Annotated in this window: 36 protein-coding genes; 15 read left to right on the top strand and 21 right to left on the bottom strand. The window is 73.3% G+C overall.

What is annotated here, in order from left to right; all coding sequences use genetic code 11:
• Positions 1 to 63: 63 nt before the first annotated feature.
• On the bottom strand, positions 64 to 837 hold the full coding sequence (locus tag ACFRAR_RS23815) for a GntR family transcriptional regulator (protein ID WP_380700168.1): 774 nt from the start codon (positions 835 to 837) through the stop codon (positions 64 to 66).
• A gap of 340 nt (positions 838 to 1177) precedes the next feature.
• Between ACFRAR_RS23815 and ACFRAR_RS23810 the strand changes: the two genes are divergently transcribed.
• Positions 1178 to 1975: an exodeoxyribonuclease III gene (locus tag ACFRAR_RS23810; protein ID WP_380700172.1), complete on the top strand. Its 798-nt coding sequence runs from the start codon at positions 1178 to 1180 to the stop codon at positions 1973 to 1975.
• A 322-nt stretch (positions 1976 to 2297) separates the two neighbouring features.
• Here the strand turns inward: ACFRAR_RS23810 and ACFRAR_RS23805 are convergent, their stop codons facing one another.
• The 18 genes from ACFRAR_RS23805 to ACFRAR_RS23720 all read right to left on the bottom strand — a co-directional run bounded on the left by ACFRAR_RS23805 (position 2298) and on the right by ACFRAR_RS23720 (position 30436).
• Positions 2298 to 2672: a family 20 glycosylhydrolase gene (locus ACFRAR_RS23805; RefSeq protein WP_380700167.1), complete on the bottom strand. Its 375-nt coding sequence runs from the start codon at positions 2670 to 2672 to the stop codon at positions 2298 to 2300.
• A gap of 19 nt (positions 2673 to 2691) precedes the next feature.
• A complete protein-coding gene (locus ACFRAR_RS23800; RefSeq protein ID WP_380700166.1) occupies positions 2692 to 4335 on the bottom strand; it encodes a DUF4127 family protein in 1644 nt (547 codons plus the stop codon).
• A complete protein-coding gene (locus ACFRAR_RS23795; protein WP_380700165.1) occupies positions 4335 to 5033 on the bottom strand; it encodes an N-acetylmannosamine-6-phosphate 2-epimerase in 699 nt (232 codons plus the stop codon). The genes ACFRAR_RS23800 and ACFRAR_RS23795 overlap by 1 nt, the downstream gene beginning before the upstream one ends.
• Entirely contained in the window at positions 5030 to 6082 is a 1053-nt protein-coding gene (locus tag ACFRAR_RS23790) for an ROK family protein (RefSeq protein WP_380700164.1), read from the bottom strand. The genes ACFRAR_RS23795 and ACFRAR_RS23790 overlap by 4 nt, the downstream gene beginning before the upstream one ends.
• Entirely contained in the window at positions 6079 to 6918 is an 840-nt protein-coding gene (locus ACFRAR_RS23785) for a carbohydrate ABC transporter permease (protein WP_380700163.1), read from the bottom strand. The genes ACFRAR_RS23790 and ACFRAR_RS23785 overlap by 4 nt, the downstream gene beginning before the upstream one ends.
• Positions 6908 to 7870 carry a carbohydrate ABC transporter permease gene (locus tag ACFRAR_RS23780; RefSeq protein ID WP_380700162.1) on the bottom strand — a complete coding sequence of 321 codons (963 nt, stop codon included), beginning with the start codon at positions 7868 to 7870 and terminating at the stop codon, positions 6908 to 6910. The genes ACFRAR_RS23785 and ACFRAR_RS23780 overlap by 11 nt, the downstream gene beginning before the upstream one ends.
• Positions 7871 to 7872: 2 nt before the next feature.
• Positions 7873 to 9156, bottom strand: coding sequence for an ABC transporter substrate-binding protein (locus ACFRAR_RS23775; RefSeq protein WP_380700161.1), 1284 nt, complete (start codon positions 9154 to 9156; stop codon positions 7873 to 7875).
• Positions 9157 to 9184: 28 nt separating this feature from the next.
• Complete coding sequence (locus ACFRAR_RS23770) at positions 9185 to 10780, bottom strand: FAD-dependent oxidoreductase (RefSeq protein ID WP_380700171.1); 1596 nt, start codon at positions 10778 to 10780, stop codon at positions 9185 to 9187.
• 5 nt (positions 10781 to 10785) lie between these two features.
• Positions 10786 to 11808 carry a LacI family DNA-binding transcriptional regulator gene (locus tag ACFRAR_RS23765; protein ID WP_380700160.1) on the bottom strand — a complete coding sequence of 341 codons (1023 nt, stop codon included), beginning with the start codon at positions 11806 to 11808 and terminating at the stop codon, positions 10786 to 10788.
• A gap of 734 nt (positions 11809 to 12542) precedes the next feature.
• On the bottom strand, positions 12543 to 13640 hold the full coding sequence (locus tag ACFRAR_RS23760) for a class I SAM-dependent methyltransferase (protein ID WP_380700159.1): 1098 nt from the start codon (positions 13638 to 13640) through the stop codon (positions 12543 to 12545).
• Entirely contained in the window at positions 13637 to 14821 is a 1185-nt protein-coding gene (locus ACFRAR_RS23755; protein WP_380700158.1) for a glycosyltransferase, read from the bottom strand. Before ACFRAR_RS23755 ends, ACFRAR_RS23760 begins: the two co-directional genes overlap by 4 nt.
• On the bottom strand, positions 14818 to 15654 hold the full coding sequence (locus tag ACFRAR_RS23750; protein ID WP_380700157.1) for an alpha/beta fold hydrolase: 837 nt from the start codon (positions 15652 to 15654) through the stop codon (positions 14818 to 14820). The genes ACFRAR_RS23755 and ACFRAR_RS23750 overlap by 4 nt, the downstream gene beginning before the upstream one ends.
• A gap of 1 nt (position 15655) precedes the next feature.
• Entirely contained in the window at positions 15656 to 15910 is a 255-nt protein-coding gene (locus ACFRAR_RS23745; protein ID WP_380700170.1) for a phosphopantetheine-binding protein, read from the bottom strand.
• 68 nt (positions 15911 to 15978) lie between these two features.
• Positions 15979 to 20571 (bottom strand): beta-ketoacyl synthase N-terminal-like domain-containing protein, encoded by a 4593-nt coding sequence (locus ACFRAR_RS23740; protein ID WP_380700169.1) that lies wholly within the window; start codon positions 20569 to 20571, stop codon positions 15979 to 15981.
• An 8-nt stretch (positions 20572 to 20579) separates the two neighbouring features.
• Entirely contained in the window at positions 20580 to 27527 is a 6948-nt protein-coding gene (locus ACFRAR_RS23735; protein ID WP_380700156.1) for an SDR family NAD(P)-dependent oxidoreductase, read from the bottom strand.
• A gap of 308 nt (positions 27528 to 27835) precedes the next feature.
• Positions 27836 to 28294, bottom strand: coding sequence for an FtsX-like permease family protein (locus ACFRAR_RS23730; protein ID WP_380700155.1), 459 nt, complete (start codon positions 28292 to 28294; stop codon positions 27836 to 27838).
• A 259-nt stretch (positions 28295 to 28553) separates the two neighbouring features.
• Positions 28554 to 29204: a response regulator gene (locus tag ACFRAR_RS23725; RefSeq protein ID WP_380700154.1), complete on the bottom strand. Its 651-nt coding sequence runs from the start codon at positions 29202 to 29204 to the stop codon at positions 28554 to 28556.
• On the bottom strand, positions 29192 to 30436 hold the full coding sequence (locus tag ACFRAR_RS23720) for a histidine kinase (protein ID WP_380700153.1): 1245 nt from the start codon (positions 30434 to 30436) through the stop codon (positions 29192 to 29194). Before ACFRAR_RS23720 ends, ACFRAR_RS23725 begins: the two co-directional genes overlap by 13 nt.
• A gap of 68 nt (positions 30437 to 30504) precedes the next feature.
• On the opposite strand from ACFRAR_RS23720, the gene ACFRAR_RS23715 reads away from it, so the two are divergent.
• Together ACFRAR_RS23715 and ACFRAR_RS23710 are read left to right on the top strand one after the other, a co-directional pair.
• Positions 30505 to 30792 carry a hypothetical protein gene (locus ACFRAR_RS23715; protein ID WP_380700152.1) on the top strand — a complete coding sequence of 96 codons (288 nt, stop codon included), beginning with the start codon at positions 30505 to 30507 and terminating at the stop codon, positions 30790 to 30792.
• Entirely contained in the window at positions 30785 to 32152 is a 1368-nt protein-coding gene (locus ACFRAR_RS23710) for an FAD/NAD(P)-binding protein (protein ID WP_380700151.1), read from the top strand. The genes ACFRAR_RS23715 and ACFRAR_RS23710 overlap by 8 nt, the downstream gene beginning before the upstream one ends.
• Before the next feature lie 367 nt (positions 32153 to 32519).
• Here ACFRAR_RS23710 and ACFRAR_RS23705 read toward each other — a convergent pair whose 3' ends face one another.
• Entirely contained in the window at positions 32520 to 33926 is a 1407-nt protein-coding gene (locus ACFRAR_RS23705; RefSeq protein ID WP_380700150.1) for a hypothetical protein, read from the bottom strand.
• A 51-nt stretch (positions 33927 to 33977) separates the two neighbouring features.
• Positions 33978 to 35243, bottom strand: coding sequence for an MFS transporter (locus ACFRAR_RS23700; protein WP_380700149.1), 1266 nt, complete (start codon positions 35241 to 35243; stop codon positions 33978 to 33980).
• A gap of 737 nt (positions 35244 to 35980) precedes the next feature.
• Here ACFRAR_RS23700 and ACFRAR_RS23695 point away from each other — a divergent pair.
• The 12 genes from ACFRAR_RS23695 to ACFRAR_RS23640 all read left to right on the top strand — a co-directional run bounded on the left by ACFRAR_RS23695 (position 35981) and on the right by ACFRAR_RS23640 (position 50370).
• Positions 35981 to 36907, top strand: coding sequence for an acetaldehyde dehydrogenase (acetylating) (locus ACFRAR_RS23695; protein ID WP_380700148.1), 927 nt, complete (start codon positions 35981 to 35983; stop codon positions 36905 to 36907).
• On the top strand, positions 36904 to 37917 hold the full coding sequence (gene dmpG, locus ACFRAR_RS23690) for a 4-hydroxy-2-oxovalerate aldolase (RefSeq protein ID WP_380700147.1): 1014 nt from the start codon (positions 36904 to 36906) through the stop codon (positions 37915 to 37917). Before ACFRAR_RS23695 ends, dmpG begins: the two co-directional genes overlap by 4 nt.
• 62 nt (positions 37918 to 37979) lie before the next feature.
• A complete protein-coding gene (locus ACFRAR_RS23685; protein WP_380700146.1) occupies positions 37980 to 38846 on the top strand; it encodes a cupin-like domain-containing protein in 867 nt (288 codons plus the stop codon).
• Positions 38846 to 40099: an aminotransferase class I/II-fold pyridoxal phosphate-dependent enzyme gene (locus ACFRAR_RS23680; protein ID WP_380700145.1), complete on the top strand. Its 1254-nt coding sequence runs from the start codon at positions 38846 to 38848 to the stop codon at positions 40097 to 40099. The genes ACFRAR_RS23685 and ACFRAR_RS23680 overlap by 1 nt, the downstream gene beginning before the upstream one ends.
• A complete protein-coding gene (locus ACFRAR_RS23675) occupies positions 40096 to 41028 on the top strand; it encodes an HpcH/HpaI aldolase/citrate lyase family protein (protein ID WP_380700144.1) in 933 nt (310 codons plus the stop codon). The genes ACFRAR_RS23680 and ACFRAR_RS23675 overlap by 4 nt, the downstream gene beginning before the upstream one ends.
• Entirely contained in the window at positions 41025 to 42086 is a 1062-nt protein-coding gene (locus ACFRAR_RS23670) for an ornithine cyclodeaminase family protein (RefSeq protein WP_380700143.1), read from the top strand. The genes ACFRAR_RS23675 and ACFRAR_RS23670 overlap by 4 nt, the downstream gene beginning before the upstream one ends.
• Entirely contained in the window at positions 42073 to 43431 is a 1359-nt protein-coding gene (locus tag ACFRAR_RS23665) for a hypothetical protein (protein ID WP_380700142.1), read from the top strand. The genes ACFRAR_RS23670 and ACFRAR_RS23665 overlap by 14 nt, the downstream gene beginning before the upstream one ends.
• Complete coding sequence (locus ACFRAR_RS23660) at positions 43428 to 43955, top strand: MaoC family dehydratase (protein WP_380700141.1); 528 nt, start codon at positions 43428 to 43430, stop codon at positions 43953 to 43955. The genes ACFRAR_RS23665 and ACFRAR_RS23660 overlap by 4 nt, the downstream gene beginning before the upstream one ends.
• 48 nt (positions 43956 to 44003) lie before the next feature.
• Complete coding sequence (locus ACFRAR_RS23655) at positions 44004 to 45515, top strand: aminopeptidase P family protein (RefSeq protein ID WP_380700140.1); 1512 nt, start codon at positions 44004 to 44006, stop codon at positions 45513 to 45515.
• A 212-nt stretch (positions 45516 to 45727) separates the two neighbouring features.
• Positions 45728 to 47839, top strand: a complete 2112-nt coding sequence (locus ACFRAR_RS23650; protein ID WP_380700139.1) for an FAD-dependent oxidoreductase — start codon at positions 45728 to 45730, stop codon at positions 47837 to 47839.
• Complete coding sequence (locus ACFRAR_RS23645) at positions 47836 to 49668, top strand: alpha-keto acid decarboxylase family protein (RefSeq protein WP_380700138.1); 1833 nt, start codon at positions 47836 to 47838, stop codon at positions 49666 to 49668. Before ACFRAR_RS23650 ends, ACFRAR_RS23645 begins: the two co-directional genes overlap by 4 nt.
• Positions 49669 to 49827: 159 nt before the next feature.
• On the top strand, positions 49828 to 50370 hold the full coding sequence (locus ACFRAR_RS23640) for a hypothetical protein (RefSeq protein ID WP_380700137.1): 543 nt from the start codon (positions 49828 to 49830) through the stop codon (positions 50368 to 50370).
• Positions 50371 to 50470 lie beyond the last annotated feature (100 nt).

Raw genomic sequence — 50470 nt, 5'->3', positions numbered from 1 at the left:
ACGGCAATGGCCCGGACGCCCGGTGGCGTCCGGGCCATTGCCTGAGGGTTTCCGGAAAATGGTTCAGGAGGCGGTGCGGACCTCAGCCGCCGCGCCGACCGGGGTGACCTCGACCAGTCCGGTCGAGCCGAAGGTCAGCTTGCAGGTGTCCGCCCGGTAGGTGGAGACCGCCAGGGCGACCAGTCGGCCGGCCGCGGCGTACTGCGTGGTCATGACCAGGACGGGCGCGCCGGGCGGGCGCTCCAGCAGCGCGGCCTGCTCGGCCTCGGCGACACCCAGCTCGACCGAGCGGGACTCGCCGTCCACCTCCAGGCGCTCCAGCTGGCGCAGCACCGAACGGGCGCGGTCGCTCTCGGCACGGAAGCCCGGTAGGTGCGGCAGGGTGGCGGCCGGGACGTGCAGCGACTCGGTGGCCACCGCGCGGCCCTCCACCAGGCGGACCCGGCGCACGGTGTGCACGGTGGCGCCCTCGGCGATGCCCAGGTTCTTCGCCAGCTGCTCGGCGGCGGGGGCGGTGGTGCAGTCGACCGTCCGCCAGGCGTGGCTGCGCGCGGCGCCGGGCCAGCCCTCCTCCTGCCGGTTGACCGGGACGCCGACCCGCGGGGCGGCGATCAGGGTGCCGATCCCCCGGCGACGGACCAGGCGGCCCTCCAGCTCCAGCTGGTCGAGCGCCTGCCGCAGCGTCGCCCGCGCCACGCCGAAGCGGGCCGAGAGCTCGCGCTCGTTGGGCAGCACCTGACCGGTGGAGAACTCCGAGTCGATGGCGCGCAGCAGCACCGTGCGCAGGTGCCAGTACTTCGGCTCCGGTACCGCCGAGAGCTGTCCTGTCGTCCCCACCGTGTCCTCCACCGCTGTTGTCGGCCCTGTGACAAGGAGGGCGGATCCCGGGTCCACGGTCCGTTGTTACGGCAGGTGGAGAGCGGGCCTTTATCCGTCCTTCTTTATTAAAGGTCCTTGCAGTAAGTGACCCTAGGTGCTCCGTCCGGAGATGGTCAAGACCAATGGCGCGGCCGGACCGGACCGGCGCGGATTTTCATGCCGCGTTCACGCCACTTCCTGTCAGCCGCTGTCACCATCCGGCCCGGACGCCCTTCCGCATCCGGCCCGGGCGGCCTTCCGCCGCGCGTCACGATTCGGGTCGGGTACGGCCAGTCGGTAGGCTGCCCGGGTGATCGTGGTGACGAGTGTGAACGTGAACGGAATCCGGGCGGCGGCCAAGAAGGGCTTCGTCGAATGGCTGGCCGGCACCGAGGCGGACGTGGTCTGCCTCCAGGAGGTGCGCTCCGAACCCGAGCAGCTGCCCGTCGAACTGCGCGACCTCGACGGCTGGCACGCGGTCTGGGCCCCCGCCGCCACCAAGGGCCGGGCCGGCGTCGCGGTGCTCTCCCGCGAGGAGCCGCAGCGCACCGTGATCGGCTTCGAGTCGGCGGAATTCGACAATTCGGGCAGGTACGTCGAAATCGACCTGCCGGGACTGACCATCGCCAGCCTCTACCTCCCCTCCGGCGAGGTGGGCACCGAGCGCCAGGACGAGAAGGAGCGCTTCATGGCGGAATTCCTCGTCCACCTCACCGCCCTGCGCACCCGCGCCGAGGCCGACGGGCGCGAGGTCGTGGTCTGCGGCGACTGGAACATCGCCCACCGCCCCGAGGACCTCAAGAACTGGAAGGCCAACCAGAAGTCCGCCGGCTTCCTCCCCGAGGAGCGCGCCTGGCTCTCCCGCGTCTACGACGAGGCCGGCTACGTCGACGTCGTCCGCGCCCTCCACCCCGACCGCACCGGCCCCTACTCCTGGTGGTCCTACCGCGGCCGCGCCTTCGACAACGACTCCGGCTGGAGGATCGACCTCCAGGTCGCCACCCCGGGCCTCGCCGCCCGCGCCACCGACGGCCGGGTGGAGCGCGCCGACACCCACGCGGAGCGCTGGTCGGACCACGCGCCGGTCACCGTCAAGTTCGACGTCAGCCTTGACTGACCGCCAGACTTACGCGGTTGACGGTCCACCAGGCCGTTGACCCCAGGCCGGCCACGTACGACCGGTTCACCGATCTCCCGGAGAGCCGGGCGGCCCACGCGGCAGCGATCCGCGGGCAGTCACCTTCTTGCCCGTACGGCCGCCCGCCCGCGCGCAGGGCGCGGTCCCGTCGCTCCGGAGTACGTCCGGAGCGACGGGACCTTGCGGCGTCCAGGCCAGGAGGGCTCAGGTCGGTGGCCGCGGCGATGCCCGGCAGCCATGTCCAGCAGCGATGACCGGGTCACCACGTCACCTGGTCGGCAGAAGCCACCCCGTCACCGGGTCACCCCCACGGCACCTCCACCGATCGGTGGTACTGCCACCCACGCCCTGACCATCGCGGCGCGTGCGTGGCAAGCCGTACCCGGTATTCCTCCCATCCCCGCCCGTCGACCGGCGACCACCCGATCTCCGCGACGCCGGGGACGTAGGTGACCGGGTCCCAGGTGTAGCCGTCCTGGACGTCGGTGTGGCCGGCCCAGTCGTGCCCGATCGGCGTGTTGGCGTCGTACTTCATGTCGAAGTACGCCTTCTTGCTGGGCGAGAGGACGAGCTTGGCGCCCTGGGCCAGCGCACCCTGGGCCTTTGCGGCGTTGGCCCGGAACTGGACGACGGTGCCGGGGGTGAGGATGCTGCGGCGGCGGGGGCTGTGCCGCATCGCTCGCACTCCTCTCCTCTCAGGCCAGGGTGAGGTGGGGTTCGAGCGTCACCTCGAAGAGGCGGTCCCAGGGCAGTTCGATATGGATGTCACTGACGGCGGCGAGCTTGGCGGTGCGGGTGGTCGCGCCGCGGCGGCCGAGGAGGAGGTGGTGGCCGGCGAAGTGGTCGGTGAAGTACTGGCGGGTCACCGGGGCGAGGCGGTCTTGGACCCAGCCGTCGAAGACGGCCTTCTGCTCGGCCGTCAGGTTCAACGGGTTCCACCCCTTGGACCTGGCCTCCGCGTAGGCGGCCTTCTGGATGACGTTCTTCCAGTGGTCGTCCTTGACGAACCGGTAGAGCAGGTACTCCGCGTGCGCCCGGCCCGGCCCGGTCAGCGCCGGTACCCCCAGTCCGCTGGTCGAGCGCTTCAGGAAGGCCCAGCGAGCGGTGCCATGGGCCAGGGCCAGACCGAGGGCGTTGCCGCCGGTGTTCCAGCCGGAGTACGACAGCAGCGCGGCCAGGTCGACGCGCTGTTCCAGCTCGGCCACCAGGTCGTGGTCGGCGCGGTTGACGAAGATCGGGTCCACCACGACGACCGACTCCCCGGCCGCCGTCAGCCCGGCGACCCGGCGGGCGAACGCGGCGAGGTCGGCCGCCCGCTGGTCCTTGTTCGCCGAAGGGGTGTTGACCATGAGCACCAGGTCGGCGCGGCCGTTGACGACGGTGCCGCCGACGGACTTCACGTGCCGGCGGATGTTCTCCGCGAACGGGATGCCCTCGAGTTCCGCCGTCCACTGCTCGCCGGAAGTCCCGGCGTACTCCACCCGGTAGGTGGGCGAGGTGCCCGCGGCGATCAGCCGGGCGACCAGCAGCGCATCGACCTCGTCCGCGCCGGGGAAGACCTCGACCCGCAGGCCGACCCCCAACCGCTCGACCAGCTTCTCGAGCTCGACGCGTTCGGCCCGGGCCAGGCCCACCGGGGCGGTGTCGTCCTCGGAGAGCACCAGATGACTGATGGTGCCGTCCGCGACCCACTCGACCATCTGCCGGTTGACCTCGTGGTTGCGGGCCCGCGCCTTCAGGTAGTCGTCGACCACCGCGTCCGGGATGGTGGCCCGCACTGCCGTGAGCCGGGGCCGCAGCTCTTCCCGGCCGAGGTTCTCCACCTGGTCGTACAGCTTGGCCCACTCGACCAGCGCGGCCACGTACTGTTCGAGGTCGGGGTTGCCGGGGGTCAACGCGAGGCGCTGGATGGTGTCGTGGACCACGATCTGCGCGCTCGGCCGGGCCGCCCGCAGTGCCCGGATCGCCGCGACGTTGGCCCGCGCCGACTCAAGAGTGGGCGTGCCCGTGCGGGAGGCGATCAGGCCGCCGTAGGCGAGCATGCTCACCGAGATCACGTACTCGTCCGCGCCGACCGAGCCCAGCCAGCGGGCGACGGCCGCGCCGTCCCCGGGCTGGAAGAAGCGGCCGAGGGTCTTGCGCGGCGGCAGTACGAGGTCGACGCCGGCGACGGCGGCGGTCATGGTCGGGCAGTAGACGTTGACGGGCCGGTCGTCGAGCGGGACGAGGGCGATCCGGCGGCTCGGACGTGGGGCCGCGCCGGCCGCCTGCGGGGTGAGGCCCAGCAGCGGGGCGGCCAGGACGGTGGCTCCGGCGGTGAGGACCGTGCGTCTTCTCATCAGGGGTGCACTCCGTTCGCGTCGGTGTGAGCGGGAACTGACCGGGCCAGCTCCCTGGTCAGGTACAGGGGTGAGGTGATGGCGTTGCCCACCACCACGGCGTGTGCCCCGGCGGCGTAGGCGCGTCGCAGGTCGTCCGCTGTGCGGTAGCGGCCTTCGGCGATCACCGGAACGGACAGCCGCGTGACCAGACGTTCCAGCAGGCCGAGGTCGGGCCCCGGGGTCTTCGGGGTGTGCGAGGTGTAGCCGGAGAGCGTGGTGGCGACGGCGTCGGCGCCCGCGTCGGCCGCGGCCTGTCCCTCCGCCTCGGTGGACACGTCCGCCAGGACGAGGACGCCGGCGGCGTGCGCGGCGGCGACGACGGCCGCGAACGGCTCGGGCCGCGGACGGTCGGTGGCGTCGATGGCGACCAGGTGCGCCCCGGCCTGCGCGACGGCTCGGGCGTGCCTGCCGGTCGGCGTGATCACGACCGGCCCGGGGCCGTCCTTCCACAGGCCGATGACCGGCACGTCCACCGCCGCCCGCACGGCGGCGATGTCCTCGGGGGCGTTGGCGCGGATGCCGGCCGCGCCGCCGAGGACCGCGGCGGCGGCGACCCTTGCCTGCACGGATGCGTCGCGCATCGGGTCGGCGGGTTCGTCCGGCAGCGGCTGGCAGGAGACCACCAGGCCGCCGCGGAGGGTGTCGAGAACGTTCACTGGGGCTCCGTTTCGGTGGTGCGCGGGAAGGTGACCGGCCGCGGCCGGCCGCCGGGTTCGGCCGGACCGGGATCGACGGACCCGGGATCGACCTGCCCAGGACCGGCAGGCCCCGGACCGGCAGGCCCCGGACCGGACGGCCCCGGACCGGACGGCAGGCACATGGCTCGCCGGATCATCGCCGCCCGGGCCGCGCCGACGGCGACCGCCGCGTCACCGAGCGCGGCCGGGACCAGCGACACGTCGGCGTGGACCGGCAGCCGCTCGGCGGCGTACGCGCTCCGGGCGTACGGCAGCAGCGCCCTGCCGGCGCCTCCGGCCACCACCACCGTCTGCGGATCGAGCAGCGCCACCAGACCCGCGAGGGCCCGGCCGAGGGCGTGGCCGGCGGTGGCGAGGACCTCCACGGCGGCCGGGTCGCCGGCGGCGCAGCGGGCGGCGACCTCACGGCCGGTGACGTCCGCCCCGGTGCGCAGCCGATAGGCGCGGGCGAGACCGGTGCCGGAGGCCACGCCCTCCAGGTGCCCGGTGCGCCCGCAGCCGCAGGTCAGCTTGTCGGCGTCCGGCGCCGGAAGATGAGCCGTCTCTCCGGCGCCGCCGCGCGCCCCGTGGTCGACGGCGCCGCCGCGGACCAGGCCGCCGCCGAGGCCGGTGCCGACCGCGACCAGCAGCACATGTGCGTGGCCGCGGGCGGCCCCGGCCCAGCTCTCGCCGAGGGCGGCGGCGTTGACGTCGTTGTCCACCACGACGGGCCGGCCGATGCGCTGGGCCAGCGCATCGGCCACCGGCGTCCCGGCCCAGCCGGGCAGGGAGTCGGTGGCGTACCGGACGACGCCGGTGGCCGGGTCGATGAGACCCGCGGCGCCGACGCCGACCGGACCGGCGCCGCCGAGGCGCCGGGCCAGGTCGGCGGCGGTCCGCAGCACCGCGTCCGGGCCCTGCGCGGCCGGGGTGTCGGCTCGCGCCTGGTCGAGCACGGCGCCGTCGGGTCCGACGAGGGCGGCCAGCGTCTTGGTGCCGCCGATGTCGATGCCGAGTGTGGCGTTCACTTCAGCCCCGTATGGGCGAGGCCCTCGATGAACTGCTTCTGGGCGATGACGAACACGATCAGCACCGGGACGGCGGTCAGCGACGCCGCGGCGAGCTGGACGTTCCACATGGCCCCGCCGTAGGAGTCCACGTACTGGGTGAGCGCCTGCGGCAGGGTGAAGTTCTCCGGCGAGGAGAGGTACACCACCGGTTCCAGGTAGAGGTTCCAGCTCTGCAGGAAGGTGAAGATCCCGACGGCGCCGAGCGCCGGCCTGGCCAGCGGCAGGGCGATCCGCCAGAACGTGCCGAAGTAGCCGACGCCGTCGATCCGGGCGGCCTCCTCCAGTTCACTGGGCAGGCTGATGAAGAACTGCCGCATGATGAACGTGGCCATGACGCTCGGCGCGCCGAAGATCGGCACCAGGATCAGCGGCCAGTGGGTGTTGATCAGGCCGAGGTCGTTGAACATCTGGAAGAGCGGGACGATGGTGACCTCGCTCGGGATGAGCAGGCCCACCAGCACCACCAGGAACAGCGCGTTCTGGCCACGGAACCTGATGCGGGCGAAGGCGTACCCGGCGAGCGAGGACACGATCATCGTCCCCACCGTCACCAGCACGGCGATGTAGATGCTGTTGACGTACTGCTGGACGAACGGGCGCCCGTCGAAGACGTCCCGGTAGGCCGAGACCGTCGGGTTGGTCGGGAAGAGCTTCGGCGGGTAGGAGAAGATGTCGCTGATGGGCTTGAACGACGACGTCACCATCCACCAGGTCGGGAAGACGAAGGGGATCGCGAGCACGCAGAGCAGGCCGTACAGGGCGACTCGGGTGCGCGGCGGGATTCTACGATTCATGGAAGACCCACCTCTTGCGCATCTGCCACTGCAGCACGGTGAGCGCCAGCACGATCAGCAGCAGCAGGATGGACAGGGTCGCGCCGTAGCCGAAGTGATGGAACTGGAAGGCCTGCTGGTAGAGGTAGTAGACGAGCACGGTGGTGGACAGCTTCGGGCCGCCCTGGGTGAGCACCGCGATCTGCGCGAACACCTGGAGCGAACCCACGATGGTGATCACCGACGTCAGCAGGATCGTCGGGCTGATCAGCGGCAGGGTGACGGACCGGAACCGGATCCACGCGCCGGCCCCGTCGACCCGGGCCGCCTCGTACAGCTCCTTGGGCACGCCCTGGAGCGCGGCCAGGAACAGCACCATGTTCAGACCGACGTTCTTGAACACCTGCACGACGATGACCGAGAGCATGGCGGTGCCCTCGCCGCGCAGCCAGTTGGGTCCGTCGATGCCGACGGTGCGCAGCAGGCCGTTGATGCCGCCGTTGGCCTGGAGCAGGAAGCCCCACACGATGGTCCAGGCGACCAGCGACACCACGACGGGAGAGAAGAACAGCGTGCGGAACACCGTCATTCCGCGCAGCTTCTGGTTGAGCAGGACGGCGAGCAGGAGGGCCAGGGAGAGGTTGAGCACCACCAGGCCGACCGAGAACAGGGCCGTGGACTTCAGTACCTGGGGCAGGTTGGCGTCGTCCAGCAGCTGGGTGTAGTTGTCGCCGCCCGTGTAGTGGAAGTCGCCGGCCAGCACGTTCCACTCGTACAGGCTGTACCGGACGACCAGGGCGATGGGCAGCAGCACGAATACGGCGCTGCCGAGGAGTTGGGGCGAGATGAACGCGAGGCCGGCGAGCTGGTCGCGTCGGCGCCGGGTCCAGAACGGACGTCGCGGCGGCTGCCCCGCGGTGGCGGACCCGCTCTTGGGCGGGTCTGCCACCGCTGTTCGCGGGGAGACGGACATGGTCACTTCCCCAGCAGCGGGGAGATGTTCTTGCACAGGTCGCCGAGAACGCCCTTGACGTCGGCGTTCGGCGTCCACAGCGGGTCCAGTCCGGCGCGGACCCGCTGGGCGAGTTCGGCCTGGCCGGCGTGGCCCGGCTTGACCACACCCTTCTTGACTCCGTTGACGACCACGCTTTCGAGCTGGTCGTTCTTCAGCAGCGGGTTGGTCTTGGCCAGGTTCTCCGCGGTGAGCTGGGATTCCCGGGGCGGCGGGAAGTAGGCGGCGAGCTTGGCGGAGTTCTGCGGGTTGGTGAAGTAGGCGAGGAAGTCCTTGGCCTCCTTGGTGTGGCCGCCCCGCTTGACCACGCCGATGCCGGCCTGGCCGATCACCGAGTAGTCGCCGCCCGGTCCGGCCGGCAGCGGCACCAGGTCCCACTCGAACTTGGCGCCGTTCAGCAGAGCCGCCCGGCTGATCTGGGTGATGGTCATCGCCGCGTCGCCGGTGAAGAAGTCGGCGGACTCGCCGGGGCCCGGCATCGCCTTGTCCTGGAAGATCCCCTTGTGCAGGGCGGTCATCGCGTCGACCATCGGCTGGCTGTCGAAGGTGCAGGTCTTGCCGTCGGCACTCCAGGGCTCGGCCTTCCAGCCGCCCCAGAAGGTGGCCGCGTTGCCCCATTCCTTGTACTCGAAGTCACGGATCACCACGCCGGCCTTGCCGGTGGAGCGGTGCACCTCGGCGCCCTCGGCGAGCACGGTCGACCAGTCCCACTTGCCCGCCTTGACGAGCTCGTCCGGGGTCTGCTGGCCGGCCTCCTTCAGCAGGTCGTGGTTGACGAAGACACCGAACGGCGAGGTGGAGAACGGGTACGCGTACAGCTTGTCGTCGTGCTTCCAGAGCTTGGTGGTGCTCGGGATCAGGTCGTCGTACTGGTAGCCGCTGGTCTGCTTCAGGGTGTCGTCGAGCGGCACCAGGGCCCCGGAGCTGACGAAGTCGGCCGCGTCCGTCTCGAAGACCCACGCGAGGTCGGGGGCGTTGCCGCCGGTCATCTGGGTGGTGAGCGCCGTGCTGTAGCTCTCGAACGGCAGCGGGTCGAACTTGATGTCCTTGACCTCGGGGTGGGCCGCCATGTACTCGGCGGCGATCTCGTTGAAGAGCGTCAGGTGCGGCTTGTTGGAGGTCCAGACCGTCATCCGCAGGCTCACCGGACCCTTCTCGCCCTCCGAGCCCTCTCCACCGCACGCGGCCAGGACCAGCGTGGCGGACATCGCGGCGGCGACCGTGGCCAGCCCTCTTCGAATCGACATGGTGTTCTCCTCGGGGGTGCGTGGGGGCCTAGTAGCCCGTGATGTCGGGCCAGCGCAGTTCGACGCCGGCCGCGGTGAGCTGGTCCTGGAAGGCCGAGAGCAGCTCGGGGGTCTCCCGGACCGCACGGGGGCGGGTGCCGTGAGCGAGGCAGAAGGCGGCGAGCGCGCCGGCGGCCTCCCCGATGTTCCACTCGACCGGGTGGACCCGGTAGGCGCCGTTGGTGATGTGGGTGGTGCCGATGTTCTTGCCGGCGGGCAGGAGGTTCTCGACCCTCTGCGGGAGAAGCGCGCCCAGCGGGATCTCGAACGGGCTGCAGCCGACGTCGATGTAGTTGTCGCCGCCCGTCGAGGGGTGCAGGTCGATCCGGTACATGCCCAGGCCGACGGAGTCCGGGTAGCGCACGGCGCCCCGCTCCCCGCGGACGGCGAGCGAGAGGTCCTGCTCGACGACGGTGTAGTCGGCCTTGATCCGGCGCGCCTCGCGGATGTACGGGGCCTGGGCCAGGCCGTCGGTGCCGCCGGTGATGTCGCCGCGCAGCCGCAGCCCCGGGAATCCGGTGCCGCCGTCCGGGCGGGGCGCCTCGGTCTGCATCCAGTACAGGAAGGCGAAGCTCAGCTCCCTGGCCCGGCGCAGGTGGTCGGCGGCGTCGGGGACGTCGAGGACCGGGCCTTCGAGGTAGTCGATCATCGGCCAGTTGACCAGGGTGATGTCGCTGGGGTAAGCGCCGTCGGTGAAGGTGCGCCGGGCGGCGATCCGGCGGAACGTCCACAGGTTGGCGTTGCCGGGATTGACGCGCTGGTCGGCGTTGACCGCCAGCGGGTCGTCGTCGGGGTTGGGGCTGAAGTCGTGCCCGACGCGCTCCAGCGTCCTGGGGTGCGGGTACTGCCAGGACAGCAGCGGTCCGCCCCACACGTCGGGCTGGTAGGACCGCCAGAAGTCGTAGTCCGCGGGCTTGTCGATGGTGTGGTCGCCGTCGACGTGGTCCATGGCGAAGCACACCGATACGGCCTGCATGTTCAGCGGCTGGGCGACCTGCGGGGCGTTCGGCTCGCCGGTGTCGGCGGCGGACTCGAAGCCGGTGACGTACTCGGTGCCGGTGAGCGGCAGCAGGTCGCCGGTCTCGGTGGCGTCCAGCACGTAGGAGGCGGTGGCGTGGACCTTCTCGCCGGTGTCGCGGTGAGTCAGGGTCACGGCGGTCACCCGGTCGCCGTCGGTGTCGGCGGAGGTCGGCCGGTACGGCTGGAGGACGGTGAGCCGCCCGCTGGCACGGTAGGGCGCGAGCATCGCCGAGATGACCGCCACCGCGACCCGCGGTTCGTGGCAGAGCTTGCTCACCCAGCCGCCGCCGGGATTCAGTTCGAGGCGGGCCCTGGCCCGTTCGGTGAGCGGGTAGTGCCGGCGGTAGTAGTCGCGAATGCCGTCGCGCAGGGCCCGGTAGCTTGCCGTGACGCCGAATTGCTCCACCCAGGAGTGCTCGTCCGGCGGGACCGCCTGGCTGGTGAGCTGCCCTCCGATCCAGTCGAACTCCTCGGTCAGCACCACGGTCCGGCCGGCGCGGGCGGCGGCGAGCGCCGCGGCGACGCCGCCCAGCCCTCCGCCGACCACCAGCACGTCGCTGCGTATCTCGGTCAAGAACTGTCCTTTCTCGGTTCGCCGAGGGTCTGCCCCTCGACGAAGTGGCACGGCAGGAGCCGCTGGAGCGTGGTGGTCGGCCCGTCTTCCAGTAAGGCGGCGAGGAGTTCCACCGACTGCCAGCCCATCTCCCGGCGCGGAATGCGAAAGCCGGTGCTCGCGATGTCGGCGTCCGCCGACTCGGCCGGTACGCCGGTCACCACGACCGACAGGTCACCGGGCACGTCGACGCCGCGTTCCCGGGCCGCCCGGATCAGCGCGACCCCGTCGGCGTGGCCCTCGACCACGGCGACGGTCACCCCGGCGGCAAGCAGCGCGTCCAGGGTCTCCCCCGGGGATCGGCCCGCCGTCCGCTCGTGCCGGCCGCTGCCTCGGGTGCCGGCGCGGAACCCGGTCATCCGGTCGTCGGCGGACTCCGCTCCCTCCCCCGCCCCGACGTAGGCGAACTCCCGGTGCCCGAGCTCCCGGGCCCGCTCGACCAGCTTCCGGGTGGCGGCGGCGTAGTCCGCCCCCACGCAGGGCACCGGGCCACCCGCGTCGTCGCGTCGGCCGACGGCCACGAACGGGTAGCTCTCGCGATTCAGCCGGGCCAGTTCGTCGTCCGGGATGTCCCGGCCGAGCAGGATGCAGCCGTCGGCGATCCGCAGCCGGTTGTTCTCGTGGAACACCTTGCGCCGCCCGTCGATGACCGGAGCGCTGGTGAACAGCAGCAGGTCGCACCTGAGCTGCTCGGCACACTCCTCGATGCCACGCAGGAAGGGGTAGTAGAAGTCGGCGCTGGTGCTCGGGAACACCGATTCGTAGGTGAATACGCCGATGATCTGATTGTGCTGACGCACCATGCGGCGGGCCACGGGGTCGGCCGCGTACCCGGTCTCCTTGATCACGTCGAGGACGCGCTGCCTGGTCTCGGGAGCGATGCGGGTCGTCGCGTCGGTCCTCTTGTTCAGCACGAGCGAGACCACCGCCTGGCTTACGCCGGCGAGGCGAGCGATGTCACGCTGCGTGATCCTTGACACGGGGGAACTCCTCCGGTGGCTATGGCGCCATCGCTGATAATACGTATTATCAGCGCGATGATCAGTGACGCTACTCGGGCCGTTAACGCGGTGTCAACGGTCCTGATGGGTTTTTGCAGGGATCTTGAAAATTCAGGGCAGGCGGCTGATATGTCGGAACAACAACCGATTTGCTCTATCGCCGCGTTCCCGAGGCGGCAAGCGTCCGTTCATTCGTTGTCCGGCGGGGCGACACCCGGGCTCCGGCAACCTCTCCTGAGCCCATGCACCGACTACCGACTGTCAGCCACCAAGGCCGCCGGTTCACCGCACTCCCCCGCCGCGCACACGTCCGGCAGCTCCGCTTCCACGACGCGGGGCACTCGACCGCGGCCCTCCTCCTGAAACGGGGCGTCGAACTCGTCGTCAGCAAGGAACTCCTCGACCGGACAACAGAACCGCCGTCTTCCGCGGAGAGGCGCCATCCCTGACATCGTGGTGACGGAGGATCAGGTCGACCGGACCTCGGCCCGCGACCACGCCATGGTGGGCGGGCCCGACATCGTCACCGTTCCTCGCCGGCCCCGAGAACGAGCCGCTCCACGCCGGAGCACCCGCGCCACTTCATGCGGGCCGCGCGGCTTGCGTCCACTTCTGGCATTCCTGGCGCGCACTGCTCCGAACCGCACTGCTCCGAACCGCGCCGACCCGCACCCCGGCAGCCGGGGCTCCGAGGGCCTGACGGAGGCCCCCGATCACTTCCGGCGGGCCAGCAGCCGGTAGGCGTTCGACAGGCCGGTACGGCCGGCGGACCGGGCGGCCAGCCGGTCGAGCAGCGCCGCGAGCAGCAGGACGGGCGCACCGGCCAGGAACACCGCCCCGCGCAGCGCCCGCCGCAGCCGTCCCGGCGGGTCGCCCGGCAGCCAGGGCGCGTCCTCGCGCGGCGCGCCCGCGTCCAGCAGCAGCCAGCAGGCGGCCAGCAGGTCCACCGGGTCGTGCGGTTCGCCGTGCTGCTCCAGCACGACGGTGAAGCCGAGTTCGCCGAGCCGGCGGCGCAGGTTGGCGGCCGGCATCAGGTTCAGGTGCTGCGGCTGGAGCCAGGGCAGCCACCAGCGGCCCAGCAGGCGGGCGTAGCGGCTCTGCGGGTCCGGGACCTCGATCAGCAGCAGCCCGCCGGGGCGCAGCACCTGGCGGGCGGCGGCCAGCTCGCGGACCGGGTCGGTGCTGTGCTCCAGGTAGTGGAACATGCTCACCACCTCGTACCGGTCGGCCAGCCCGGGTGCGAGATCGGGCAGGGAGCCCCGGAAGCCGTGCGCCAACCGACCGTTCCGTTCCGCGAGTTCGGCGCCCTCGCTGAGGTCCAGGCCGTCGAAGGCGGTGTCGGGGAAGACCTCGCGGGCGGTCTCGCAGAAGTGGCCGTGCCCGGTGCCGACGTCGAGCCAGCTGCCGGGCGCGGCGGCGAAGGGAGCCACCGAGCGGGCGCGGTCGCGGTAGGCCGCGGTGCGGGTGCCGAAGACCCCGCCGAGCCGCTGCTCGCCCAGGCCGTCGTAGAAGTCGCGGTAGTAGAACTCCAGCCCCTCGCTGGTCAGTCGGGGGTTCTGGAAGACGTGCGCGCAGTCCTGGCACTCGTCCAGGACGAACCGGCCCGGCTTGTGCTGCAACAGGTCGGTGGTGCGCAGCCGGACCCGCAGCCGCTCGGAGCCGCACCACGGGCAGTCGGCGCGCCGCGGTTCGAAGAACCGCTCGGTGCCGTCGGCCAGTTCGGCCCGGTAGGCGGGTCGGCGGGCGGCGACCTGGCGGGCGCGGAGCGCCGCCTTGCCGGCCGTGGCCGGGGCTGGGTCGGTGGTGGTCACGGGACCCTCCTGTCGGACAGGGCTTCGAGGTGGTCGGCGGCCCGGGCGGCGCCGCCGGCCGCGCGGAAGGAGGCGCCGACCCGGCGTGCTGCGGCCCGATGGGCCGGGTCGTCGAGGACGGCGTCCACGGCCTGGCCGAGCCGGGCCGCGCTGGTGCGGCCGAACCGCACCCGGACTCCCGCCCCGGCCGCCACCACCTGCCCGGCCACCACCGGCTGGTCGTCGCGGATCGGGGCGACCACCAGCGGGACGCCGTGCCAGAGGGCCTCACAGACCGTGTTGTGCCCGGCGTGGCAGACCACGGCGGCGGCGCGCTCCAGCAGTTCCAGCTGCGGCACCGAGGGCAGGACCAGGACGTCCCGGTCCGGCGCCGGGGCGCCCAGGACCGCGCCGGGGTCGACGATCACGGCCTGCAGCCGCCCGGCGCGGGCGCGCAGCGCCTCCTGACAGGCCGTCAGGAATGCCCTTCCGATGTCGGTGTTGGCGGTGCCGAGGGTGACCAGCACCGTCTCGCGGTCCGGGTCCAGCCACTGCCACGGGAAGGCCGGCCCCGTGCGGCGGGCCGCCAGGGCCGGGCCGACGCAGCGGATCGGTCCGGCCGCGACGGCGGGCGACCCGGTCAGCTCGGGGGTGGTGAAAGCGAGGGTCAGGTGCGGGGAGAAGCGAGGGTCGCCGGTGCGCTCCGGGTCGCCGATCCGCCCCCGTAGGCCGGCCAGCAGGCCGGAGATCCAGGCGTCCACCAGCGGCATGCCGTCCAGCGCTCCGGTGAACTCCGCCGAAGTGGTCGCACTGGTGGCCCACGGCAGGCCGAGCCGCTCGGCCACCAGCGCACCGGCCACCGCCTGCTGGTCCACCACCAGCACGTCCGGCCGGAACTGCCGCACCGCCGCCGCCACGCCGGGGGCCATCGCCTCGGCGAGCGGGACCAGGAAGTCCTCCCAGAGGAACTTCAGTGCCGCCGGGCCGCGCAGCTCCGGCGGCCGCTGCGCCGTGCCGCCGGGGCCGAACTCGGGTACGCCGCACGGGAAGACCAACGCCTCCGGCCCCGCGAGCGGGCCGAGCACCTCGGGCAGGCCGGCCCAGGCGGTCGGGTGTCCGCGCGCGGCCAGTTCGGCGGCGACGCCCACGGCCGGGTTGATGTGGCCGACCAGGGGCGGGACGACGAACAGGTACCCGGTCACCGGACGCTCCACTCGGCCTCGCGCTGTGGAACGCCCTCGCGCAGCCGGGCGCCGTGCTCGCGCAGCCAGGACAGCGTGAGCTCGCGGACGGCCTCGGGGGCCTCGACCAGGACGGAGTGCTCCTGGCCGGGGACGAAGGTGCTCCGGCAGTCCGCCAGCAGCCCGTCCAGCCAGGCGGCCTGGGGTGCGAGGTCGGACTCCGTCCCGTAGACGGCCAGCACCGGGCAGCGGATCGCGCGCAGCTCGGCCTCGGTGGGCAGCAGGCTGGCGGGGATGTCCCGGGCCAGCGAGGTGTCGGCCAGCAGGGCGCCGGCCGAGCGGGCCAGCCTGGCCGTGTGCGAGCCCCGGTGCCGGGCGACCCAGGCCAGCGCCTCCTCCTCCACCAGGTGGTGTTCGGCCTTCCGCAGGATGCCGTCCAGCTTCACCGACCAGGCGCGGGAGGCCGGTTCGGACTCGATCGCCAGGATGCCCGCGACCTGCGCCGGGCGCCGGGTGGCGAGGCCGAACGCCACTGTGCCGCCGAAGGAGTTGCCGACCAGTCGGACCGGGCCGGTCACGTCCAGCCGGTCCAGCAGCGCCTCCAGGTCGTCGACGAAGTGCTCCAGGCGGTAGCCGGACGGCGGCCGGGCGGTGCGGCCGTGGCCGCGGTGGTCGTACATCAGCACGTCCAGCCCGGCGGCGGCCAGCGCGGGGGCGAGGGTGAAGTAGTAGCTGGCGAGGCTGTCGGTGAGCAGCCCGTGCAGCAGGACGACGGTCGCGGCGGGCGGGCGGCCGTCCTGCGGGCCGAGCCGCTGCACGTGGCAGCGGAGCCCGTCGAGGTCCAGGAAGACCATCTCAGCTCCGCCCGGCGGTCTGCAGGCGGTCCACCACGTGGCGGACCAGTCGGCCGACCGTCAGGCCGATGATCTCGTCGAGTTCCATGCCCGCGAGGAACTCGGCGAAGTTGATCCGGTCGCCCCAGCGCTCCTGGAGCTGCCCGGCCAGCGTGACCAGGTCGATGCTCTCCAGTTCCAGGTCCTCGGTGAACCGGGACTCCATGGTGACCTCGGTGTCGTCGAGGCCGTACTCCTCCAGCACGGTGGCCAGCATGGCGGTGATCTCGGTGAGGACCTCCTGCTCGGTGGGCGGTTGCAGGTCCACGGTCTGCTCGCTGGCGGTCACTTGACTGGTGTCCTCTCGTCGCTTTCGATGTGGTCGCTGTCGATGTGGCCGCTGCCGGGGCCGTCGTCGGCTCGGGTCCAGGCGACGACGTAGCTGCGCTCCGGCAGGCCGGGCGGGCTGCCGACGCCGGTGCACCGCAGCCGGTGGGTGCGCGGTCCGGCCGGCCCGGCGGCCACCACCGTCAGCGCGGACGGTTCGGCCGCGACCACGGCGAAGTCGCGCGGCCGGCCCCGCAGGCCGGTGCCCTCGCTCTTGGCCGCCGCCTCCTTGGCCGCCCAGAACCGGCTGAACCAGAGCCCCTCGGAACCGCCGTGGACCCGTCGGCACTCCGCCAGGAGTGCCAGCTCCGCCGGACCGAGGGCGACCCGCAGGGTCTCCGCCGGGCGCTCCACGACCTCCTCCAGGTCGATGCCCGCCCCCGGCCCACCGCCGGGACGGCGCGGCCGGACCAGTGCGACGGCCGCCTCGGCCCGGTGGGCGAGCGAGACCTCCAGCTCCGGTAGCGTCCGGCCGTGCAGTCCGGCCACCCGGGGGCGGCCGGAGTCCTCGTTGAGCACCTCGATCTCGGCCGGGAAGACCGTGGCATCGCCCTGCTGCCAGAGCAGGCGCCGCACCGCGTCCTTGACCGCGATCCGGCCGAGCAGCCAGGCCCGGCGGCCGCGCGGCGGCTGCCGCTCGTACCGGGCCCGCTCGGCGGTGCCGAGGTGGTTGCGCATGATCAGGTCGCGGGAGGCGAGGTCGGGCCAGCGCTCGTGCAGCAGCACCCAGCCGCCGGGCTGCGGGGTGGAGAGGGTGTTGCGCTCGACGAACCGGTCGACGGGCCTGGTCTCGGGGTGGCTGTCGAAGCGGCGGTCCTGCCAGCCGTGCGCCTCCGCCCAGACGGCGCCGCCGGACAGCAGCTGCGCGTCGGCTTCGAGAACCGTGTCGGTGAGGCCGGTGATCCGGATGTGGCACTCCAGCTCGGTGCCCGGTCGCGGCGGCGGCCCGTAGAAGCGCAACTGCCCGATGCCGACCGGGAAGACCACCGTCCGCTCGGTGTGGGTCGCCATGATCCAGTAGCCGAGCAGCTGGCCGACGTTGTCCAGCAGCGCGCCGGGCGCGGCCGGCGCGGTGATCACGCCGCGTACGTGCGACTGCCCGAGGGCGGTCAGCTCGGTGAGGCCCTGGAACGCGGGGCCGTGGAACATCCACCGCTGGTCGTACAGCCCGGCGGCGGTCAGCTCCGGCGCCCGCTCGGCCGAGGGGTCGACCGGCCAGGGGGCGGGCGGCGGTGTGTGACGGTCCGTCAGCTCTACCACTCCGCGCGCGAATCCGCCGAAGGAGGCGGCGAGGAGGCCGGGGCCGGTGTGCTCCAGGGTGATGTCGACGTCCAGCGGGGTCCCGGCCGGCACCCACTGCCCGAAGCGCAACTCGCTCACCCCGGTGGCCAGTCGGCCGGGGACCGCCCGCTCGGCGGCGTCCGCCAGGTGCTGCACGATGGTGGTGGCCGGCACGACGGGCCAGCGGTCCAGCGGGTCGGGCCAGCCGGGGCGCTGGCGGAAGAAGCAGTGGTCGAGCAGGTAGGGCATGGTGTCGAGCGAGACGCGGAGTCTGCTGACGAGTTCCCGGCGGGACGCGGCGGGCGCGGCGGGTGCGACGGGCACGATGGGCGCGGCGGGTGCGACCGGCGCGGCGGGCGCGGCGGGTGCGACCGGCACGACCGACTGCCGCCCCGCACCGATCAGTTCGGCTGCCGCCCGTCCGGTCTCGCGCAGCAGTGCGTCCAGTTCGGCGGCGACCGGCGAGCGGTCGGCGAGCGAAGCGAGGTCGGGCCCGGTCGAACGGGCGGACGCCAGGTCGGCGCGGAGCGCACCGAGTACGACCGGGTCCAGCGAGACGAGCGCGCCGCCGAGGTCCAGCGGTACCGCCGGGTGGGGCCGCTGCGGCAAAGCGGCCCGGACGGCGGCGGCTCGGACGGCGGCGGGCCGCAGGGCGGCCGCGTCCGGTTCGGCGCCGTCCACCCAGAGCGCGGCCGCCACCCGGCGCAGCTGCGCCAGCCCGTCGCGGTTCGGGGAGTTGGCCGCGACCGCCAGGTGCGCCCGCTCGCCGAGGGTGTCCCCCACCAGCGAGGCCAGCTGCCCGGTCCCCGCCTGGACGAACGCCCGGAACCCGGCCGCGTACATCGCCTCGATCAGCGGCCGGAACCGTACCGGCTCCAGCAGGTGGCGCAGGAACAGCGCGCGGACGGCCGCCTCGGTCGGCGGGAAGGGCGAGGAGGTCGTCCCGGACCAGACCGGCACGGTGGGCCGGTGCAGCTCGAACCGGTCGGCGGACTGCCGGATCGGGTCGAGGTAGGGGGCCAGCATCGGGGTGTGGAAGCCGGACCGGAACGGCAGTACCTGGCCGAGGACGCCGCGTGCGCGGAACCAGTGCACCAGCTCGGTGACCGGCTGCTGGGGACCGCAGACGATCGACTGCTGCGGCGCGTTGTCGTGCGAGAGGACCACCTCGGACATGCCGTCGACCGTCGCCAGCGCGTCGAGCACCCGGTCGGCGGGGGCACCGAGCGCGGCGAAGGCCAGCCCGGGGACGCGCAGCGAATCCGGGTCGAAGGCCGTCAGGAAGGTGTCCACCGAGGCGCCGGAGTACAGGCCGCCCGCGATCATGGCGGTCCACTCGCCGACACTGTGCCCGGCCACGGCGTCCGGCCGGACGCCGATCCGGCGCAGCGCGGTGTCGAGCAGCCGCCCGACGGTGACCACGCCGACGCCGTGCCGCGCGACGTCGCCGACCGGAGCGGCGTCCGCCGGGAGCGGGCGGGGCAGGCCGAAGTGGTCGGCGACATCGTCCACCCGGGGGGTGAACTCGCCCTCCAGGCCGGGGAAGAGGAATGCGATCCGGCCGCCGGACGCCAGCAGCGGCTCCGGCGTGAACCACACGTCGCCGCGCCCGCGCCAGGCCCGCCCCCGGGCCACCGCCCGGCGGGCCAGCCCCAGCCGCTTCGGCGTCGGGTCGGCGATCGCCAGCCGGCAGCTCGGCGCGCCGACCCCCGGCTCCGCCGCCGCGGCGGCCAGCAGCGCCGAGTCGTCGGCCGCCAGCTGATCGGCGAGCCGTTGGGGCCCGTCGGCGGCCAGTCGCAGCACGCGCTCGGGTTCGGCGACGGACAGGGCGGCGCGGCGGACGGCCCGGGTGGGGCCCGGGGCCTGCTCCAGCACCACGTGGGCGTTGATGCCGCCGAAGCCGAAGGCGTTCACCCCGGCCCGGCGTGGCGGCCCGGTGGGGCCGGTCTCCCAGGGCTGCGCGGCGGCGATGGTGCGGAACCGGGTGCCGGCCAGCGCCGGGTGCGGGTCCTCGCAGTGCAGGGTGGGCAGCAGCACGCCGTGGTGCACGGCCAGCGCCGCCTTGACCAGGCCGGCCACGCCGGCGGCCGGCATGGTGTGGCCGATCATGGACTTCACCGAGCCGAGCACGGCCCGCTCCGCTCTGCCCGCAGGTCCGAACACCTCGGCCAGGGTGGCGAGTTCGGCGGCGTCACCGGCCGGGGTGGCGGTGCCGTGGGCCTCCAGCAGGCCGAGCGCGCCGGGCGCCGCCGGGTCGAGCCCGGCCGCCCGCCAGGCCGCCCGGACGGCGCGGGCCTGGCCACCCGGGTCGGGGCTGGCCAGGCCCGCCGTCCGGCCGTCGCTCGCCACTCCGGTGCCCCGGATCACCGCGTACACCCGGTCACCGTCCCGTTCGGCGTCGGCGAGCCGCTTGAGCGCCACCACGCCGGTGCCCTCGCCGACCAGCAGGCCGTCGGCGCCCCGGTGGAACGGGCGGATCCGCTGGCTCGGCGAGAGCGCCCGCAGCTGCGCGAACACGCTCCACAGCGTGACGTCGTGGCAGTGGTGCACCCCGCCCGCCAGCACCAGGTCGCAGCGCCCGGTGGCCAGTTCGCCGACCGCCTGGTCGACGGCGACCAGCGAGGACGCGCAGGCGGCGTCCACCGTGTAGGCGGGGCCGCGCAGGTCGAGCCGGTTGGCCAGCCGGGAGGCGGCCAGGTTGGGCACCAGGCCGATCGCCGACTCGGGCCGATCCGGGCCGAGCCGGTCGGTGAACGCGGTCCGGACCTTCTCCAGTTGACTTTCCGTCAGATCCGGCAGCAGCTCGGCGAGCGTGCGGACCACCTGGTGCGCGCTGCGCACCCGCTGGTCGAGCCGGACCAGGCCCGGCGTCAGGTACCCGCCCCGGCCGAGCACCACCCCGATCCGGTCGCGGTCCGGCAGCCGCTCCGGGCCGCCCGCGTCGGCGATGGCGGCGGCGGCCACCTGGAGCGCGATCAGCTGGTCGGGCTCGGTGGCCGCGACCGAGCTCGGCATCAGGCCGAACCGGGTCGGCTGCACCTCGGCCAGCCCGTCCACGAAGCCGCCGCGCCGGCAGTAGAGCCGGTCCGGCGCGGCCGGCCCGGTGGCGCCGCCCGGGTCGTAGTAGTCCGCGTCCCAGCGCCCGGCCGGGACGTCGGTGACCGCGTCGACCCCGTCGACCAGGTTCCGCCAGTAGGCCGCCAGGTCGGGGGCTCCCGGCAGCAGCACCGCCATGCCCACCACGGCCACCGGGGTGGCTGCCCGCCGCATCGGGACGCTCACCAGCCCGAGGCGGTGTAGACCACGGCCCGCACCGACCGCTCGCCCCAGGCGAGTTCGCGCAGCAGCGCCAGCGTGCCGGCGTCCGGGTCGATCAGCTTGACACCGCGCCGGGCGTAGTCCCGGGCCAGCTCCTCGGACACCATGCCGCCGTGTGCGCCGGCCGGTGCCCAGGGGCCCCAGTGCACCGTCAGCGCCCGGCGTCCGGTGCGGTCCGACCAGCGGGCGGCCAGCTCCTCCAGCGCGTCATTGGCCGCCGCGTAGTCGGCCTGGCCCCGGTTGCCCAGCGCGGCCGCGATGCTGCCGAAGAGCACCGTGAACCCCGGCCCGGCGGGCAGTTCGGCGAGCGCGTCCAGCAGCGCCCGGGCGCCGTCCGCCTTGGTGGCGAACACCCGCCGGAAGGACTCCGGATCCTTCTCGGCGAGCAGCTTGTCCTCGATCACGCCCGCCGCGTAGACCACGCCGTCCAGCCGGCCGTACTCGGCGTACACCTCCTTGACCGCCTGGCGCAGGGCCGCCGGGTCGGCCGCGTCCACCGCGCGGTAGCGGGCCCGCGAGCCGAGCGCGGACAGTTCGTCGAGGGTCGCCGCGACCTCGCGCCCGGCCAGCAGCCGGGAGGCGGCGGCGTCGACCTCGGGCAGCGGTACGCCGTGGCGGGCGAGCGCGGCCCGCAGTGCGGACCGGTCGCGGGCGGCGGCCGTCGCCGGGTCCTCCGGGCCCTCGGGCGGCGCGGTGCGGCCCAGCAGCTCCAGCCGGCAGCGGCCGGCCGAGGCGAGCGTGGCCGCGAACCGCGCGGTGATCCCGCGCGCCCCGCCGACCAGCAGCACCACGGCCTCCTGGTCCAGTCCCAGCGCGGCGGCCTCCGCCACGCCGTCGCCGGCGGGCCCGGCCCCCGTGCTGCCGAGCAGCCCGAGGCCGCGCTCCACCAGCGCGAGGCCCTGGCGTCCGGCCGGGCCGTGCAGCACCACCGGCTCGCGATCGTCGGCGAGCAGGTCGACGAGCAGCAGGTCGGCGGCCCGCGCCGGGTCCGCCGGATCGAGTTCGACCAGCCGAACCGAGCTGTCCGGGTACTCCCGGGCCAGCGTGCGGAACAGCCCGCGCAGCCCGTCCGCCCGGCCGGAGTCCGGCCGCGTGGCCGGCCGGGCGGCGACCAGCCATCTGGGGGCGAGCGCCAGCGCGGCCCGCAGTGCGGGCACACCGCCGGGCAGTACCGGTGCTCCGTGCTCCGCGAGCGGGTCCAGCAGCAGGACGCCGTCCAACGGGCCGTCCGCCGACGAGAGTTCGTGTCCGGCGGGTACGGCGAGCAACTGCGCGCCGGCGGCGGTCAGCCGGGCGGCGAGGGCCGGTCCGACGCCGTGGCCGTCCTCCCCCAGCAGGGCGAAGCGCTTGCCCGCCAGTGCCTCGGGGGTGCGGGCCGGTTCGGCGAGCGGTACGGCTTCGAAGGCCAGCCGGACCGGCTCGTGGCCCGCGACGGGCGGCTCGGTCCCGGGGGTGCGGGCGTCGGGGACGCGGGCCTCAGGGGTGACGGCCTCGGCGGCGGCACCGCCCGGTGCGGTGACCGGCTCGGCGGCGGGCGCGCCGAGCCGGGTGGTGAGCCAGGCGGTGATGTCGGCGGCGGTGCGGGCGCGGGAGAGTTCCTCCACCTGCTCGTCGGCGAGCCCTCCGAGGGCGCCGAGCCCCTGCGCGTCGCCGAGGCGGCGGGCGAGTTGGCCGATGATCTCGGTGCGCTTGATGGAGTCGACGCTGAGGTCGGCTTCGAGGTCCAGGTCAGGCTCGATCATGTCGGCCGGGTAGCCGGTGCGTTCGCTGATCACCTCGACCACCGCGCGCAGCACGTCCTCCTCGCCGACCGGCGCGGCCGCGGCCGCCACGGCCGCCACCGGCTCCACGGCCACCGGCTCCGGCCGGGCGGCGGCGGGCAGCTCGGGCACCGGTACCGCCGTCGGCACCGGCAGCTGCGCGGCGGCCGGGGACAGCGGGGCGGCCGGGGACAGCGGGGCCGGCGCCTGACCGGTGCCACCGAGGTAGGTCATCAGCACGTCGCGCTGGGCCGCGATCAGCTCTCGGCTGCTGCGGAGGAACTCCGAGACCAGTGCGTCGCCGTTCGGGTTCGGTGCCTGGGCTGTCATCAGCGCCTCCGGTACGGGTCGGGCCGGTGCGAGCGCACCGGGCAGCAGTTCTCCGGCAGCGGTGCGTACCAGCTGCCCGTCCACCGTCCAGCCGGGCCGGCGCGGCGTGCGCGCCCGGCCGGCGTCCACCGCGTCCCGGCCGCGGAACAGCCGGTCGGTCCGTACCGGAACGCCCGCGACGGCGAGCGCGGCGAGCGCGTCGAGGAAGCCGGGCAGACCGCGCCGGCGGTCTTCGAGCGGCACCGCCCGGTGCGGCCGGTCGCCGAGCACCGCCGACACCAGCCGGGTCAGCACCGACCCCGGGCCGGCCTCGACGAACACCCGGGCGCCCGCCTCGTACATCGCCTCGACCTGCGCCACGAAGCGCACCGGTGCGCCGATCTGCGCCGCCAGCTCGGCCCGCACTCCGGCCGGGTCGGCCGGGTAGGCGGCCGCCGTCCGGTTCGCGAAGACCGGGAACTCCGGCGCCCGTACCGTCCGGGCCGCCAGCGTCTCGGCGAAGCGCTCGCCCGCGCCCGCCACCAGCGGGCTGTGAAAGGCGCAGGCGACCGGCAGCCGCTTCACGCCGTACCCGGCTTCGCGCAGCAGCCCGATCGCGGTGGCCAGCTCCGCCGTCGCACCGGACACCACCGTCTGCCGGGGCGCGTTGTGGTTGGCCGCCACCACTCGGCCCGCGAGGCCGCCGGCCGCCAGCACCCGCTCGACCTGCTCGGCCCCGGCCGCCACTGCGGCCATCGAGCCCGGGTCACCGCCCGCGCCGACCGCACCGACCGCGCCGACCGCGCCGACCGCACCGAGGATGGCCCGCGCCCGGTCGGCGCCGAGCGAGGGCAGCTCCTCGGCGGCCAGCGCGCCCGCCGCGCAGAGCGCGACCAGCTCGCCGTAGCTGTGGCCGCCCGCGAGCTGCGGGCTCACCCCGGCCAGAGCCAGCAGCTCGAACGCCGCCAGGCCCGCCATGCCCAGCACGGGCTGGGCCACCCTGGTGTCCGTCACGGCGGTGCGCTGGGCCTCCCGCGCCTCGGGGGTGAAGGCCAGCGGCGGGTACAGCACGTCCGCGTGGCCCGCGCCGAGCCGCAGGTGGCGCTGCACCCCGGGGAAGGCCGCGAACAGCTCGGCGAACATCCCCGGGCGCTGGCTGCCCTGCCCGGGGAAGAGGAAGGCCACCTCGCCCGGCTGCTCGCCCGCCGCCTCTGCCAGGAACAGCCCGTCGGCGGGCGCTCCGGCCTCGGCGGCCCGCAGCAGCCGGACCAGTTCGGCGACGTCCGAGGCCACCACGGCGACCTGGACCGGGCCGCGCCCGGACTCCGCCCTCCGGGAGGCGGCCAGCGCGAGGTCGCGCAGCCGCCAGGGCGAGCCGTCCGCCACCACCGACCGCAGGAGCTCCGCGACCTCGCGCAGCGCCCGCTCCCGGTCGGTGCCCCGGAAGGTGAACAGTTCGGCCGGCCACTCCTGGAGCCCGTGCACCGGCGTCGGTCCGTCGTAACCGCGCAGCACCGCGTGGAAGTTGGTGCCGCCGAAGCCGAACGCGCTGACGCCCGCCACCCGTTCGGCCGGTACGGCGGCCCACGGGCGGGCCTCGGCGTGGAACACGAACGGGCTGCCGCCGGCCTCCCAGGCCGCGTTCGGCCGCTCCAGGTGCAGGGTGGGGGGCTTGATCCCGGTGTGCAGCGCCAGCGAGGCCTTGATCAGACCGGCCAGCCCGGCCGCGCACTTGGTGTGCCCGATCTGCGACTTGACCGACCCCAGCGCGCAACTCCCGGGCGCGGCGCCGTCCTCGGCGAACACCTCGCTCAGTACGGCGAGTTCGGTACGGTCGCCGACCACCGTGCCGGTGCCGTGCGCCTCGACCAGTCCGACCCGGGCCGGGCCGGTGCCGGCGCTGCGGTACGCGCGCTCCAGCGCCAGCCGCTGCCCTTCGGGGCGGGGCGCCGTCAGGCCGAGCGACCGGCCGTCGCTCGCGCTGCCGACCCCCTGGACCACCGCGTACACCCGGTCGCCGTCCCGCTCCGCGTCCGCCAGCCGCTTCAGCACCAGGCAGCCGACCCCTTCGCCCAGCACGATGCCGTCCGCCGACGCGTCGAACGGGCGGGAGCGGCCGGTCGGCGAGAGCGCGTGCACCGAGGCGAAGAGCAGGAAGTCGTTGATCCCGTTGTGCAGGTCGGCGCCGCCGCACAGGGCCAGGTCGCTCGTCCCGGAGGCCAGTTCCTTGCAGGCCACGTCCAGCGCCGCCAGCGAGGAGGCGCAGGCGGCGTCCACCGTGAAGTTGGCGCCGCCCAGGTCCAGGCGGTTGGCGATCCGGCCGGAGATGACGTTGGAGAGCATGCCGGGGAAGGAGTCCTCGGTGAGCTTCGGCAACTGCTCGGCGATCGCCTCCGGCACCTCGCCCAGGTAGGCCGGGAGCACCGCGCCCAGCACCCCCGCGTTCGACAGGTCGCTGCCCGCCTCCGCGCCGAACACCACGCTGGTGCGGGAGCGGTCGAAGGCCCGGCCGCCCTCCGCTCCCCCGCCGTCGTACCCGGCGTCCAGCAGCGCCCGCCGCGCCGCCTCCAGCGCGAGCAGCTGCACCGGCTCGATGCTGCCGAGCGCGGCCGGCGGGATGCCGTAGGCCAGCGGGTCGAACGGGATCCGCGGCAGGAAGCCGCCCCACTTGGAGGGCGTGCTGCCGGGGCCGCCGTCGGCCGAGTGGTAGAGCGCCGGGTCCCAGCGCTCGGCCGGCACCTCCGTCACCGCGTCCACCCCGCCGACCACGTTCGCCCAGAAGGCGGGCAGGTCGGGGGCGCCCGGGAACATGCCGGCCATGCCGATCACGGCGATGTCGAGCGGAGCCGGCTCGGGCTCCGCCGCGGCCTCCGGTGCCAGGCCCAGCCGCTCCACCAGGTCGGTGGCCCGCGCGGCCAGGAACCCGGCCGCGCCGGTGCCGACCGCGGCGTGCAGCTCGGCGAGCGTCGTGGTGGCCGAGCGCAGGACGGCCACCTGCCCGGCCATGAACATGCCCCGGGCCAGCTGCTCCTGCTCGTCCACCCCGGCGAGTTCCCCGGCCACCCGGTCGAGGCCCTTGCTGGCGATCCGCAGCCGGCCGACGTTCAGCCGCTCCAGCCGCTCCCAGACCTCGCGCTCGGGCGCGCCCTCGGCCCGCAGCCGCTCCCGGGTCCGCTCGAACTCGGCCGTGAACGGGCTCGCGACACAGCGGGTGGCGTGCCCGGGAGCCGTCTGCAGCAGCTCCGTCCCGCGCGCCGCCAGCACCTGCCGCTGGAACTGCGGCTGGACGGCTCCGTGGGCCACCGCCTCCTCGGTGAACAGGTACGCCGTACCCATCAGCAGTCCCGCCGCCACGCCCCGGCCGGCCAGCGGTGCGGTCAGCGCCGCGACCATGGCCGCCGAGCGCTCGTCGTGCACGCCGCCCGCGAACAGCAGCTCCACCTGCGGGCTGTCCCGCGCGGCGGCCAGGAAGTCCTCCACCACCGCCAACTGCGCCTCCCACAGCGGGAAGCTGTGCCGGGGCCCGACGTGTCCGCCGCACTCCGAGCCCTCGAAGACGAACCGGCGGGCCCCGTCCTCCAGGAACTGTTTCAGCAGACCCGGGGAGGGCACGTGCAGGAAGGTCCGGACACCCGCCTCCTCCAGCACCCGGGCTTGCGACGGGCGCCCGCCCGCGATCACCGCGTGGGTGGGCCGCGCCGCCAGTACCTCGGCGAGCTGGGCGCTCCGCACCTCCTCCGGCGCGAAGCCCAACACCCCCACGCCCCACGGTTGTCCGTCGAGGGCAGCGGCGGTCGTCCGCAGCAGGTCGCGGGTCTGCTCCGGGCCGGCCAGAGCGAGGGCCACCACCGGCAGGCCACCCGCCTCGGCCACCGCGGCCGCGAACCCCGCCTGGTCGCTGACCCTGGTCATCGGGCCCTGGACCACGGGCAGTCCGGTCCCCAGCGCCCGGCTCATCGGCGCGCCGGGCCCGAGCAGCGCCGCCGCCGCACCCGGCACGGCCGCAGCCCGCAGTGCGTCCAGCACGGCGTCCCGGACCGCGCGGACCACCGCCCCGGCCGTTCTCCAGCGCTCGGCGAATCTCGCGGCCAGAAAGCCGTCCTGACCGACCATCAGTTGCGGGCCCGGCGAGCCGCCGGAGGAGGACCGCAGCACCCGGCACCCGTCGGCCACCGCCGTCTCGGACCCGTCCATGCGGCGCACGGCCGCCGCGATCTCCTGCGGAACCGCCGACTCGGCGAGCAGCGCGAGCTGGCTGTCCAGCACCACTCCGGCCGCCCCTCCGGCCACCGCCGCCGCGGCGGTGCGCAGGCCGATGCCACCGCCGGCCCAGACCGGCACCCCGATCTCGGGTGCGGCCAGCAGTTGCTGGAGCAGCACGAAGGTGCTCAACTCGCCGACCGGGCCGCCGCTCTCGCTGCCGCGCGCGATCAGCCCGTGCGCCCCGGCGCGGACCGCCGCGAGGGCCTGCGCGAGATCGGTGACCTCGACCAACAGGCGGTACGCACCGGCCAGTTCGGCCGCGTCCCAACGGGGGGCGCCCTCGGCCAGCACCACGGTGTCCGGCCCCGCACCGCCACGCGAGCGCAGTTCGGCGGGGTCGAGCCGACAGCCGGGACCGACCCTGACGCCGAAGCGGCCGGTGAACCGCCCGCGGAGGGTGGCGAGTTCCTCGCGGGCCCGGCGGTCCCCCGCCCCGAGGTCCAGCACGCCCAGCGCGCCCGCGCGGGACACGGCCTCGGCGAGCCCCGCATCCGGCTGGTGGAAGGGCGTGAGGCCGATGACGAGTTCGGTCAGCAGTGCGGTCGGTGCGGTGGTCGACTGTGCGGCGGACCTCATGGGATCTCCGAGTGTGAGTCTGACGGCGCAGTGGGGGGCACGAGCGACTCTCGGTGCAGCGCATCGCGAAGCGCCCCTGCCGCATTGCCAGAGGCACTCTCGCGCGATTCGCCGCCCGCTTGTAGGTTGACACTACTAGCGGGTAGTGCCCGACAGGTTAAGCGCACGTTGCGCGTGCATGTCAATACAAACGACGGCCCACTGACGTCACACCCGAATGAGCCGCAGGTCGGGCCCGGAGCAGTGCCGCGGTGGGCGGTCGGCGAGCTCGACCGACCGGGCAGGCCCGTCCCGGCGGGTGGGTTCGGTCAGGCGGCCTCCGCCTGGAGGACCTCGGCCACCGGACGGCGGGCCCCGGCACGGGCCGGGAACGAGGTCAGCAGCGAGATCAGCGCGATCGTCCCGACGACCACGGCCGGCAGGACGACCGGGCTCGGCAGGTGCGCCGGCCCGCCCTTGCCCACACCGGTGAAGAGCGCCATGCCGCCGGGGATGCCCAGCAAGGCGCCGACCGTCACCGGGATCGCCTGCGCGTAGACCAGACTGGCGCTCACCTGGCCCGCGTCGGCGCCGAGTGCGCGGGCCACCGCCGAGGAGCGGCGCGCGTCGAGGACCGTCGCCCAGACGATGAAGACCGCGTTGATCGAGGCCAGCACACCGATCATGACCGTGATCACCAGCATGGTCTGGCCGAGTCGTTCGGACAGCGGGTTGGCCAGCGCGTCGGGCCCGGAGAACTGCTGGGAGGCGACGCGCTGACGGGCCATCAGCACCGCGACGATGCCGCCGACCGTGATGGCGACGCTCGCCGCGGCGAGTACCGCCCGGCGGGGCCGCCGGGAACGGGGCGATGGCGGCGCTCACCGCGGTTCCGGAGACGGTGAACTCCTGCTCGGAGACGGTGATCCGGTCGCCGACGCCGACGCCGACGCCGAATGCCTGGGCGAGCGCGGCCTCCACGACCACCGAGCCGTCCGGTCCGACCCAGCGGCCGGCGCTCGGCTGCGGCTGGTCCACGACCGCCGGTCAGGCCCGGGACGCTCCCAGGAACCGCAGCACGGCGAGGACGCGGCGGTGGTCCGCGTCGACCACAGGCAGGTCGAGCTTGGCGAAGATGTTGTTGATGTGCTTGGCCACCGCGCTCTCGCTGACCCCCAGCGCCTGCGCGATGCCCGCGTTGGAGCGCCCCTCGGCCATGACGCCCAGGACGTCCCGTTCACGCGGGGTCAGCCGCTTCAGTGGGTCGCCGTCACGCCGAAGCAACAGCTGGGCGACGACCTGCGGATCCAACGCCGTACCCCCGGCCGTCACCCGCCGCACCGCCTCCACGAACTCCGCGACATCGGCGACTCGCTGCTTGAGCAGGTAGCCGACGCCGCTGGTGTTGGCGGACAGCAGGTCGGCCGCGTACCGCTCCTCCACGTACTGCGACAGCAGCACCACCGCCGTCCGCGGCCACCGCCGGCGGATCTCCATCGCCGCGCGCACCCCCTCGTCGGCGAAGCCCGGCGGCATCCGGACGTCGACCAGGGCGAGTTCGGGCCGGTGCTCCTCCACCGCCGCCAACAGCGCCTCTCCGTCGCCGACTTCCGCGACGACCCGGAACCCGCCCGTCTCCAGCACCTTGACCAGGCCGACCCGCAACAGCACCGAGTCCTCGGCGATCACCGCCCGCACGGCAACTCCGCCGCCACGATGGTCGGTCCCCCCACGGGGCTGCTGACGCGGAAGGTGCCGTCGATGGAGCCGACCCGCTTGGCCAGCCCGCTCAGCCCCGTACCGGCGGAGGCGTCGGCCCCGCCCAGTCCGTCGTCGGTGACGTGCACCCGCAACACCTTCCCGACCCGCCTGACGGCCACTTCGGCACGCGTCGCACCGGCGTGCTTCGTCACATTGGTCAGTGCCTCGGAGATCACGAAGTACGCGACCGACTCCACGACGGGCGCCACCCGCGCCTCGAGCTCGACCCGCAGGCGCACCGGCAGGGGCACCCGCGCGACCAGCCCGGACAACGCCGCGTCCAGTCCGCGGTCTTCGAGCACGGCCGGATGCAATCCCCGGACCAGGTCGTTGAGTTCGGAGATCGCCTGCTTCGCTTCGAGGTGCGCCTCCGCGATCATCGCGCGGGTCTCGCCCGGCATGTCGGGGCGCGCGGCCATGGCCAGGCCCAGGTTGACCGCGAGGGAGACCAGCCGCTGCTGGGTGCCGTCGTGCAGGTCGCGCTCGATGCGACGGCGCTCGGCATCGACGGCTTCGATCAAGCCGGTCCGGCTCTCGGCCAGGTGGTCGACCTGTTCCTGGAGCTGCTGGGTCCGACTGGGCCCGAGGAGGGCCGCCGCCAAACGCGACTCGACCCGGGCCACCGCACCCGCCGTCCAGGGCACGGCGTACAGGAGGACGAGTCCGCCCAGCGTGTAACACGGCAGCTGCGTCGCGTAGCCGAACCAGTCCTCGCGGACCCCCGTCGGCAGCGCCCACGCCCAACCGAAGGCGGTGGCGCCCGCCAGGCCCGCGATCGCCGCCGCGAGCACCAGCAGCTCCGGCACGGCCAGCAACGGGCCCAGGAGGAGGTGGTACCCGACCTGGTGCCAGGTCCGCGTCGAGAAGAGCCATCGGACGGCTGACGCCCACGACCAGTGCTCCGGCGTGGGCGTCAGCCGGGGGATGTCCACCCCGAGGAGTGCCCGGTGGCGCGCCCGTTGAACGGCCGTCAGCACCGGGACACCGAGCATGATCAGGACGACCGACGTGGGAAGCGTGAACGGCCAGTTGCCCGTCTTGGCGGTGAAGGCCACGCCCCAGACCCACGCGGGTGCCAGCATCAGGTGCGGCGGAACGCCGGCGGCCAGGAAGCCGGTGTCCCGCCGCGCCCGAAGTACCGAGCGCCGCAACCCGGGTGGAATCGTCATGGTGCGACCCTAGGCCACCTCCACGAGGGTGTGCCATGAGCCTTGTATCCGGTTCCATGGTGAAACCAGTGCCACCCCACGAGCCACGGCAGCCCGCTCACGCGCCACGCCGCGGCCGGCCCTCGATCGCCCGCGCGCTGCTCGAACAGCGCTCCGCCCCCCGGGGGCCGACCGTCGACGACACCGGCCACGCCGCGCCGCGCACCGCCGGTCCGCGGGCCCCCGACGGCTACAGTGACAACCGCCGCACCGGCTCGTTCCTGCTGATCGACCCGGCCGACGGCGCCACCCTCACCGCCGGCATCGCCGGCGGCAAGGAGCTCTCCCCCTTCCGAGGTGACCTGACCGATGCCTGAGGCCCTCCGCTGTGTCTCCGTGGTCGGCGCGGGAGCCGCCGGCACCCTGACCGCGGCACAGCTGCTCCGCCGGGCCGCCGCGCTGCGGCTCGACCTGGCGGTGCGGCTGATCGATCCGGCGGCCGCCGCCGGCCGGGGGGTGGCCTACACCACGAGCGCCGCGCACCATCTGCTGAACGTCCCCGCCTGCGGGATGAGCGCCTTCCCCGACAGGCCGGACCACTTCGTCCGCTGGCTGGCCCGGCGCTCCCCCGGCGCCCACACCGGCGGTGACTACGTCCCCCGGGCACTGTACGGCGAGTACCTCGCCGACGTCCTGGCCCGGGCGGCCCGGTCCGGCCCCGGGCGGCTGCACCGGATCCACGAGCGAGTCGTGGGTGTGCGCCGGACCGACCGCGGTGTGACGCTCGCCCTGGAGTCCGGCGGGCCGCTGCCGGCCGAGGCGGTCGTCCTCGCCCTGGGCAACTTTCCTCCGACGGAGGCCTGGGTCCCTCCCACTCTGCGCCGTTCCCCCCGGTACCTGGCCGATCCGTGGGCCCCGGGCGCCCTCGCCGGCCTCTCCCCCGACGGCGACGTCCTGCTCGTCGGCACCGGGCTGACCATGGTCGACGTGGCGCTCACCCTCAGCCGGGCGGGCCTCGCCGTCCGGGCGATCTCCCGGCACGGCCTGGTGCCCCAGCCGCACGCCGAGTCACCGCTGCCCGCCGTGCCCGCGCCGCACTTCGCGCCGGGCGCGGACCTCCAGCAGGTGCGCCGGACCGTGCTGAGCCACGTCTCGGCCTGCCGTCGCGAGTACGGCGACTGGCGGGTGGGGATCGACGGCCTGCGTCCGGTCACCGCCGAACTCTGGCAGCGGCTGTCCCTCACCGACCGCGCCCGTTTCCTGCGCCACGACCACGGCCTGTGGAACGTCCACCGGCACCGCGTCCCGCCGGCCAGCGCCCGGGCCCTGCGCGACGGAATCGGCGCGGGCCGGATCCTGGTCACCCCGGGCGAGGTCGCCGACGCCGTGCCGAGCGAGGATTTCGTCCTGGTCCGTCTTCGCGACGGGCGCACCCTGCGCGTCGGTGCCGTCGTCAACTGCACCGGCCCCCAGGCCGATGTCCGCCGTCTGGACGACCCGCTCGTCGCCGACCTCCTCGCCACCGGCCTGGCCGTCCCCGATCCGACCGGTGTCGGCTTCCACACCTCCCCCTGCGGTCGCCTGCACCCCCCGGCCGGGGCCCCGCCGGCACCCCTCTGGACACTCGGCCCGCCTCGCCGCGGCGCCCTCCTGGAATCCACCGCCATCCCCGAGATCCGCGCCCAGGCCCGCGCGCTCGCCGCCACCCTCCTGAATACGCCTCACGACGCCGGTTAGGGCTTGTCCGGTCGGCCGGACAGGGCCTGGCACCGGTGCCCGGTCGTCCGGCGCGGCTCGTCGAGTGCGGCCGTGGGAAATGGGCCGAGAAGGCCGAATCGATCGGCTGCCGTCCCATTCCCGCTCCGGCCGCATTCCGTGCCGCACTGCTCGTCCTGACCGAACCCGGGTCGAGCGGTGAATCACCGAGCCGGCCGGCCATCGGAGCCCGACCCGCCCGGGCCCCGTCTCGATCGAACCCGAACAAGTGGCGAAACCCGCTGTCGGCAGGAATGCGAATGGCTGGTCGCGGGTTGTTCGCGGCGGAATCACTTGGTATCCCGATCCGCGACGAACGGAATCCGGGATCCCGCCGCTCAGGCCTCGGTCATTCGCCGCCGTGGAAGACGCAGCCGACCAGGGCGCCGCTGCCCATGCTGACCACGCCCACCGCCGGGTCGGCGCTGGCCCGGACGAAGCCCCCGGCGTAGCCGTCGGCGGCGGCGGTGCGGGCGCCCAGGTAGAGGCCCCAGTTGAGGAAGAGGTCCCGCACGCCGCCGGCGCCGTCGGGGAACGGCTCGGCGGCGGGGCGCACCCGCCGCTGGAGCACGTAGGGGCCGTTCATCGCCGAGGCGACCCTGCTCTCCCACTCCGCCGGATCCGTCTCCCAGCCGGCGGTGATGCCGTGGCCGCCGTGCAGCAGTGTCGGCTTGAGGATCAGCTCGTGCCGGTGGGCCAGGGCGTGGGCGACCAGGTCGACCCGGCTGCCGCCGGGGTCGGTGGCGTGCGGGCGGACGTAGCGCGTCCACGGCAACAGCCGGTCGAGGCAGGCGAGTTCGGCGGCGTCGAAGAGGTCGCGGTGCTGTTCGTCGGAGAGCATCGCCAGGGTGCCCTTGTTGCCGTACAGTTCGGCGTCCAGCCGGCTGAACAGGCCGGCCTTGCCCTGCTCGACCGCGGTCAGCAGCGGCTCCAGCTGGGCCGCCGAGGCGGGGTCGGTGAGGTCCTCGGGCAGGAAGTAGCGGAACACCACGTCGACGGCCCGGCCGGAGACCGTCGGGCGGCCGTCGGGGTAGGTGAACTCGCTGAGGTCGCACGCGATTCCCTCGACTCCGTGGTCGGCGAGCTTCGCGGCGAGCACCCCCAGCCGGGGGCCCACGACGGCGAAGTTCTCCACCGTGTCCACCACGGCGACGACGGGTGCCCGGTCGGCGGGGATGTTCGCGGCGCACTCGGCCCGCATGGTCCGCACCATGTGGCCCAGCGTGTCCTCGTAGCGGAGCCCGTGCTGCCGGACGAACTCCTCCAGCGGCGGGTACTCCAGCATCGCCCGGTTGATGTCGGCGTTCTCGAAGCCGCCGAGCGCGCTGGTGAGGTTGAACTCCAGGAGCTTGAACCCCGTGCCGTCGTGGTAGAGGTCGGCCCGCCCCAGCGGGTGGAGCGTCCCGGTCCGGGCGCTGCGGGTGATCAGTGCCGACTGCAGGGGGTCGAGGCCGACCGCCGCCGCCAACTCGGTGATGCTGCCGCCGAACAGACGCTCCGGCAGCGAGCGCAGCAGCCCGTAGACGGTGTGGAGGTCCTCGACGACGGTGCGGCGCTCGGTCTCGCCGAGGAAGGCGGGGCCGTTCAGGAACCGGTCCTGGTAGGCCAGGGTGAGGGTGGCCGACGCCCGGGCGGCGGCCGTGGGGTGGCTTCCCCCCTGGTGGCCGCCCGTCGACGCGTGCCGCGCCACGAGCCGCTCCCCGTACGCGTGGCTCAACCGCGATCCGGGCGGGCTGGAAGGGCTCGTGGTCGTCATCGCATGTCCTGTTCCGCTAGTGGGTGGTACCGGGTGAGCGCGGCCGCGCGCTCAGTTCGTCTCGGCGGGTGACGCGGCCTGTTCGGCGCGGGTGATCCAGTGGCGGCGGGCGCCCGCGAGGAGTGCCACCGCGACGAAGGCCATGGCGGCGGCGCCGACGCCGAACACCGCACGGGTGCCGATCTCGGCCGCGAGGATGCCGCCCGCTGCCGCGCCGAGCGGCAGTCCGCCCCAGGAGACCAGCCGGTACACGCTGTTCGCCCGCCCGAGCAGGTGTTGCGGCACCAGGGTCTGCCGCAGGACGACCACGACGACGTTCCACGTCACCGTCCCGCAGGCGAAGATCGTGAGGGCCGCGCCGGCCGCGTACACCGAGGGCACGGTGGCCAGCACCGTCTCGCTGACGGTGATCAGGACGGCGGTGGCGACCAGCGCCCCCTCCCGGCCGAGGCGTTCCGTCAGGGCGGGGGCGAACCGGGAGGCCAGGACGGCGCCGACGGCCTGGCAGGCGAGCAGGACGCCGTACCCGAACGCGCCCAGGTGGAGGTCCTTCCCGCTGTACACCACGAGCACGGCGAGCATCGCGTTGCCGGCGAGGTTGATGAAGCAGGACACCAGGGCGAGGCTGCGCAGCAGTTGGTGCGAGAACAGCCACTTGGCGCCGGCCATCATCTCCGACATCACGCCGGCCCGGTCCGCTCCGCGCTCGATCGGCCGGGTGTGACGGATCCGGCTGACCAGGACGGCGGAGCACAGGAAGGTGGCCGCGTCCACGCCGAAGGGCAGGGCCACCGCCACTCCGAAGATCAGCGCGCCGAGGAGCGGGCCGATGAAGCCGGTGCCCGCCTCCTGCGCGCCCATGATGCGGGCGTTGGCGATGGAGAGCCCGGCCTTCGGGGTGATGAACGGGACGAGCACCTGGGCGGCGTTGCGGCTGAGGACCTCGCCGGTGCCGAGCAGGAACATGCACCCGTAGAGCAGTGGCAGTCCGCCCCAGCCGCCGAGGATCCCGGCGGTGAGCGTCGCGAGCAGGGCGGCCCGGACGATGTCGACGCGCACCATCATCTTCCGGATGTCGACGCGGTCGGCCAACAGGCCCGCCGGGATGCCGAACAGCACGAACGGCGCGGTGAAGCAGACCGAGGCGGCGCCGATCAGGCGGGGGTCGTCGGTCAGCCGGGCGGCCAGCAGGGGGCTGGCGGCGATCGTGGCGCCGTCCCCGAGCGAGGAGACCGCGGCGGACCACCAGAGCCGTGAGAAATCCCGGCCCAGGCGCAGCGGTTGCGAGCCGGCCTCTTCCATTGTCGATGCGCTCATGACAGCGCGCGGCAGTAGAGCCGACAGTCCATGGGTTCCCCTCCGAAAGGTGCCGCTCCGTCATTGACGCCCCATCAAGGCGTCGTCGAACGACGAGGCCCGCGTGGTCAGGAGCATGCGGAAACCGACAATAGTCGGCGTCCGCGAAAGCGTCGAGAGAAAGATCGCCGGCATCGGTCCGACCGGCCGGACGTGCCCGAAAGAAGATCAAATTCCCTGCCGCCGGGCAGGTCCGTGAACTGCCGTCTTCTGATATGTTCGCCGCCGCTGGGCCTGAATCGGCAGCGGCCGACGGGCATGCATGGGAGGGCATGCCTGGCACCGGGCTTTCACACACCGCGTCAAGACCCCCTGGGTCGTGCTCGTGCACGACCGATTCAGCGCGACGACCGGCGGTCGCGTGGTCTTGAGTGTCCGCGTTTCCCGAAACGCGCGACCACGCATCGACTTCCTCACGCTTCGCCTCGCGGTGGTCCGCCGGCAGTGCCTGCCGTCGACCGCGCCGGAGGCCGCGTGAACGAACCACGTCGACACACGGTCCGGGATCGACCACGTCCCGGCGAGTCTCCTGAGTGTCTGCAGTCAGGGCTGCCGCGGAGCAGCCCCGCACATCGAAGGATGAGGGCAACGTTCATGGGTACCTGCGAACCGGATGCGATGAGGCATACCGGCATCACCTGCCGTCGCCTCGTGCACCATCAGCGAAACCGCCGCCCCGGCGCCCACGGGGGCAGGCCTTGAGTGCCGCGGCGGCTCTGAGGAGCCCCCGCCCCCAGGTCGCCGATCCGGTGACCGTCGCCGTCATCGGGACCGGCGCGATCGGCCGGGACCTGGTGAGCAAGATCGACCGGTCCCCGGCGCTGGAGTGCCTGCTGGTGGCCGGACGCAATCCGGAGTCGGCGGGCCTGCGGTACGCCGAGAGCCTCGGCTACGCCACCACCGCGGGCGGCATCGAGGCCCTCCTGGCCGCTCCGCGCCCGTTCGACGTCGTCTTCGACGCCACCAGCGCCGCGTCCCACCGGGAGCACTGGCGGCTGCTCGAACCGCTCGGGACGCTGGTGATCGACCTGACGCCCAGCAAGGTCGGGCAGATGGTGGCGCCCACCGTGACCGGCGCGTCGACCACCGGACGGAACGTCAATCTGATCAGCTGCGGCGGCCAGGCGTCCGTCCCGGTCGTGCACGCGCTCGCCGCGAGCTTCCCGGTGACGTACTTCGAGGTCGTCTCGACCGTGGCCAGCGAGGTCGCGGGCCGCGCCACCAGGATGAACCTGGACGAGTACGTGGCGACCACCGGTCACGCCGTCACGACGTTCTCCGGCGTGAGCGACGTCAAGGCGATCCTCAACATCAGCCCCGCGGTGCCCCCGGCGACGTTCCGTACGGCCGTCCACGCCCGCATCGCCGACGCCGACGCGGCCGCGGTGCGCGCGGTGGTCGACCGGGTGGCCGAGCAGGTGCGCTCGTTCGCCCCCGGCTACCGGGTCATCGCCTGCACGGCGGCCGGGGACCTGGTGACGATCACCGTGGAGGTGACGGCGCACAGCGACGTGCTGCCGCCGTACGCCGGGAACCTCGACATCATCAACTCCGCCGCGGTCATGGTCGCCGAGCAGTACGCGACCCGGCCCGACCGGGCGGCCCGGACGGGAGTGGCCTCGTGAAGCAGGTGCTGATCCACGACCCGACGCTGCGGGACGGCCAGCACGCCGTCCGCCACCGGCTCGGCGTCACCGCGCTGAGGCGGTACGCGGAGGCGGCCGACGCCGCGCGGATCCCGGTGGTGGAGGTCGGCCACGGCAACGGGCTGGGCGCCTCCTCGCTCCAGGTCGGGCAGGCCGCGGTGAGCGACGACGAGATGCTGTCGACCGTCCGCGAGGCGCTGCGCAACAGCCGGATGGGCGTCTTCATGCTGCCCGGCTGGGGCACCTCCGAGGACCTCCGGCGGGCGATCGCCCACGGGGTCGACGTCGTCCGCATCGGCGTGCACGCCACCGAGACGTCCCTGGCCGAGCGCCACCTGGGCTTCCTGCGGGACGCCGGTGCCGAGGGCCACTGCGTCCTGATGATGAGTCACATGGCCACGCCCGCCGAGCTGGCCGAGCAGGCCGCGCGGGCCGTCGGGTACGGGGCGCAGGCCGTGGGGATCATGGACTCCGCGGGGCACTTCCTCCCGGCGGACGTCACCGCGCGGATCGGCGCGATCGTCGAGGCGGTCGACGGCCTCCCGGTGATCTTCCACGGGCACAACAACCTCGGGATGGCCGTGGCCAACTCGGTGGCCGCCGCCGACGCCGGCGCGCTGATCCTCGACGGCTGCGCCCGGGGCTTCGGCGCCGGCGCGGGCAACACCCAACTCGAAGTTCTGGCACCGGTGTTGGAGCGCAGCGGGTACGCCACCGGGATCGACCTGTACGCGCTGCTCGACGCCGCCGACCTCGCCGAGCGCGAACTCATGCCGGCACCGCCGGTGACCGCCTCGATGAGCATCGTCAGCGGCCTGGCGGGAGTGTTCTCCGGGTTCAAGCACCGGGTGGTCGAACTCTCCGCGGCCGCCGGCGTGGACCCGCGCGACGTCTTCTTCGAGCTCGGCCGACGGCAGGCCATCGCCGGTCAGGAGGACCTGATCGTGGACGTGGTGACCGAGCTGAGCGGGCGAGGGACCCGCGTCTGACCATCGCATCCATCGCATCCGACGACTTCGAGAAGTTCGAGAAGAAGGGCAGGGAAAGCGACATGGCAGTACCGGAGACCGCGTCCGGGTCGAGCCGGACGGCGGGTGTCGAAGTCACCCGCATGACGTTCGACCAGTTCATGGCCGTCGGCCCCGAGGGGCTGTACAAGGCCGACCGTCCCGTGGTGATCAAGCTCCCGGACAGCGTGCAGGGACTGGGCCGCGACGAAGTGGCCGCGCGGCTGGCCGAGATGACCGTCACCCTGTTCAGCGAGCCGGGCGACAAGAACCACCCGGGCCGGTGGGAGACCCGGGACATCCGGCTCCGCGAGTTCTTCGCGGACGAGCGCCACCTCACCAACTCGGGCACCTGGCACCGGGTGGTGTCCAACATCCGCAGCAGCCCGGCCGACGTGAACGCCGTCATCGGCTTCGACGCCGAGGAGTTCTTCGGCTACGGCAACGCCCTGTACGCGGCCAACCTGTGGATCAGCCACCAGGGCGTGTTCACCAAGAACCACTTCGATGAGTTCGAGAACTTCAACATCGCGCTCGAGGGCCGCAAGCGCTTCATCATCGCTCCCCCGGGCGTCCGCGACTACTACCCGCGGTCGATCCTGCGCGGGTACGGTGACAAGTCCCGGGTGTTCGACCTCGACGACGTCGACCTGAAGCGCTACCCGAAGCTGGCGGCCAAGCTCGCCCAGCGTCGGGACTTCGTCCTCGAACCCGGCCACATGCTCTACCTGCCGCTCGGCTGGTGGCACCAGGCCGAGTCGCTGGACGACATGAACATCAACGTCAATTTCTGGCTCAAGTCCAAGAAGATCCTCCGTAGGCCGCACGTGCTCGGCGTCGCCCTGTACACGTACGCCTACCGGAGGCTCAAGGGTGTCTACAGCTACAAGCCCACCGAGGTGAACTCCTGATGAGCGACCGCAAGTCCATCACCCCCGCCCACCTGTACCGCAACAACGACAAGCTCATCGGCATCGGCAACACCTTCTGGAACACGTCCTACGAGAACGGGGTCGCCGGTGTCGTCGGCGACCTCCAGGACGGCGTCTTCACGATGGCCGACGGGCACGAGTTCGTGAACTTCACGGTCTGCTCCTACCTGGACCTGGACACCCACCCCAAGGTCATCGACGGCGCGGTCGAGTCGCTGCGCCGCTTCGGCGTGCTGGACCACTGCATCCCGCGCACCCGCGTCCAGACCTCGGTCCTGCTGGAGCTGGAGGAGTCGCTCGGCGAGCTCTTCGGCGCGATGGTGATCAGCGCGCTGTCCACCGCCGCGGCCAGCACCGGCCTGCTCCCGCTGATCGCCTCGGGCCACCTGGGCAACGGCACCCGGCCGCTGATGGTGTTCGACAAGAACGCCCACGTCTCGATGGGCAACGCCAAGCCGGCCTGCGCCGACGAGACCGAGGTGGTCACCAGCAGGCACCACGACCTCGACTTCCTCGAGGACAAGTGCCGCACCTACGAGCGCGTCTGCTACGTGGTCGACGGCTCGGACAGCCTCGGCGGCTACGCTCCCGTCGAGGAACTGGCCGTGCTCCAGGAGAAGTACAACCTCCTGGTCTTCTACGACGACTCGCACTCGCTGTCCGCGTACGGCGAGCGCGGCATCGGCTACGTCCGCTCGCACGCCCCGATCCTGGACGAGCGGACCATCACCGTCGCGACCCTGACCAAGGGCTTCGGGGCCGGCGGCACGGCGATCCTGCTCGACGGCTACTCCGAGGACACCCGGCGCCTCATCGAGCGCTTCGCCGGCCCGCTGGGCTACTCGCAGAAGATGAACGCCGCCGCGGTCGGCGCGGCGATGGCCTCGGCCGAGATCCACCGCACCGAGGAGCTGAACCGGCTCCAGGCGAAGCTGCGCGCCAACATCTCGCTGTTCGACTCGCTGGTCACCACCGAGCAGGCCGAGGCCACCTTCCCGATCCGCGTCGTGCCGATGACCGACGAGACGGTCGTCGAGGCCGCCAGGAAGGTCTTCGCCGCGGGCTTCTACACCTCGCCGGTGTTCTTCCCGATCGTCGCCCGCGGCACCGCCGGACTGCGCGTGATGCTGCGGGCCGGCCAGACCGAGGACCAGATCCGCCGGCTCGCCGCCGCGCTGATCCAGGCCGGCGCGCTCCCGGCGGGTGCCGGGCCGCGGCCGGTGGCCAAGTGACCGGCACGGCCCGGGCGGTACCGCGCAGCATCCTGTACACCCCGGCCCTGTCGCTGGACCGGGTGGTCAAGGCGTGGTCGTACGACGCCGACGTCCACCTGATCGACCTGGAGGACTCCGTCCCGCCCGCCGACAAGCCGGCCGCCCGCGAGGTCTGCCGGGCCGCGCTGGAGAAGGCCCCGCGGCCGGCGAACGTCGCGGTGCGCATCAACGAGCTCGGCAGCCTCGCGGCGGTGCACGACGTGCTGATGCTGGCGGACAGTCAGGTGAAGGCCGGCATCGTCCTGATGACGATGGTGACCTCCGCGGAGGAGGTCGACCTGCTGCGCCGGATGCTGGCCTCGGCCGGCGCCCGCCCCGAGGTCTACGTGACGGTGGAGACGGTCGAGTCGGTCAGCCGCATCGACTCCATCGCGCGCGCCGCGGACGGCCTGGTGTTCGGCTCCGCCGACCTGGCCGCCACGATCGGGGTCGACATCGGCTGGGAGGCCATGCTGGCGGCCCGCCAGGCGATGGCGATGGCCTGCGCCCGGTTCGGGACGGCCTGCGTCGACACCGCCAACTACCGGCTCGCCGAACCGGACGTCCTCACCGAGGAGACCACCCGGGTCCGGGCGCTCGGCTTCCACGGCAAGGCGACCGTCCACCCGCGCGAACTCGACGTGATCAACCGGGTGTTGCGGGCCCGGCCCGACGAACTGGCGCTGGCGCGCCGGGTGGCCGAGGCCGTGGCCGCGGCCGACGGCGGGATCGCCGTGCTGGACGGCAACATGGTCGGGCCGCCGTTCGCCCGGCGGGCGCGCGACACCGTCGCCCGCGAGGACGCCTGGGCGGGCCGGTTCGGCACCGCCCCCGCGGACGACGCCGGGAACGACGGCACGACCGCGAACGACGACGGCGGCGACGCCGGGAAGGGCGGCCGGGCATGAGCGCCGCACCCGTCACGGTCGGCGCCGCCGACATGGCCGGACCGCTGCCGATGATCCGCGTGATCGACGTGCTCGGCGAGATGTTCGTGGACCTGGCCGCCGGCCGGACCACCTCCCCGGCCCGGACCGTCGTCGAGCACGGTGACCAGCGCGTGCTGCTGGTCAGCCCCGCCGTCTGGGAGCGGCGCGGGGTGGGCAGCGTCAAGGTCACCACGCTCACCCCGGACAACCCGGGCCGCGGGCTGCCGCTGATCCACGGGATCGTCGCGCTCACCGACCTGGAGACGGGGCGGATCACCGCCCTGCTGGACGGCGCCGAACTCACCGCCGTCCGCACCGGCGCGGTCGCCGCCCTGGCGACCCGCTGGTGCACCCCCGAGGACGCCGACGACCTGGCCGTGATCGGCGCGGGCGTCCAGGCGCGCGCGCTGATCCGGGCGGTGTCGGCGGTGCGCCCGATCCGCACCGTCCGGATCCACTCGCGCACCCGGGCCCGCGCCGAGGAGCTCGCGGACTGGGTCCGGGCCACCGCGGACCGGCCCGTCCGGGTGACCGTCCACGACACCGCGAGGGAGGCCGTCGCCGGTGCGCCGATCATCTGCACGGCCACCTCCACCGACGACGCCACCCCGGTGGTCGAGGCCGGCTGGGTGGCCGCCGGGGCGCACGTGAACGTGATCGGCGGCACCCACCCGGACGCCGTCGAGCTCGACCCGGCCCTGCTGGCCGAGGCCGTGACCGTCGTCGAGGAGCGGACCGCCGCGCTGGACGGCGCGGGCGAGGTCCGGGCCGCGCTGACCGGCGGCCTGATCGGGGCCGAGGACCTGTACGAGGTGGGCCGGCTGGTGAACGGCGAGATCGCCGTGGCCGGCCGGACCTCGGTCCTGCGCACGGTCGGCATGGCCATCGAGGACACCGCCGCCGCGGTGGCGCTGTTCGAGCAGCACCGGGCGGCCCGGCAGGAAGCGGCCCGGCAGGAAGCGGCCCAGCGGGAGGCGGGCGAGCCGTCCGCCGCCGCCGAGCCGACAAGGGAGGGAGTGCCGGATGGGCACGCATGAGGACCTCGGCGGGGCGAACGGTCACCCGTGGTTCGGGACGCACCGGATCAAGCCCGCCGCGCCGGCGGAGACGATCCGGCAGATGCTGCGCCATGAGCTCCGGGACACCGGCTGGCCCTACCAGCCGGTACTGCCCGCGGCGCCGATGGCGATCCCGCGCGCGTCCTACGCCGAGGTCTTCCGGGTGAGCGTGGCGCTGGTCGAACTGCTGCGCCGCACCGCCCTGGAGACCGGGCGCACCAACGCCGACCGGCTGGCCGCCTACGGCATGCCCGCCGAAGAGGACCGGCTGTGGATCGACGACGCCTTCGTCGAGGAGCGGTACGCCGACAGCGTGGTCCGGCCGGACCTGGTCATCGGGCCGGACGGGCCGCAGTTCCTGGAGTTCAACGTCAGCGGCGCGCTGGGCGGCGTGGTGGAGACGCAGAGCCGCCTGGCGGTGTGGAACGGCCTCCACGCCGACCGGGACGGCCGGGTCCCGTACCGCTCCCCGAACCCGCTCGCCGTCCGCGCCGAGATGTTCCGCTCGCTCGCCGCGGACCTGGCGCTGGCGCCGCGGGTGGCGGTCGTCGGCAGCTCCCGGGTGCCCGGCGTGGAGCCGCGGTACTTCGAGATGGAGACCGACTACTACAACAGCCACGGCCTGACCGCGCGCTTCTTCGAGCCGGAGGAGCTGCACCGGGCCTGGGACTGCGCGCCGCACCTGCGCCATTCGATCGGGCTGCGGAACTTCACCATCCCGGACTGGCTGGAGGCGGGGATCGACACCGCCCCGGTCCAGGACGCCCTCGACAACGGCTGCGTGCTGGTGGGCACCCAGACGTCGACCTTCCTGCACAGCAAGCTCACCATGGGCCTGCTGTCGGAAGGGCGGCCCTGGATGACCGAGGGCGAGCGCCGGCTCGTCGAGCGGTACCTGCCGTGGACCCGGGTGCTCTCGGAGCGGAAGACCGAACGCGAGGGCCGGCAGGTCGACCTGCTCCCCTTCGTGCTGGCGAACCGGGAGCAGCTGGTGCTCAAGGCCGCCCTCGGGGACTGCGGCAAGCAGGTGGTCCTCGGCCGCGAGACCGACCAGGCCGCGTGGGAGTCCGCCGTCGGCGAGGCGCTCGCGAGCGGCCCCAGCATCGTGCAGCAGTTCGTGCGGCCCCAGGGCTGCAAGGTCTCGCTGATCACCGACGGCTCCGACGAACCGCAGGACGTCGACGTCGCCCCGGTGCTCGGCCCGCTGGTGTTCGGCGGCCGCCCGGCCGGGCTGTTCTGCCGGTTCTACGGCGACGGCACCGCCGGGATCGTCAACGTCCGCGGGAGCATCAGCAGTTCCGACAATGTGATGGTGGCGGTATGACGCTTCGTCGGGTGAACGACAACGAGTACGTCGAGGAACACGGCGGGGACTACGAGGACTTCGAGCCCGGCATGGTGATCCGGCACTGGCCGGGCCGCACCCTCTCCGAGGCCGACAACACCTGGCTGACCCTGCTGACCATGAACCAGCACCCGCTCCACTTCGACACCCACTACGGGGCCGGCGCCGAGTACGGGAAGGTGCTGGTCAACAGCGGCATCACGCTGTGCCTGATCGGCGGGATGACCGTGCAGGCGCTGTCGGCGCGGGCGGTGGCCAACCTGGGCTGGGACAGGGTCCGGCTGAAGGACCCGGTCTTCGTCGGCGACACCCTCTACGCGACCAGCCGGATCCTCGACAAGCGGCTGTCCCGGTCCCGGCCGGGGCAGGGGATCATCACGGTGGAGACGACGGGCACGAAGTCGACGGGAGAGACCGTCATCGTCTTCGAGCGGTCGTTCATGGTGCGCTGCCGCGAGCAGGCCTCCTCCCCCGGAGAGGACCGGGCCGCACAGGAATCCTGAGCGGCCGTCAAGCTCCACGTAATTGTTCGATATGACAGGATATTTGGCATGACCAGCGAGAATCAGCCCAAGGCCGGCCACCGGGACACCCCCGTCAGCACCGTGTTCCGGGAGTTCATGGCCTCGGGATGGGCGGCCGACGACCGCTCCCCCGCGCCCCGCGCCGAGGTGGCCGATCACGCGGCCCGCCGCCGTGCGGCCCTGTCCCTGCGGTTCCCCGGCGAGCGGCTCGTCCTCCCCGGCGGCGGCCTGAAGGTGCGCAGCAACGACACCGACTTCACCTTCCGTCCGCACACCGCCTTCGCCCACCTGTCCGGGATCGGCTCGGACGCGGAGCCCGACAGCGTCCTCGTGCTGGAGCCCGAGGCCGAGGGCGGGCACCGGGCCGTCCTGTACTTCCGCCCGCCGGCGCCGCGGGACACCGAGGAGTTCTACACCGACTCCCGGTACGGGGAGTTCTGGGTCGGCTACCGCCCGACCATCGCCGACGTCGAGTCGCGGCTCGGGCTCACCGCCCGCCACATCGACGAGCTGGAGGCCGACCTGGCGAAGGACGAGGCGGCCGCCCGGCTCCGCGTCGTGCGCTCGGCCGACCGGAAGCTCGCCGAGCTCGTCGACACCGTCCGCACCCAGGCGGGCACCTCCCTCACCGCCGAGGAGCAGCAGGAGGCCGACGCGGAGCTCGCCCGCGAGCTGTCCGGGATGCGGATCGTCAAGGACGCGTGGGAGGTCGGCGAGATGCGCAAGGCGATCGCCGCCACCCACAAGGGCTTCGAGGCGATCATCACCACCCTGCCGGAGGCCGTCCGCAAGGGCCGCGGCGAGCGCTGGGTCGAGGGCGTCTTCGGCCTGTACGCGCGGCACGAGGGCAACGGGATCGGCTACGAGTCGATCTGCGCGGCCGGCGACCACGCCAACACCATCCACTGGACGAGGAACACGGGCGAGGTCCGCGAGGGCGACCTGATCCTGGTCGACGCCGGGATCGAGATCGACTCGCTGTTCACCGCCGACATCACCCGCACCCTTCCGGTGAACGGCCGCTTCACGGACGTCCAGCGCAGGATCTACGACGCCGTCCACGCGGCGCAGCGGGCCGGCATGGAGGCGGTGCGGCCCGGCAACCGGTTCAGCGACATCCACGCCGCCGCGAACGAGGTCATCGCCCGGCACCTGTACGAGTGGGGCCTGCTGCCCGAGGGCGTCACCCTGGAGCAGACCCTCGACCCGGAGAACGGCGGCTGGCACCGCCGCTGGATGGTCCACGGCACCTCCCACCACCTGGGCATGGACGTGCACGACTGCCAGCTGCTGCTGCGCGAGGACTACATGGACGGCGAGCTGAAGCCGGGCATGATCGTCACCGTCGAGCCGGGCCTGTACTTCAAGGCGGACGACCTGCTGGCGCCGGAGGAGTTCCGCGGCATCGGCGTGCGCATCGAGGACGACGTGCTGGTGACCGAGGACGGTCACGAGAACCTCTCCGCCGCGATGCCGCGCGGCTCCCACGAGGTGGAGGAGTGGATCGCCCGGGTGTCGGGCGCCGCCGAGAACCGCTGACCGCGGCGGAGCCACGGAGATCGAATCGAGAGGCAGCCCCGGCGGGGCTGCCTCTCGGCATGAGCGGAGGCGTCCGGCGGCTCCGCGCGACCCACCGGGCGGACGGCCTCCGGTTGACAGGACTCTCGACGCGAAGGCTACGTTGGGTGGCGGACCCATCACATCTCGTGATCATCCTGCCCTGCCACCCACTCGCCGCGAGGTAACCGCGCATGACCACCACCCCCACCGGCACCGCCGGCGATCGCGCCCACCGGCAGACCAGCCGGCAGCTGGCACGCGAACTGCTGCTGATCGGTCCGGACGACGAAGACCTGAAGCTGCGCTACCTCGACGTCCTGATCAAGAACGGCATCCCGGGGACGGACGAGCCCAAGGACGTGCTGATCGTCGGCGCGGGCATCGCCGGTCTGGTCGCCGGAAAGCTGCTCAAGGACGCCGGGCACAACGTCACCGTCCTGGAGGCCAACGCCAGCCGGGTGGGCGGGCGGATCAAGACCTTCCGCACCACCGACGACGAGACCGACGGGCCGTTCTACGACCCGGAGCAGTACGCCGAGGCCGGGGCGATGCGACTGCCCAGCTTCCACCCGCTCACCCTGGCGCTGGTCGACAGCCTCGGCCTGAAGCGGCAGCTGTTCTTCAACGTCGACGTCGATCCGGACACCGGGAACCTCGACGCGCCCGCCCCGCCGGTGGTCTACGAGTCCTTCGAACCCGGCAAGGTCTGGAAGTACGGCCCGGACAGCCCGGCCTTCCTCGAACCGGACAAGCGCTTCAACTCCTGGATCCGCACGAACCGGATCCAGGCCCGCCGCGGCGAGTACGCCGCCGACCCGAGCTGCGTCAACGAGGGCTTCCACCTCACCGGCGACGAGGCGCGGGTCACCGCCGCCGACATGGTCAACCAGGCGCTGGAGCCGGTCCGCGACTACTACTCGGTGGTCAAGGACGGCAAGCGGGAGAACAAGCCGTTCGCCGAGTGGCTGGACGGCTGGGCCCGGGTGATCCGCGACTTCGACGGCTACTCGATGGGCCGCTTCCTGCGCGAGTACGCGGGCTTCAGCGACGAGGCCATCGAGGCGATCGGCACGATCGAGAACATGACCTCGCGGCTGCACCTGGCCTTCTTCCACACCTTCCTGGGCCGCAGCGACATCAACCCGACCGCCACCTACTGGGAGATCGCGGGAGGCAGCTGGAACCTGCCCCACGCGCTCGCCCAGGACCTCCGGGAGGAGCTGCGGATGGGCGAACGGATGATCCGGATGGAGTACTGGGACCCGCACCGGGACGGCGGCGGGGGCCTCACCGTCGGCCCGAACGGGCCGCGGGTCGCCGTCCACACCGTCCCCGAGGGCGATCCGGAGGCCGAACCCGAGGTCTGGACGGGCGACTTCGCGATCGTCACGGTCCCGTTCTCCGCCCTGCGCTTCGTCCAGGTGACGCCCCCGTTCTCGTACAAGAAGCGCCGGGCGATCATCGAGACCCACTACGACCAGGCCACCAAGGTGCTGCTGGAGTTCTCCCGCCGCTGGTGGGAGTTCACCGAGGCGGAGTGGAAGACCGAACTCGACTCCATCGCGCCCGGCCTGTACGAGTACTACCAGCGGGCCGGCGAGGAGGACGCCGAAGCGGCCGTGGCCGCCTCCCACAACGGCCACCGGCCGCCGCGCGACCTGCCGGCGGTGCTGCTCGGCGCGCACTCCAGCGTCGACGAGCGGCGGATCAGCCAGGCCCAGCAGGACGTCTACCGCCACACCGCGCTGCTGCGGGCGAGCGTACGCCCCGCCACCAACTGCTTCGGCGGCGGTTCGACCACCGACAACCCGAACCGCTTCATGTACTACCCCTCGCACCCGGTGCCCGGCGGCGACGGCGGCGGCGTGGTGCTGGCCAGCTACAGCTGGTCGGACGACGCGGTGCGCTGGGACTCCATGGAGGACGACGAGCGCTACGTCTACGCGCTGCGCAACCTCCAGTCGGTGCACGGCCGCCGGATCGAGGTGTTCTACACCGGCTACGGGCAGACCCAGAGCTGGCTGCGCGACCCGTACGCCTTCGGCGAGGCGGCGGTGTACACCCCGCACCAGATGACCAGCTTCCACCTCGACGTGGTCAAGCCGGAGGGCCCGGTGCACTTCGCCGGCGAGCACGTCTCGCTCAAGCACGCCTGGATCGAGGGCGCGGTGGAGACCGCGGTGCGGGCGGCCATCGCCGTCCACGAGGCGCCACCGCCGCCGCCTCCGGCCCGCCCGGAGATCCGGCCGGAGACGCGGGCCGGCCGGGAAGGCCGGCAGGAACAGGAGGCGATGAGCCGATGAGCGGCGACGACGATTGGACGGTGGCCCGCTACCTGGCCACCAGGCTGGAACAGCTGGGCATCCGGCACCTGTTCGGGGTGCCGGGCGACTTCCTCGGCCCGTTCCTGACGATCATGCAGGCCACCACCGGGGTCCGCTGGATCGGCACCCCGACCGAGATGGGCGGCGGCTATGCCGCGGACGCCTACGCCCGGGTGCGGACCGCCGACACCGAACCGGGCACGGCCCAGCCGGGCGTCGGCGCCGTCGCGGTGACCTACGGGGTGGGCGCGTTCAGCCTGCTCAACACGATCGGCGGCGCCTACGTCGAGGACGTACCGCTGATCGCGATCAACGCCGCGCCCTCGTACGAGCAGTGGCTCAACTACCAGGCGGTCGGCCTGCTCACCTCGCACATGAGCCCGCGCCGGGAGAGCAACCTGGACGTCTACCGGCAGGTCACGGTGGACGCGCAGGTGCTCTCCAACCCGGGGCTCGCGGCCTCGCAGATCGACAGTGCGATCACCGCGTGCCTGACCCAGCGCAAGCCCGTCTACCTGGAGGTCATGGAGGACCTCTGGCACGCGCCCTGCGATCCTCCACTGGGTGAACTCCGCGCTCACGAGCGGCCGTTCACCCAGCGGAACAAGGACATGCTGGAGAAGGCCGTCACGGCGGCGGTGGAGCTGATCGGGAAGTTCGGCACACCGATCGTCTGGGCCGGCGAGGAACTCGTCCGCCTGCGGCTGGAGAACGAGCTGCTGGAGTTCGTGCAGTCCACCCGGATGCAGTTCTGCACCACGGTCGGCGCGAAGTCCGTGGTGTCCGAACGGCACCCGCTGTTCGCCGGCGTCTACAACGGCAAGGCGAGCCTGCCGGAGATCCGGAAGACCTTCAAGAACACGGGGTGCCGGATCGGCCTGGGCACCTGGTCCACGTCCAAGAACCTCGGCGGCGAGCAGTCCATCGGCGACGACTGGATCGTGGCGGCCCGCGACGGCGTCAGCGTCGGCGCCAAGTACTTCCCCGAGGTCCAGCTCGGCCGGTTCATCACCGCGTTGCGCGAGGCCCTGGTCGGGCAGACCTTCCCGGCCGACCACTTCGCGCTGGCCCACGCGGCAGGCCTGGACGTCCCGGCCAGCACGGCCGACTTCCTGGAATCGCTGAGCACCGACCGGTACCCGGAGGAGCTGACCTACGACAGCTTCTTCGAGCACGTCAACTTCTTCCTGGAGCACCGGGCCACCGGCGGGGACCCGCAGGCCCCCTCGCCGTTCACGGTCGTCTCGGACGCCGCGTTCGCGCTGCTCGGCTCGATGAACCTGCGGATCCCCGAGCGGGCCGGCTTCCTGGCGCAGAACAGCTGGCTGTCCATCGGCTACTCGGTCGGCGCGGCCACCGGCGTGGCACTGGGCCGGCAGCAGCCGTTGAGGCGCCCGCTGGTGTTCGTCGGGGACGGCTCCTTCCAGGAGATCTGCCAGGAGCTGTCCACCCAGGTGCGCCACCACCTGCGGCCGGTCGTCTTCGTCCTGGACAACGAGGGCTTCTACGGCATCGAGCAGATGCTGGTCAGCCCCTGCTACTACAAGGAGAGACCGTCGGACGGGGCCGACTTCTACAACGTGCTGCACCCGTGGCGGTACGAGAAGCTGGCCGAGGTGTTCGGCACCGACAAGGACCGGATGCACGGGTTCGAGCTCTCCACCCACGCCGAGCTCGAAACGCTCCTGACGGACATCGCCGACCCCGGCAACGACATCAACCACGCGCCAATCCTGGCCCGTGTCCGGCTCAGCCGGCACGACTACCCGAGGGCGCTCCAGTACAAGATCGACGAGAACTGCCCGTAGCCCCCTCCCCCACCGGCCCCGCCCCCGGCGGGGCCGGTGCGCACCACAGAGGGGAGCGCCCCGAACAACTCTTCGGCAAAATAGGGCGAATGTGCCATTCCTGGATCGATTGGCCGAATCCAACCACCGCCGCCATCGGAACCCCTACTCTCTGATGTCGTGTCCGATACTCATCGTCACGCCGGAGGCGCCCTGCCTCCCGGTGTCCTCACCACCAGGTCCCGCAGCCTCCCCGACGGCCTGCCGTTCCACGCGCACGCCGTCGCCCTCGCGGCCCCGGAGGTGAGCGCGCTGGCCGGCCTCCTGCTGGTCCCGCGCTTCACGGCGTTCGTGACCGACCACGTCGGGGAGACGTACAGTCCGCTGCCGTACCTGCTGGCCTTCGAAGGCTTCGACCACATGGAGCGCGGCCACCACCTGCCGGTGGACCTCCCCGGAGAGCCGGCCGAGCGGAAGGGGTGGGCGCTGCGCCGCCGCCGGGACCAGGTGGAGGTCTCCCGCTACCGCAAGAGCCTCTTCCGGGGCCGGCCCGTCTCCTTCCCCGACCGGGAGGGCGGCGAGGAGTGGTGGCGCCGGGCGCTCGTGCGGCAGGGCAGCGCGGTGGTCCTGATCCCCGACTCGACGCCGGTCGAGACCGACCCGGAGGTGCTCGCCAGGACCGTCACCGGGTCCTGGGGCGTGCTGCCGGCCAGGAACTTCTGACCGAACCGCCGGACGTCCATCCGTCCGGCAGGCCCGCGCGCCGGACGGAACGCGGGCCGGACGGAACGCGGCGGGGCTCGTACGGCACGACCGGACGTGC

Origin of the sequence: Kitasatospora sp. NPDC056651 (assembly GCF_042792155.1) — a bacterium.
GTDB lineage: Bacteria > Actinomycetota > Actinomycetes > Streptomycetales > Streptomycetaceae > Kitasatospora.
The sequence above is the reverse complement of the archived record's forward strand: the minus strand, read 5'-3'. Positions and strand labels throughout refer to the sequence as shown.

Coding starts and splice junctions, on each gene's coding strand:
- ACFRAR_RS23730 (WP_380700155.1), bottom strand. CDS start 28,294: ATGGCCCGTCAGCGCGTCGCCTCCCAGCAGTTCTCCGGGCCCGACGCG.
- ACFRAR_RS23670 (WP_380700143.1), top strand. CDS start 41,025: ATGAGCGCCGCACCCGTCACGGTCGGCGCCGCCGACATGGCCGGACCG.
- ACFRAR_RS23735 (WP_380700156.1), bottom strand. CDS start 27,527: ATGAGGTCCGCCGCACAGTCGACCACCGCACCGACCGCACTGCTGACC.
- ACFRAR_RS23660 (WP_380700141.1), top strand. CDS start 43,428: ATGACGCTTCGTCGGGTGAACGACAACGAGTACGTCGAGGAACACGGC.
- ACFRAR_RS23645 (WP_380700138.1), top strand. CDS start 47,836: ATGAGCGGCGACGACGATTGGACGGTGGCCCGCTACCTGGCCACCAGG.
- ACFRAR_RS23805 (WP_380700167.1), bottom strand. CDS start 2,672: ATGCGGCACAGCCCCCGCCGCCGCAGCATCCTCACCCCCGGCACCGTC.
- ACFRAR_RS23745 (WP_380700170.1), bottom strand. CDS start 15,910: ATGCTGGCCACCGTGCTGGAGGAGTACGGCCTCGACGACACCGAGGTC.
- ACFRAR_RS23705 (WP_380700150.1), bottom strand. CDS start 33,926: ATGACGACCACGAGCCCTTCCAGCCCGCCCGGATCGCGGTTGAGCCAC.
- ACFRAR_RS23780 (WP_380700162.1), bottom strand. CDS start 7,870: ATGTCCGTCTCCCCGCGAACAGCGGTGGCAGACCCGCCCAAGAGCGGG.
- ACFRAR_RS23750 (WP_380700157.1), bottom strand. CDS start 15,654: ATGGTCTTCCTGGACCTCGACGGGCTCCGCTGCCACGTGCAGCGGCTC.
- ACFRAR_RS23775 (WP_380700161.1), bottom strand. CDS start 9,156: ATGTCGATTCGAAGAGGGCTGGCCACGGTCGCCGCCGCGATGTCCGCC.
- ACFRAR_RS23740 (WP_380700169.1), bottom strand. CDS start 20,571: ATGCGGCGGGCAGCCACCCCGGTGGCCGTGGTGGGCATGGCGGTGCTG.
- ACFRAR_RS23665 (WP_380700142.1), top strand. CDS start 42,073: ATGGGCACGCATGAGGACCTCGGCGGGGCGAACGGTCACCCGTGGTTC.
- ACFRAR_RS23700 (WP_380700149.1), bottom strand. CDS start 35,243: ATGAGCGCATCGACAATGGAAGAGGCCGGCTCGCAACCGCTGCGCCTG.
- ACFRAR_RS23680 (WP_380700145.1), top strand. CDS start 38,846: ATGAGCGACCGCAAGTCCATCACCCCCGCCCACCTGTACCGCAACAAC.
- ACFRAR_RS23800 (WP_380700166.1), bottom strand. CDS start 4,335: ATGAGAAGACGCACGGTCCTCACCGCCGGAGCCACCGTCCTGGCCGCC.
- ACFRAR_RS23650 (WP_380700139.1), top strand. CDS start 45,728: ATGACCACCACCCCCACCGGCACCGCCGGCGATCGCGCCCACCGGCAG.
- ACFRAR_RS23655 (WP_380700140.1), top strand. CDS start 44,004: ATGACCAGCGAGAATCAGCCCAAGGCCGGCCACCGGGACACCCCCGTC.
- ACFRAR_RS23785 (WP_380700163.1), bottom strand. CDS start 6,918: ATGAATCGTAGAATCCCGCCGCGCACCCGAGTCGCCCTGTACGGCCTG.
- ACFRAR_RS23685 (WP_380700146.1), top strand. CDS start 37,980: ATGGCAGTACCGGAGACCGCGTCCGGGTCGAGCCGGACGGCGGGTGTC.
- ACFRAR_RS23710 (WP_380700151.1), top strand. CDS start 30,785: ATGCCTGAGGCCCTCCGCTGTGTCTCCGTGGTCGGCGCGGGAGCCGCC.
- ACFRAR_RS23720 (WP_380700153.1), bottom strand. CDS start 30,436: ATGACGATTCCACCCGGGTTGCGGCGCTCGGTACTTCGGGCGCGGCGG.